At 57.4% G+C, this 47,962-nt stretch carries 45 protein-coding genes and 2 tRNA genes (1 of these 47 running past the window's edge); 26 read left to right on the forward strand and 21 right to left on the reverse strand.

The window, feature by feature from the left end; translation table 11 throughout:
- On the reverse strand, positions 1-273 hold the 5' portion of the coding sequence (arsC, locus tag RTX96_RS15365) for an arsenate reductase (glutaredoxin) (RefSeq protein WP_312671503.1). 84 nt of this gene lie to the left of the window's left edge; only the first 273 of its 357 coding nucleotides appear in the window; the start codon lies at positions 271-273; its stop codon lies off the left edge, out of view.
- Positions 274-285: 12 nt separating this feature from the next.
- A complete protein-coding gene (gene bepA, locus RTX96_RS15370; RefSeq protein WP_103818891.1) occupies positions 286-1,749 on the reverse strand; it encodes a beta-barrel assembly-enhancing protease in 1,464 nt (487 codons plus the stop codon).
- Positions 1,750-1,900: 151 nt separating this feature from the next.
- Here bepA and RTX96_RS15375 point away from each other — a divergent pair, with 151 nt between their 5' ends.
- Entirely contained in the window at positions 1,901-2,962 is a 1,062-nt protein-coding gene (locus RTX96_RS15375; RefSeq protein WP_312671504.1) for an AI-2E family transporter, read from the forward strand.
- A gap of 81 nt (positions 2,963-3,043) precedes the next feature.
- Here the strand turns inward: RTX96_RS15375 and bcp are convergent, their stop codons facing one another.
- Both bcp and RTX96_RS15385 read right to left on the reverse strand, forming a co-directional pair.
- Positions 3,044-3,514, reverse strand: coding sequence for a thioredoxin-dependent thiol peroxidase (bcp, locus tag RTX96_RS15380; RefSeq protein WP_103818893.1), 471 nt, complete (start codon positions 3,512-3,514; stop codon positions 3,044-3,046).
- Positions 3,514-4,086, reverse strand: coding sequence for a glycine cleavage system transcriptional repressor (locus RTX96_RS15385; RefSeq protein ID WP_268107176.1), 573 nt, complete (start codon positions 4,084-4,086; stop codon positions 3,514-3,516). The genes bcp and RTX96_RS15385 overlap by 1 nt, the downstream gene beginning before the upstream one ends.
- Positions 4,087-4,243: 157 nt before the next feature.
- Between RTX96_RS15385 and dapA the strand changes: the two genes are divergently transcribed.
- The 6 genes from dapA (at position 4,244) to ypfH (ending at position 10,811) form a co-directional block, all read left to right on the forward strand.
- Positions 4,244-5,122, forward strand: coding sequence for a 4-hydroxy-tetrahydrodipicolinate synthase (gene dapA, locus RTX96_RS15390; RefSeq protein WP_103818895.1), 879 nt, complete (start codon positions 4,244-4,246; stop codon positions 5,120-5,122).
- Between the two features lie 16 nt (positions 5,123-5,138).
- On the forward strand, positions 5,139-6,170 hold the full coding sequence (gene bamC, locus RTX96_RS15395; protein ID WP_312269039.1) for an outer membrane protein assembly factor BamC: 1,032 nt from the start codon (positions 5,139-5,141) through the stop codon (positions 6,168-6,170).
- A 117-nt stretch (positions 6,171-6,287) separates the two neighbouring features.
- A complete protein-coding gene (gene purC / locus RTX96_RS15400; RefSeq protein ID WP_103818897.1) occupies positions 6,288-7,001 on the forward strand; it encodes a phosphoribosylaminoimidazolesuccinocarboxamide synthase in 714 nt (237 codons plus the stop codon).
- A 127-nt stretch (positions 7,002-7,128) separates the two neighbouring features.
- The gene (locus RTX96_RS15405) at positions 7,129-7,989 is read left to right on the forward strand and encodes a neutral zinc metallopeptidase (RefSeq protein ID WP_103818898.1); all 861 of its coding nucleotides are present in this window, start codon (positions 7,129-7,131) and stop codon (positions 7,987-7,989) included.
- A 24-nt stretch (positions 7,990-8,013) separates the two neighbouring features.
- Complete coding sequence (locus tag RTX96_RS15410; RefSeq protein ID WP_312671505.1) at positions 8,014-10,035, forward strand: GNAT family N-acetyltransferase; 2,022 nt, start codon at positions 8,014-8,016, stop codon at positions 10,033-10,035.
- Between the two features lie 77 nt (positions 10,036-10,112).
- Entirely contained in the window at positions 10,113-10,811 is a 699-nt protein-coding gene (gene ypfH / locus RTX96_RS15415) for an esterase (protein ID WP_103818900.1), read from the forward strand.
- A 75-nt stretch (positions 10,812-10,886) separates the two neighbouring features.
- Here the strand turns inward: ypfH and RTX96_RS15420 are convergent, their stop codons facing one another.
- The 3 genes from RTX96_RS15420 to RTX96_RS15430 are packed head-to-tail and all read right to left on the reverse strand — an operon-like array spanning position 10,887 to position 12,590.
- The gene (locus RTX96_RS15420; protein WP_103818901.1) at positions 10,887-11,075 is read right to left on the reverse strand and encodes a YpfN family protein; all 189 of its coding nucleotides are present in this window, start codon (positions 11,073-11,075) and stop codon (positions 10,887-10,889) included.
- 27 nt (positions 11,076-11,102) lie between these two features.
- Positions 11,103-12,230: a succinyl-diaminopimelate desuccinylase gene (gene dapE / locus RTX96_RS15425; RefSeq protein ID WP_103818902.1), complete on the reverse strand. Its 1,128-nt coding sequence runs from the start codon at positions 12,228-12,230 to the stop codon at positions 11,103-11,105.
- 3 nt (positions 12,231-12,233) lie between these two features.
- Positions 12,234-12,590 carry an ArsC family reductase gene (locus RTX96_RS15430; RefSeq protein WP_103819459.1) on the reverse strand — a complete coding sequence of 119 codons (357 nt, stop codon included), beginning with the start codon at positions 12,588-12,590 and terminating at the stop codon, positions 12,234-12,236.
- A 476-nt stretch (positions 12,591-13,066) separates the two neighbouring features.
- Between RTX96_RS15430 and ypfM the strand changes: the two genes are divergently transcribed.
- The gene (gene ypfM, locus RTX96_RS15435; RefSeq protein WP_100181659.1) at positions 13,067-13,126 is read left to right on the forward strand and encodes a protein YpfM; all 60 of its coding nucleotides are present in this window, start codon (positions 13,067-13,069) and stop codon (positions 13,124-13,126) included.
- Positions 13,127-13,224: 98 nt separating this feature from the next.
- On the opposite strand, the gene acrD is transcribed toward ypfM, so the two are convergent.
- The gene (gene acrD / locus RTX96_RS15440; protein ID WP_312671506.1) at positions 13,225-16,341 is read right to left on the reverse strand and encodes a multidrug efflux RND transporter permease AcrD; all 3,117 of its coding nucleotides are present in this window, start codon (positions 16,339-16,341) and stop codon (positions 13,225-13,227) included.
- Between the two features lie 262 nt (positions 16,342-16,603).
- Here acrD and aegA point away from each other — a divergent pair, with 262 nt between their 5' ends.
- The 3 genes from aegA (at position 16,604) to RTX96_RS15455 (ending at position 20,384) form a co-directional block, all read left to right on the forward strand.
- Entirely contained in the window at positions 16,604-18,577 is a 1,974-nt protein-coding gene (aegA, locus tag RTX96_RS15445; protein WP_312671507.1) for a formate-dependent uric acid utilization protein AegA, read from the forward strand.
- A gap of 64 nt (positions 18,578-18,641) precedes the next feature.
- Positions 18,642-19,217 carry a GDP-mannose pyrophosphatase NudK gene (nudK, locus tag RTX96_RS15450; protein ID WP_103818905.1) on the forward strand — a complete coding sequence of 192 codons (576 nt, stop codon included), beginning with the start codon at positions 18,642-18,644 and terminating at the stop codon, positions 19,215-19,217.
- A gap of 129 nt (positions 19,218-19,346) precedes the next feature.
- Positions 19,347-20,384, forward strand: a complete 1,038-nt coding sequence (locus RTX96_RS15455; RefSeq protein WP_103818906.1) for a DUF1176 domain-containing protein — start codon at positions 19,347-19,349, stop codon at positions 20,382-20,384.
- Here RTX96_RS15455 and tkt read toward each other — a convergent pair.
- Positions 20,374-22,368: a transketolase gene (gene tkt / locus RTX96_RS15460; RefSeq protein ID WP_103818907.1), complete on the reverse strand. Its 1,995-nt coding sequence runs from the start codon at positions 22,366-22,368 to the stop codon at positions 20,374-20,376. The genes RTX96_RS15455 and tkt overlap by 11 nt on opposite strands.
- Before the next feature lie 20 nt (positions 22,369-22,388).
- A complete protein-coding gene (gene tal / locus RTX96_RS15465; protein WP_312269031.1) occupies positions 22,389-23,339 on the reverse strand; it encodes a transaldolase in 951 nt (316 codons plus the stop codon).
- A gap of 281 nt (positions 23,340-23,620) precedes the next feature.
- Between tal and maeB the strand changes: the two genes are divergently transcribed.
- Positions 23,621-25,900 carry an NADP-dependent oxaloacetate-decarboxylating malate dehydrogenase gene (gene maeB / locus RTX96_RS15470; RefSeq protein ID WP_103818910.1) on the forward strand — a complete coding sequence of 760 codons (2,280 nt, stop codon included), beginning with the start codon at positions 23,621-23,623 and terminating at the stop codon, positions 25,898-25,900.
- Between the two features lie 5 nt (positions 25,901-25,905).
- Here the strand turns inward: maeB and hemF are convergent, their stop codons facing one another.
- Both hemF and amiA read right to left on the reverse strand, forming a co-directional pair.
- Positions 25,906-26,808, reverse strand: a complete 903-nt coding sequence (gene hemF, locus RTX96_RS15475; RefSeq protein WP_312671508.1) for an oxygen-dependent coproporphyrinogen oxidase — start codon at positions 26,806-26,808, stop codon at positions 25,906-25,908.
- A complete protein-coding gene (gene amiA, locus RTX96_RS15480) occupies positions 26,808-27,680 on the reverse strand; it encodes an N-acetylmuramoyl-L-alanine amidase AmiA (protein ID WP_103818912.1) in 873 nt (290 codons plus the stop codon). Before amiA ends, hemF begins: the two co-directional genes overlap by 1 nt.
- Before the next feature lie 209 nt (positions 27,681-27,889).
- Between amiA and RTX96_RS15485 the strand changes: the two genes are divergently transcribed.
- The 11 genes from RTX96_RS15485 (at position 27,890) to pdxK (ending at position 37,594) form a co-directional block, all read left to right on the forward strand.
- Positions 27,890-28,315, forward strand: a complete 426-nt coding sequence (locus tag RTX96_RS15485; protein WP_103818913.1) for a GNAT family acetyltransferase — start codon at positions 27,890-27,892, stop codon at positions 28,313-28,315.
- Between the two features lie 33 nt (positions 28,316-28,348).
- Positions 28,349-28,927, forward strand: a complete 579-nt coding sequence (locus RTX96_RS15490) for an RpoE-regulated lipoprotein (RefSeq protein ID WP_103818914.1) — start codon at positions 28,349-28,351, stop codon at positions 28,925-28,927.
- A 91-nt stretch (positions 28,928-29,018) separates the two neighbouring features.
- Positions 29,019-29,918: a Dyp-type peroxidase gene (locus RTX96_RS15495; RefSeq protein ID WP_312671509.1), complete on the forward strand. Its 900-nt coding sequence runs from the start codon at positions 29,019-29,021 to the stop codon at positions 29,916-29,918.
- Positions 29,919-30,124: 206 nt separating this feature from the next.
- Positions 30,125-31,471, forward strand: a complete 1,347-nt coding sequence (locus tag RTX96_RS15500) for an OprD family outer membrane porin (RefSeq protein WP_312671510.1) — start codon at positions 30,125-30,127, stop codon at positions 31,469-31,471.
- A gap of 45 nt (positions 31,472-31,516) precedes the next feature.
- Positions 31,517-31,753 carry a hypothetical protein gene (locus RTX96_RS15505; RefSeq protein ID WP_103818917.1) on the forward strand — a complete coding sequence of 79 codons (237 nt, stop codon included), beginning with the start codon at positions 31,517-31,519 and terminating at the stop codon, positions 31,751-31,753.
- A 166-nt stretch (positions 31,754-31,919) separates the two neighbouring features.
- A complete protein-coding gene (locus RTX96_RS15510) occupies positions 31,920-32,936 on the forward strand; it encodes a sulfate ABC transporter substrate-binding protein (RefSeq protein WP_312671511.1) in 1,017 nt (338 codons plus the stop codon).
- Positions 32,936-33,769 (forward strand): sulfate/thiosulfate ABC transporter permease CysT, encoded by an 834-nt coding sequence (gene cysT, locus RTX96_RS15515; RefSeq protein WP_103818919.1) that lies wholly within the window; start codon positions 32,936-32,938, stop codon positions 33,767-33,769. Before RTX96_RS15510 ends, cysT begins: the two co-directional genes overlap by 1 nt.
- On the forward strand, positions 33,769-34,641 hold the full coding sequence (cysW, locus tag RTX96_RS15520; protein ID WP_103818920.1) for a sulfate/thiosulfate ABC transporter permease CysW: 873 nt from the start codon (positions 33,769-33,771) through the stop codon (positions 34,639-34,641). Before cysT ends, cysW begins: the two co-directional genes overlap by 1 nt.
- Positions 34,631-35,725, forward strand: coding sequence for a sulfate/thiosulfate ABC transporter ATP-binding protein CysA (gene cysA / locus RTX96_RS15525; RefSeq protein WP_103818921.1), 1,095 nt, complete (start codon positions 34,631-34,633; stop codon positions 35,723-35,725). Before cysW ends, cysA begins: the two co-directional genes overlap by 11 nt.
- Before the next feature lie 115 nt (positions 35,726-35,840).
- Complete coding sequence (cysM, locus tag RTX96_RS15530; RefSeq protein ID WP_103818922.1) at positions 35,841-36,752, forward strand: cysteine synthase CysM; 912 nt, start codon at positions 35,841-35,843, stop codon at positions 36,750-36,752.
- Between the two features lie 5 nt (positions 36,753-36,757).
- Positions 36,758-37,594, forward strand: coding sequence for a pyridoxine/pyridoxal/pyridoxamine kinase (pdxK, locus tag RTX96_RS15535; protein ID WP_103818923.1), 837 nt, complete (start codon positions 36,758-36,760; stop codon positions 37,592-37,594).
- Positions 37,595-37,657: 63 nt separating this feature from the next.
- Here pdxK and crr read toward each other — a convergent pair whose 3' ends face one another.
- The 5 genes from crr to cysZ all read right to left on the reverse strand — a co-directional run bounded on the left by crr (position 37,658) and on the right by cysZ (position 42,489).
- On the reverse strand, positions 37,658-38,167 hold the full coding sequence (crr, locus tag RTX96_RS15540) for a PTS glucose transporter subunit IIA (protein ID WP_042389417.1): 510 nt from the start codon (positions 38,165-38,167) through the stop codon (positions 37,658-37,660).
- Between the two features lie 40 nt (positions 38,168-38,207).
- Positions 38,208-39,935: a phosphoenolpyruvate-protein phosphotransferase PtsI gene (gene ptsI / locus RTX96_RS15545; protein ID WP_103818924.1), complete on the reverse strand. Its 1,728-nt coding sequence runs from the start codon at positions 39,933-39,935 to the stop codon at positions 38,208-38,210.
- Positions 39,936-39,979: 44 nt separating this feature from the next.
- The gene (gene ptsH, locus RTX96_RS15550; protein WP_002913505.1) at positions 39,980-40,237 is read right to left on the reverse strand and encodes a phosphocarrier protein Hpr; all 258 of its coding nucleotides are present in this window, start codon (positions 40,235-40,237) and stop codon (positions 39,980-39,982) included.
- Positions 40,238-40,616: 379 nt separating this feature from the next.
- Positions 40,617-41,588 (reverse strand): cysteine synthase A, encoded by a 972-nt coding sequence (gene cysK, locus RTX96_RS15555; protein WP_103818925.1) that lies wholly within the window; start codon positions 41,586-41,588, stop codon positions 40,617-40,619.
- Positions 41,589-41,727: 139 nt separating this feature from the next.
- The gene (gene cysZ, locus RTX96_RS15560; RefSeq protein ID WP_103818926.1) at positions 41,728-42,489 is read right to left on the reverse strand and encodes a sulfate transporter CysZ; all 762 of its coding nucleotides are present in this window, start codon (positions 42,487-42,489) and stop codon (positions 41,728-41,730) included.
- 230 nt (positions 42,490-42,719) lie between these two features.
- Here cysZ and zipA point away from each other — a divergent pair, with 230 nt between their 5' ends.
- From zipA to RTX96_RS15575, 3 genes are all read left to right on the forward strand, one after another.
- Complete coding sequence (gene zipA / locus RTX96_RS15565) at positions 42,720-43,745, forward strand: cell division protein ZipA (protein WP_312671512.1); 1,026 nt, start codon at positions 42,720-42,722, stop codon at positions 43,743-43,745.
- A gap of 71 nt (positions 43,746-43,816) precedes the next feature.
- Positions 43,817-45,835, forward strand: coding sequence for an NAD-dependent DNA ligase LigA (gene ligA, locus RTX96_RS15570; protein ID WP_312671513.1), 2,019 nt, complete (start codon positions 43,817-43,819; stop codon positions 45,833-45,835).
- A 1-nt stretch (position 45,836) separates the two neighbouring features.
- Entirely contained in the window at positions 45,837-46,052 is a 216-nt protein-coding gene (locus RTX96_RS15575) for a DUF3820 family protein (RefSeq protein WP_103818929.1), read from the forward strand.
- Here RTX96_RS15575 and RTX96_RS15580 read toward each other — a convergent pair.
- The 4 genes from RTX96_RS15580 to RTX96_RS15595 all read right to left on the reverse strand — a co-directional run bounded on the left by RTX96_RS15580 (position 46,049) and on the right by RTX96_RS15595 (position 47,863).
- Positions 46,049-47,041, reverse strand: a complete 993-nt coding sequence (locus RTX96_RS15580) for a bile acid:sodium symporter family protein (protein ID WP_312270063.1) — start codon at positions 47,039-47,041, stop codon at positions 46,049-46,051. The two genes, RTX96_RS15575 and RTX96_RS15580, sit on opposite strands and share 4 nt — an antisense overlap.
- Before the next feature lie 110 nt (positions 47,042-47,151).
- Positions 47,152-47,496 (reverse strand): FlxA-like family protein, encoded by a 345-nt coding sequence (locus RTX96_RS15585; RefSeq protein ID WP_103818931.1) that lies wholly within the window; start codon positions 47,494-47,496, stop codon positions 47,152-47,154.
- 212 nt (positions 47,497-47,708) lie between these two features.
- Positions 47,709-47,784, reverse strand: a tRNA-Lys gene (locus RTX96_RS15590).
- 3 nt (positions 47,785-47,787) lie between these two features.
- Positions 47,788-47,863 (reverse strand) — tRNA-Val (locus RTX96_RS15595).
- Positions 47,864-47,962: the final 99 nt, after the last annotated feature.

The raw sequence follows: 47,962 nt of genomic DNA on the forward strand, positions 1-47,962 counted from the left end.
TGGATTCTCAACCATCGCCTGAATCAGCGCCTCTTCCGAAAGAGTGCTGTCCGCCAGGTTTAGCGAACGATAGAGATCCTCTTTCTGCCGCATCAGATCGCGGGCGCTGGTTAAGTTGAGCATCTGCAGCAGGTCACGCAGCGTGGCCGCATCCGGCGGCGTCTCCAGGTAGAGCACCACCTGCGGCTCGACGCCGTGGGTTTTCAGCAGGCTCAGCGTCTCGCGGCTCTTCGAGCAGCGGGGATTATGGTAGATAGTGACCGCGTCGGACATACACTCTCCTGATTACATTTTGGTATAGGGCTTAAAGCGTTCCTGCATCTGCCGCAGCTGGTCGATACGGGCGTCGTAACGCGCCTGCTGCATGCTGCCCAGCTTCACCTGCGCGCTGGCGCTGCCCAGCAGCGAGATAGCCTGATCCAGCTGGCCATTCAGCGCCAGACCTTCAGCACGGGCGGCCAGCTCCTGATCGCGATGACCGAGCGTTCCCTCAGCTTGCGCCAGCAACTCCCAGCCGTTGGTATCATCTTTGTAGTTAAAGGTGTAGCGGTTAAGGATCTTCTCCGCCTCGCTTGCCTGGCCGCTCTGTAAATAGGCGTTGGCGAGGTTGAGCTGCAATACCGGGTCGGTTTTTAATCTGGGCGCGTTTTTAAGCCGGTTGATGGCCTGATCAAACTTTTTCTGCCCAAGATCGATATCGGTCGCCAGGTCGATATACCAGCTGTTGTCCGGCTCTGCGCTCAGCAGCGGCTGCAGCGCCTGGCTGGCAGCAGGATAGTTGCTGCCCTCCATCGCGAGCAGCGCCCGGCCATACTGGGCGGCACGCTGCTCGCGCACGTTGCCCTTGGCCCAGGCATCCAGCAAATCGTTGGTGAGCTGATTGCGCCCATTGTTATACATCCCCAGCGTACGTGCCTTCGCCATGTAAAAATCTTCTGAGGAGTGGACCACAACCGGACGCATCTGGTTGGCACGGTTGCGCGTATCAGAGAGACGGCTCTCCGGCAGCGGGTGGGTGAGCAGTATCTCCGGCGGGCGTGAGGCGTAGCGGGCCTGGTCGAGCAGTTTTTCAAGGAAGGTCGGCATCGCCTGCGGATCGAACCCCGAGCGCTGTAGCACCTGAATGCCGATGCGGTCCGCCTCCTGCTCGTTCTGCTGGGTAAAGGTGATCATCCCCTGCCGGGTGCCGGCCAGCGTACCGGTTAGCGCCGCCATCCCCGCCTGCGGGCTGGCCATTGCCAGCAGAATAGAGCCTAACGCCCCCGCCCAGGTCAGCGGTGCGCTGTTTTTCTGATCCTCCATCGCCCGCGCCAGGTGGCGCTGGGTGACGTGGGAAATTTCGTGCGCCATGACCGAGGCCAGCTGGCTTTCGTTATCGGCATAGCGGAAGAGCGCCGAGTGCAGCACCACGTTGCCGCCAAAGAAGGCGAAGGCGTTGATCTCGTCATTATTAATTAAGTAGAAGTGGAACGGGGTGCGCACCGAGTTAGCGTGGGCGACAAGGCGCATTCCCAGACTATTAATGTACTGCACCAACAGGGGATCGTTAATCAGCGGGGCACTGCCGCGCAGCTGGCGAACATAGTAGTCACCCATCTGCAGCTCCTGGGCAATGGACAGCGTGCTGCCCGCCGAGGTGCCCATATCCGGCAGGTTATCCGCAGAATCAGCAAAGACCGGGGCGGCCTGGCCCAGCGTCAGGGTAGCAATCAGGGTGGCAACCAGCGTTTTTCTCAACGTCCTGAACATAACCTCAATCCTGTATGGCGAGCGTGATGAACATCTTAATCAATTGATACGTAAGTTTCCTGCGGCAGCGTCGAAAAGCGAAGTCTTTTTTGTTTCACTTCGATACAATTCATCTGGAAAACCCACCAGGGACCTATAGATAAGGTAAGTTATGCTCGAAATGTTAATGCAGTGGTATCGCCGTCGCTTTAGCGATCCGGAGGCGATTGCGCTGCTGGTCATTCTGCTGGCAGGGTTTAGTATCCTGTTCTTTTTCAGCGGGCTACTGGCCCCGCTGCTGGTCGCTATTGTGCTGGCCTATCTGCTGGAGTGGCCAACCGCCCGGCTGGAAAACGTTGGCTGCTCACGCACCGTCGCCGCCAGCATCGTGCTGGTGGTGTTTGTCGGCATTCTGCTGCTGATGGCCTTCGTGGTGATGCCTGTCGCCTGGCAGCAGGGCATTAATCTGATCCGTGATATGCCCGGCATGCTCAACAAGCTCTCTGATTTTGCCGCCAGGCTGCCGGAGCGCTATCCGGCGCTAATGGACGCGGGCATTATCGACGCTATGGCGGAGAACATGCGCACCCGCATGCTGAGTTTAGGCGATTCGGTGGTCAAGTACTCCGTTGCCTCGCTGGTGGGGCTACTGACGCTCGCGGTCTATCTGGTACTGGTGCCGCTGATGGTCTTCTTCCTGGTCAAGGACAAGGAGCAGATGCTCAACGCCGTGCGCCGCGTGCTGCCGCGCAACCGCGGCCTGGCAGGGCAGGTGTGGGTAGAGATGAACCAGCAGATCACCAACTATATTCGCGGCAAAGTGCTGGAGATGATCGTCGTCGGCGTGGCGACGTGGATTGGCTTTGTTCTCTTCGGCCTTAACTACTCGCTGCTGCTAGCCGTACTGGTGGGCTTCTCGGTGCTCATCCCCTACATCGGCGCGTTTGTGGTGACCCTGCCGGTGGTCGGCGTGGCGCTGTTTCAGTTTGGCCTGGGAACAGAGTTCTGGAGCTGCTTTGCAGTCTATCTGATCATTCAGGGGCTGGACGGCAACCTGCTGGTGCCGGTGCTCTTCTCGGAGGCGGTGAATCTGCATCCGCTGGTGATTATTCTCTCGGTGGTGATCTTTGGCGGACTGTGGGGCTTTTGGGGCGTGTTCTTTGCAATTCCGCTCGCCACGCTGATCAAAGCCGTGGTGCATGCGTGGCCGGATAATCCGGTTATTGAAGAGTAGGGCGCGATTACCGGGTGGCGCTGCGCTTACCCGGCCTACACAATCGTAGGTCCGTGCAAGCGCAGCGCCGCCTGGCGGGAATTACGCGTTTTGTTGCAGCCAGTTCAGCACGATATCGTGGTGGTTGCTGGTTTTAAAATCGTTGAACACGTGCTCAACGACCCCGTCAGCGCCAATCAAAAAGCTGATGCGGTGAATGCCATCATAGGTTTTCCCCATAAATGACTTCTCACCCCAGACGCCAAACTGCTCGCAGACCTGATGGTCTTCATCGGACAGCAGCGTAAAGTTCAGCAGCTCTTTTTCAGCAAAGCGGGAGAGCTTTTCCGGCTTGTCGGTGCTGATGCCCAGCACTTCCACACCGATTTTCTTTAGATCGTCCATGTTATCGCGTAGGCCACAGGCCTGAACGGTACAGCCTGGGGTCATGGCTTTCGGGTAGAAATAGACCAATACACGCTGTCCCTGGAAGTCGGCCAAATTAACTTGTTCTCCGTCTTGATCCGGCAAGCTAAATTTCGGTGCGGTATCACCGGCTTTCAGTGGATTCATCACTTCACTCCATCCTGTTCATCGTTCTGGGAATAGTTGACGACATTTATACTGCCCTGCGCATTTAATTCTGTACATAGTACTTTAAAAGCTTGTTCAATTTTTGCCGCATCTTCTAACGCCGGGCTATGGGCCGTAATTTGTATAAAGAGCTGGGCGGCCGTGTCGGCCTGAGCAGGCTGGGTGCGGGAGACCAGCTCGGCAATATTCATCTGATGCGCATCGAACAGGGCGGTGAAGCGCTCGATCAGGTGCGGGGAGTCCGCCACCTCAACCTGCACCCACACCGTGGCGGGCAGCGCCGCGCCGGGCCTGGCGGTGGTGCGTTTCATGACGATCAGCAGATCCAACTCCGCGCCCTTCAGCGGCAGCGTGGATTCAATCAACGCTATCGCGTTCCATGAACCGGAAAGCAGCATGATAAAGGTGAACTCTTCCCCGAGCATCGCCAGCCGGCTATCTTCGATATTACAGCCGCAGCTGCTCACGTGACGGGTGATCGTGTTGACGATACCAGGTCTGTCGACACCTAGCGCAGTGATAACCAGATAATGTTGTGATGAAGGGGTCAAACCTGTTCTTCCTGTAGATGCTTCGCTAACTGTTTCGGTAATCCTAAGGAAAGCATAAAAAAAACCGGCATACAACCGCCGGAACGCCTCGCGTCGCTTGCTTTTATTACAGCACCAAACGTACCATTGAGAATCTTGTTTGCACAGAGGATGGCCCATGTTCACGGGAAGTATTGTCGCGCTTGTTACACCGATGGATGATAAAGGTAATGTCTGCCGGTCAAGCCTGAAGAAACTGATTGATTATCATGTCGCCAGCGGAACCTCGGCGATTGTATCGGTAGGCACTACCGGTGAGTCCGCCACGCTGAGCCATGAGGAACATGGTGACGTCGTGATGCTGACGCTGGAGCTGGCCGACGGGCGCATCCCGGTTATCGCAGGAACCGGCGCAAACGCCACCGCCGAAGCGATAAGCCTTACCCAGCGCTTCAACGACAGCGGCGTAGTGGGCTGCCTGACGGTAACGCCTTACTACAACCGTCCGACTCAGGAAGGGCTGTTCCAGCACTTTAAAGCCATCGCGGAACACACTGATCTGCCGCAAATTCTGTATAATGTACCTTCGCGTACCGGTTGCGATATGCTGCCTGAAACGGTGGGTCGTCTGGCGAAAGTGAACAATATTGTCGCAATCAAAGAGGCTACCGGGAACTTAAGTCGTGTTCACCAGATCAAAGAGCTGGTTTCAGATGACTTTGGTCTTCTGAGCGGTGACGACGCCACCGGGCTGGACTTTATGCAGCTTGGTGGTCATGGTGTGATCTCCGTGACCGCCAACGTGGCCGCACGCGACATGGCAGAGATGTGCCGTCTGGCTGCTGAAGGGCAGTTTAGCGAAGCGCGGGTGATTAACCAGCGTCTGATGCCGTTACACAACAAACTATTTGTCGAACCCAATCCTATCCCGGTGAAATGGGCATGTAAGGAGTTGGGGCTTGTGGCGACCGACACGCTGCGTCTGCCGATGACGCCGATTACCGACCACGGTCGTGAGGCTGTTACCGCTGCGCTTAAGCACGCCGGTTTGCTGTAAAGTTTAGGGAGATTTGATGGCTTACTCAGTACAGAAGTCGCGCCTGGTGAAGGTAGCGAGTGTTTCGCTTGTTATGCTGCTCGCTGCCTGTAGTTCGGACTCGCGCTATAAGCGCCAGGTTAGCGGTGATGAATCCTATCTGGATGCCGCGCCGCTTGGTGAACTTCACGCGCCTGCTGGCATGATCCTGCCGGTGCAGAACGGTGACTACAACATTCCAGTCGCCAACGGCAGCGGTGCCGTCGGTAAAGCGCTGGATATCCGCCCACCGGCCCAGCCGCTGGCGCTGGTAACAGGGGCTCGCACCCAGTTTACCGGTGATACCGCAACGCTGCTGGTAGAGAACGGCAACCGCACCACGCTGTGGCCGCAGGTAGTAAGCATCGTTCAGGGCAACAACTACGCGATTGATAAACGCGACGACGCCGCGCAGACGCTGACCACCGGTTGGGTCGACTGGAACCGTCTCGACGAAGATCAGCAGTACCGTGGCCGTTATCAAATCTCGGTTAAACCGCAGGGCTATCAGCAGGCGGTTGTCGTGAAGCTGATGAACCTGGAGCAGGCTGGCAAGCCGGTGGCCGATACCGCCTCGCTGCAGCGTTACAGCACCGAAATGCTGAATGCGATCTCCGCCGGGCTGGATAAAACCGCGACTGCGGCTCAGAACGCCGCCCAGAACCGCTCCGCCGCCACCCTCGACGTTCAGAGCGGTGCCGACGATACCGGTCTGCCAATGCTGGTAGTCCGTGGGCCGTTTAACGTTGTCTGGCAGCGCCTGCCCGCTACCCTTGAGAAAGTGGGCATGAAGGTAACCGACTCCACGCGCTCAACCGGCAGCATGGCGGTGACCTACAAGCCGCTCTCTGACAGCGACTGGCAGGCGCTTGGCGCGCGCGATCCGGGTCTCACCTCCGGCGACTATAAGCTGCAGGTAGGCGATCTCGATAACCGCAGCAGCCTGCAGTTTATCGATCCGAAAGGGCACACCCTCACCCAAGCGCAAAACGACGCGCTGGTGGCCGTTTTCGAAGCTGCATTCAAGTAAAAAATCAGGCCGGATTGCTCCGGCCTTTTTTATCAGGGTAGACGCAAACGTGTGCGTAGCGGATAATGGCCGCAATAAGTCCTCAAATCATCACACCTGGAACCTGGAGTAACAAAGATGCAAAAGCAAGCTGAGTTGTATCGTGGCAAAGCGAAGACCGTATACAGTACGGAAAACCCGGACCTGTTGGTGCTCGAATTCCGCAATGATACGTCAGCAGGGGATGGCGCGCGCATTGAACAGTTCGATCGTAAGGGCATGGTGAACAACAAGTTCAACCACTTCATTATGAGCAAGCTGGAAGAGGCGGGTATCCCAACACAGATGGAGCAGCTGCTCTCCGATACCGAATGTCTGGTGAAAAAGCTGGAGATGGTCCCGGTAGAGTGCGTTATCCGTAACCGCGCCGCAGGTTCGCTGGTGAAGCGTCTGGGTATTGAAGAGGGAATGATACTGAATCCGCCTCTCTTCGATCTGTTCCTCAAAAATGATGAAATGCACGACCCGATGGTTAACGACTCCTACTGCGAAACCTTCGGCTGGGTGAATCAGAAGAACCTGGCGCGCATGAAAGAGCTCACCTACAAGGCCAACGACGTACTGACCAAGCTGTTCGACGACGCGGGTCTGATCCTGGTGGACTTCAAGCTGGAGTTTGGCCTGTTCAACGGCGAAGTGGTGCTGGGCGATGAGTTCTCCCCGGATGGCAGCCGCCTGTGGGACAAAGAGACGATGGATAAAATGGACAAAGACCGCTTCCGCCAGAGCCTGGGGGGCGTGATCGAAGCCTATGAAGCCGTGGCCCACCGTCTCGGCGTGAAACTGGATTAATTCAGCCTTTCACCTTTAGCCGGAGGCGTTCCCCACTCCTCCGGCCTGTTACAGCACCTTTCTTATGGTAATCCTGCCCTTAACCGCCTACGATCAATCATATTATTAAAATATCTCTGAGGTGATTATGCGTTGGCAAGGGCGTCGCGAAAGTAATAACGTTGAAGACAGGCGTAGCGAATCAGGTAGCCCGCTGGGCGGCCGCGGGCTGCGTTTGCCCCGGGGTAAAGGCGGGATCATTCTGCTGATCATTGTCGTGATTGGTGGCTATTACGGCGTGGATTTAACCGGGCTGCTCACCGGCCAGCCTATCTCACAGCCGGGGACCCAGCAGGTGGCCACTCCCCAGGAGAATGAGGCGGCGAAGTTTACCCGCGTCATTTTTGCGACTACCGAAGAGACGTGGACCCAGCTGTTTGAGAAAATGGGCCGCACCTATCAGCAGCCTACCCTGGTAATGTACCGTAACTATACCCAGACCGGCTGCGGTACCGGCCAGTCGGTCATGGGGCCGTTCTACTGCCCGGCGGACGGCAAAGTCTATATCGATCTCTCCTTCTACGATGAGATGAAGAGCAAGCTCGGCGCGGCGGGCGACTTCGCCCAGGGCTATGTCATTGCCCACGAAGTGGGTCACCACGTGCAGAAGCTGCTGGGCATCGAACCGAAAGTGCGCCAGCTGCAGCAAAACGCTTCCCAGGTTGAGGTTAACCGTCTGTCGGTGATGATGGAGCTGCAGGCAGACTGCTTCGCTGGCGTCTGGGGCCGCAGTATGCAGCAGCAGGGCGTGATGGAGGAGGGCGACCTGCAGGAGGGGTTGAACGCCGCCGAAGCGATTGGGGACGATCGTCTCCAGCAGCAGAGCCAGGGCCGGGTGGTGCCGGATAGCTTTACCCACGGCACCTCCGAACAGCGTTACACCTGGTTTAAACGTGGCTTTGATACGGGTGACGTCGCCCAGTGCAACACCTTTGGCAAAAATCTGTAGGGCTGCATTTTCGGGAACAGTGACATGGAGCGTTTAATTGCCCTAAGCGCGCAGATGGCGCGCGAGGGCATCCGCCGCCTGCTGGTTATCAGTGGGGAAGCGACGTGGTGTGCCCAGCAGGCTAACGCATTAATTACCACCCAGGACGCGCTGTGGGTGGGCGATGAGCAGGATGCCTCCCAGGCGGCGCACCACTGCCATCCTCGGGCGCTCACTACGCTGCTGGGCCGCGAGTTCAGCCATGCCGTTTTTGATGCCCGTAGGGGTTTTGACGTTGCTGCCTTTGCGGCGCTCGGCGGCACGCTACGGGCTGGCGGTTGGCTTGTCCTGCTGACACCTGCGCTTTCCCGCTGGGCAGCGCTCCCCGACGCCGACGCCTGCCGCTGGAGCGATACCGCTCAGCCCATCGCCACTCCACGCTTTATCGACCACTTTTGCCGCACGTTACAGGAGAATGGTGAGGCGATCCTCTGGCAGCAGGGGCAGCCTCTCACGCTGCCTGATTTCGCAACGCGTCCCGCGTGGCAGCCGGCCAGCGGGGCGCCGGAGCGGGAGCAGGCTGCGATCCTCGCTGAATTAAAAGCTATGTCGCCTGGCGTCATGGTGGTGACCGCCCCGCGCGGGCGCGGCAAGTCGGCGTTGGCGGGAATGCATCTCCGCTATTTGCAGGGCAACGCCATCGTCACCGCCCCGACCCGGGCCGCCACCGACGTGCTGGCGCAGTTTGCCGGGGACGCAGTTAACTTTATTCCTCCTGATGCGTTGCTCCAGCGACTGGTTGATGGCGACCCGGATCGTCCTGACTGGCTGCTTGTGGATGAGGCGGCGGCGATACCTGGCCCGCTGCTGCGACAGCTGATTGCCGGATTCAGTCGGGTTCTGCTCACCACGACCGTGCAGGGCTACGAGGGGACAGGGCAGGGCTTCTTGCTGAAGCTCTGCGCCGGGCTGGATCATCTGCACTATGCCAGACTTACCACGCCGCTACGCTGGGCCAGCGGCTGCCCGCTGGAAGCCTTCATCAGCGATCTGCTGCTGTTTGATGATGCCGCTCCCGGTTCGGCTCCAGGCGCTGAATACCGTATTTCTCCTCTCACGCAGGATACCTGGCTCACCTCCCCCGAGCGGGCTACCGCGCTCTACCGCCTGCTGGCTAGCGCCCACTACCGAACCTCGCCTCTCGATCTGCGGCGGATGATGGACGCCCCAGGCCAGCGCTTCTGGCAGGCGCTGGCCGGCGAGCAGCCCATCGCCGCGCTGTGGCTGGTGGAAGAGGGGGGACTCTCTCCCGCGCTTAGCCAGGCGGTGTGGGCGGGATTCCGGCGGCCGCGCGGCAATCTTGTCGCTCAATCGCTGGCGGCACACGGTGCCAGCCCGCTGGCGGCCACGCTGGTGGGGTGTCGTATTAGCCGTATTGCCGTTCACCCGACGCGTCAGCGGGAGGGCATCGGCCAGCGGCTCATTGCCGAGGCGTATGCCCACTGCGCAGGCTGCGACTATCTTTCGGTAAGCTTCGGCTATACCCGCGAGCTGTGGCGGTTCTGGCAGCGCTGCGGTTTTCAGCTGGTGCGGCTGGGCAGCTATCGTGAAGCCAGCAGCGGCTGCTACACGGCGATGGCCATCCTGCCGCTCACCCCTGCGGCAGAGGCGCTGGTGGCGACAGAGCAGCGCAGACTGGCGAGAGATCTGCCCTGGCTGGCCCCCTGGCGTGACGAAAAGTTACCCCTACCGCCGGGGGAGCCGACTACCCTTAATAGTGATGACTGGCACGAGCTGGCGGGTTTTGCTTTTGCCCATCGTCCGCTCTCGGCCGCCACCGGTGCGCTCAGTCGTCTGCTGATGAGCAGTGACCTGCCGCTGGCAGCGCTGCGCAGCCAGCTGGAGCAGCATCTCAGCGAGGCACAGGCCTGCCAGCGTTTGGGGCTGGCCGGACGTAAGGCATTGCTGGCCGCCCAGCGAAAAGAGGCGGCAGAGGCGCTGACTTCTCTGGATAGTGAGCGGACAGCGCAGAGCCGACAGCAGGTGGTAAACCTGCAATTTTTTTAACTAACTCATTCAGTTAAATGGCATGGTCATCGCCGCCGTGCGGCGTAAACTTACCTCAACGCTATAAGGAGACCGCCATGAAACATGACTATCATGTCGTACAACGCCCGGATAAACCGGCCAGCCAGCTGCTGCTACTGTTTCACGGCGTCGGCGATAATCCGGTCGCGATGGGGCAGGTCGGCACCGGCTTTGCCGCCCGTTTTCCGGACGCACTGATCGTCAGCGTTGGTGGGGCTGAACCCTGTGGCCCCGCGCCGGCGCGGCAGTGGTTCTCTGTCCAGGGCGTGACGGAGGAGGATCGCCAGGGACGCGTGGACGCTATTATGCCCACCTTTATCGAGACGGTTCGCTACTGGCAGCACGAAAGCGGGCTGGGGCCGCAGGCCACGGCGCTGATCGGCTTTTCGCAGGGGGCAATCATGGCGCTGGAGGGGGTAAAAGCCCAGCCGGATCTGGCGTCGCGGGTGATCGCCTTTAGCGGTCGCTTTGCCAGTCTGCCTGCGACTATCAGCGCTGCGGTCACTATCCACCTGATCCACGGCGGTGAGGATCGGGTGATTGAGCTGGCACATGCCGTGGCTGCTCAGGAGGCGCTGTTACAGGCCGGGGGTGATGTGACGCTGGATATCGTTGACGATGTCGGACACGCGATCAGCCACGAGAGTATGCAGCTGGCGCTGGACCGTCTGAGCTATACCGTGCCGAAGCACTATTTTGATGAGGCGCTGAGCGGCGGCAAGTTCAACGACGACGATATTGTCGAGTTTATGTAGAGTTGTAGGTCGGGCAAGCCTGGCGCCGCCCGACATAACAACACGTAATGCCCGGTGGCGCTACGCTTACCGGGCCTACTTCTTCTTCGGCCAGTCGTCTTCGTCGTCCCACTTATCGTTAAAGTCGCGATGCGGGGGCAGATCGGGCTTGTTGGCGAGAAATTTTTTATGGTCGACGCGCTTGAGGTCTTTAATGACGTTCAGCAGCACGCCCACCAGGAAAACCAGTACCAGAATCCACCAGTATTTAGCCAGCCATTCCATGCTCATGTCCTCATTCAGAAACGCCTATTATGCAACGAGCCGTTCCATAATGCGTTGATACATACGGGCCAGCAGCTGCAGATCGGCGGCGTTTACGCATTCGTTAATTTTATGAATGGTCGCATTCACCGGCCCCAGTTCCACCACCTGAGCACCCATCCGCGCGATAAAACGCCCGTCCGAGGTTCCGCCCGTGGTTAACAGCTGCGGTTCAATTTCATTATAGTGCGCAATCGACTTCACTACCGCATCCACCAGCTTGCCGCGCGAGGTCAGGAACGGCTGGCCGGAAACCCACCACTCAACGCTGTAGCGCAGCTGATGTTTATCCAGCAAGGCTGCAACGCGGGCCTTGATCGCCTCGTCGGTAAGCTCGGTGCTGAAGCGGAAGTTAAACTGCACCTTCAGGTCACCGGGGATCACGTTGTTGCTGCCGGTACCGGCCTGAATATTGGCGATCTGCATGCTGGTCGGCGGGAAGAATTCGTTACCCCGATCCCACTCGATGGCCACCAGCTCGTTAAGCATCGGGGCTGCGCGGTGTACCGGGTTGTCCGCCAGGTGCGGGTAGGCCACGTGGCCCTGCACGCCGTGAATAGTCAGGTTGCAGGTCATCGAACCGCGACGCCCGTTTTTTACCACGTCGCCCACGACTTCGGTACTGGAGGGTTCGCCTACCAGGCAGTAGTCGAGGCGTTCGTTACGCGCCATCAGCGCCTCTACGACCTTCACCGTGCCATGAGTCGCGCTAGCCTCTTCGTCGGAGGTGATCAGGAAAGCCAGTCGACCTTTATGGTGCGGATGCTGGGCGACGAAGCGCTCGGCGGCTACCACCATCGCGGCCAGGGAGCCTTTCATGTCGGCCGCGCCACGGCCATACAGCATCCCGTCACGAATGGTGGGTTCAAACGGCGGATTGATCCAGCGGTCGACGTCACCAGCGGGGACCACGTCGGTATGACCGGCAAACGCCAGCGTCTCGCCCTGGCCGCGCCATGCCCAGAAGTTTTGCGTGTCGCCAAAATCCATCCGTTCAACGGTAAAGCCGATAGCGCGCAGGCGTTCGATCATTAACGCCTGGCATCCTGCGTCGTCGGGACTGAGAGAAGGGCGGCGAATAAGCTGTTGGGTCAGCTCAATAACCGGGCATGACATAGACTACACCTCGTTAAAATAGCGCTCGTAGCTGGTTTCTTTGAAACCCAGCAGCATAGGCTTACCGGGCGCGCAGAGCAATGGGCGTTTGATAATTGCAGGCATTTCAAGCATCAACTCTGCCGCTGCAGGGGCATTTTGAATGCTTTCCCGCCGTGCTTCCTCCAGCTTGCGCCAGGTTGTGCCCCGGGTGTTTAGCAGCGCTTCCCATCCCAGTTCAGCCATAAAAGTATCGAGCAGGGCTGCATCCAGCCCGTCGGCCCGGTAGTCATGGAAACGGTAGGCTATCTGCTGCTCATCGAGCCAGCGACGCGCCTTCTTAACGGTGTCGCAATTTTTGATGCCATACAGTACTGGCAGCGCATCTGATGAAAAGTTATTCATAAAATTTCACTTTCTAAGCAGGAAAAGAGAGAGTATTACCCAAACTGCCGTGGGGGTGAATCATTTTGTTTTAGTTTCGGTTTAGTACTCAGCTATTTTGAATAATGAGGATCTATTAGAGAAAATAGGCGGCGAGCGGGCCTTAATATATTTGTCTGCTAATTAAATTGCGTGTTGCGCAATATATGCCCAGACTCTTGCCCAGCAATTATTTTGTAACGCCAGGCCAACGAAAGCGCAAATTTGCGAGACACGTCACGCTCGCGAAACGTTTCGCTGCCCGTTTTTAGGAATGTTGCTATATGTCACATTTTCTTACATGTCGTTGCGTCATAGTCTATTCAAGCCCAACAAATAACGCGGAGGTGGCCAATCATAGCAATTGATTTAAGGTCTCTTCACAGCAATGGCGATTTTTTGTAGAATACTAATAATAATTAGACGAGGTTTTTATGATTGAGCATGAACTGGGGAACTGGAAAGATTTTATCGAAGGTATGCTTCGTAAATAATTCCGGATACGCACTAAGAAAGAAGCACTAATATAAAAAAAGCGTGAGCACAATCACGCAACAGCGAGGCGGCCACTGTGGGCCGCCTTTTTTGTTGTTCAATCTTCCTGACGCTCTTTTAGCGGGAAGCGTTGACGCACCAGCACGAAGAAGAGCGGCACGAAGAAGATGGCCAGCAGGGTGGCAGAGATCATCCCGCCCATTACCCCGGTCCCGACCGCGTGCTGACTGCCGGAGCCTGCGCCGCTGCTGGTGGCCATCGGCAGGACACCAAAAATAAACGCCAGCGAGGTCATCAGGATCGGCCGCAGACGCTGGTGGCAGGCATGTAGCGTCGCCGAGAGCAGATCCTGGCCTTTGGCATTCATCTCGTTAGCAAACTCAACGATCAGAATGGCGTTTTTCGCCGATAGCCCAATGACGGTGAGCAGCCCAACCTGGAAATAGACGTCATTCTCCAGGCCACGCATCCACGTGGCCAGCAGCGCCCCGATCACGCCGAGCGGCACCACCAGCATCACCGAGAAGGGCACTGACCAGCTCTCATAGAGCGCCGCCAGGCAGAGGAAGACCACCAGCAGGGAGATGGCGTACAGCGCCGGTGCCTGGGCGCCAGAGAGCCGCTCCTGATAGGACATGGCGGTCCACTCCAGGCCAAAGCTGCCCGGGAGCTGGCGCACCAGATCCTCCATAATATCCATAGCGGTGCCGGTACTGACTCCGGAGGCGGCTTCGCCAACGATCTCCACGGCGGAGTAGCCGTTGTAACGTTCCAGCCGTGGCGAACCTGTCTCCCAGTGAGAGGTGGCGAAGGCGGAGAAGGGTACCATGCCTCCGGTACTGTTGCGCACGTACCAGAGATTAATGTCGTCTGGCAGCATACGGTATTTCGCGGCCGCCTGGACGTAGACCTTCTTCACGCGACCGCGATCCATAAAGTCATTCACGTAGCTGGAGCCCCAGGCGGTTTGCAGCGTATCGTTGATGTCGTCAATGGAGACACCGAGCGCCTGAGCCTTGTGCTGATCGATATCGATCTGCAGCTGCGGACTGTCGTCCAGGCCGTTGTGGCGTACGCGGGTCAGGGAGGGATCGCGACCAGCCAGATCCAGCAGCTTGTCGCGAGCGGCCATCAGCGCGTCATGCCTGGCTCCGGCGTGATCCTGTAGCTCCATATCAAACCCGGCCGAGCTGCCGAGACCGCTGATGGCCGGTGGGCTGCTGGCGAAAACCCGCGCCTCTTTGATATCGCGGAAGGCCTTAGTGGCACGGTCAATAATGGCAAAGGAGCTGCCGGTGGTCGGGTCGCGCTCGTCCCAGTCTTTTAGACGAACAAACATGCGCGCTACGTTCTGGCCGTTGCCGCCCGGCCCCGATCCGATGGTAGAGAAGACCGACGTGACGTTATCTTTTTCATGGGTCGCGAAGTACGCCTCTACCTTCTCCACCACCTTCAGCGTCTGCTGCTGGGTAGCGCCGCTAGGCAGCTGTACCGAGGTGGTGAACATGCCACGATCCTCCTGCGGCAGAAACGAGGTCGGCAGGCGCAGGAAGAGAAACACCATCCCACCAAGCAGCAGGGCGTAGATCAGCATCCAGCGCAGGCTGCGATGCAGGATTTTAGCGACGCTGGATTCGTAGCGTGCCGCGCTGCGGTTAAACATGCGGTTAAACCAGCCGAAAAAGCCCGTCTGACCGTGCTGCTCCCCTTTATGTACCGGCTTGAGCAGGGTCGCGCAGAGCGCCGGGGTAAGGATCATCGCCACCAGTACCGACAGCACCATTGCCGCCACGATGGTGATGGAGAACTGGCGATAGATTGCCCCGGTGGTGCCGCCAAAGAAGGCCATCGGCACGAATACTGCCGACAGCACCATCGCGATACCGACCAGCGCACCCTGGATCTGACCCATCGATTTACGCGTGGCCTGCCGTGGAGAGAGGCCCTCCTCGCTCATGATTCGCTCGACGTTCTCTACCACCACGATGGCGTCATCCACCAGCAGGCCGATGGCGAGAACCATCGCGAACATGGTCAGGGTATTGATGCTATAGCCAAAGGCGTAGAGCACGGCGAAGGTACCGAGCAGTACCACCGGAACGGCAATGGTTGGGATAAGCGTAGCGCGGAAGTTCTGCAGAAAAAGGTACATCACCAGGAAAACCAGGGCGATGGCCTCTAACAGAGTTTTCACCACGTCGATAATTGAGGCCTTAACGAAAGAGGTAGTCTCATAGGCCACCTTATACTCCAGGCCGTGAGGGAAGAACTGTGACAGCTCGTCCAGCCGGTTAAGCACCAGGTTCGCCGTCTCCATCTCGTTAGCCCCCGAGGCCAGCTTGACCCCGAGGCCGGAGGCCGGCTTGCCGTTGAAGCGGCTCAGGTAGTCATACTTCTCCGCCCCCATCTCAACCTGCGCTACGTCGCCGAGGCGCACCTCTGAGCCGTCCTGGTTGACCCGCAGGGTGATGTTGCGAAACTGGTCTGGGGTTTGCAGCAGCGACTGGGCATTGATGGTTGCGTTCAGCGCCTGCTTGTCCACCGACGGTGTACCGCCCAGCTGGCCAACGGCGATCTGCGCATTCTGTGCCTCAATAGCGTCGGTTACATCCTTTGCCGTCAGCTGAACGCTGTTCAGACGGGCTGGATCGAGCCAGATGCGCATCGAATACTGCGAACCGTAGGCGTCGATGTCACCCACGCCGTTCACCCGGCTGAGGGGATCCTGAATGTTACTCGCGACATAGTCAGCAATATCCTGCTTATCCATCGAGCCGTCCGTGGAGACAAAAGCGATGGTTAAGATATTGGTATCGCCGGTTTTACGTACCGTCACCCCCTGGTTCTGTACCGCCTGGGGCAGCTTACGCATCGCCGACTGAAGCTGGTTTTGCACCTGCTGCACCGCCTCATCGGGATCGGTTCCTGCCGTAAAGCTGAGGGTTACCGTTGCCTGCCCGGTCCCGCTGCTCTGGGAGGACATATACATCAGGTTGTCCAGCCCGGTCATGTTCTGCTCAATCACCTGGGTAACGGTATTCTCCAGCGTTTGGGCAGACGCGCCGGGATAGTTTGCTGTGATCCGCACGTTAGGCGGAGCCAAATCGGGATACTGCTCGACGGGCAGCGAAAGAATTGCCAGCGTGCCGGTGAGGCACAAAATGATAGCTAACACCCAGGCGAAAATTGGGCGATCAATAAAGAAATTCGCCATCAGAAATGAGACCTCTTTTATGGTGCTTTATAACTCAACATTGCTTTATCCCACTTTAGCGGCAATCGCCTGACTAAACGTGGAGAAAAAAAGGAGAAAGTGTAAATTATCACGCTGCGCGATGACTTTAAGGAAATAAATTGATCTGGCACAGGAACAGATCGGAAAGATAACCATCCTGGGCATATGGACATTGCCTGTGCTGGCCGGGGTCGGTAAACAGAGTGGCAGAAGGTTTATCAGACCAGAAAAGAAGGTTGCCATGAATCGTTTTGTTATGGCGAATAGCCAGAAATGTATAGGATGTCGTGCTTGTGAAGTCGCCTGCGTGATGGCGCATAACGATGACCAACATGTTTTGAGCAGCGCGCAGTTTCATCCGCGCATTACCGTCGTCAAGCATCAGCGGCAGAGTGGGGCGGTGACCTGTCACCACTGCGAAGCCGCCCCCTGCGCCCGCAGCTGTCCCAACGGCGCCATCAGTCGGGTTAGCGACAGCGTGCAGGTCGATCAGCAGAAGTGTATCGGCTGTAAATCCTGCGTCGTCGCATGCCCCTTCGGCACCATGCAGGTTCTGGTCACCCCGGTAGGGAAGGGCCAGGTCAACGTCACGGCGCACAAGTGCGATCTCTGCCTGACGCGCCCCAACGGCCCCGCCTGCGTGGCGAACTGTCCCGCCGAGGCGCTACGGCTGGTAACCCCTGAAACGCTGGCGTCCCAGGTCAAAGCACGTCGGCTGCGTACGGCCTGCCAGCAGGCGACGCCGTGGCGCAGCGAGGCGCCGTTAGCGCTCGACCGGCGTAAAGCCGAGCAGATGCAGGCCACGCCCATTCGCGGCGAGCCGGATAAGCTTGCGCCCGAAATACGCAAATACCATTTTGATGAGATCTACCTGCCGTTTCGTGCCGACCAGGCGCAGCGTGAAGCCCAGCGCTGCCTGACGTGCGGGGAGCACAGCATCTGCGAATGGACCTGCCCGCTACATAATCATATCCCGCAGTGGATCGAGCAGGTTAAAGCGGGAAACATTGAGGCGGCAGCTGAGTTGTCGCACCAGACAAACTGCCTGCCGGAGATCACCGGCCGCGTCTGCCCACAGGATCGGCTCTGCGAGGGGGCCTGCACCGTGCGCGATGACTATGGCGCGGTAACCATCGGCAGCATTGAGCGCTATATCACCGACCAGGCGCTGGCGCAGGGCTGGCGCCCCAATCTGCATCAGGTTACGCCGGTTAATAAGCGAGTGGCGATTATCGGGGCTGGCCCGGCCGGGCTCGCCTGCGCCGACGTGCTGGCCCGCCACGGGGTGAGCGTCACGGTATTCGATCGCCATCCGGAGATTGGCGGCCTGCTAACCTTCGGGATCCCAGCCTTTAAGCTGGATAAGTCTCTGCTCGCCCGCCGTCGGGAGATCTTCACCGGGATGGGCATGCGTTTCGAGCTGAACTGTGAGGTGGGCAAAGACGTGGCGCTGGCGAGCCTGCTCGACGACTACGACACGATATTTGTCGGGGTTGGCACCTACCGCGCGATGAAGGCTAACCTGCCCAACGAGGATGCGCCGGGGGTCTACGACGCGCTGCCATTTTTAATCGCCAATACCCGGCAGCTGATGTCCCTGCCAGAAACCGTCGACGCGCCGTATATCAATACCGAGGGGCTAAACGTGGTGGTGCTGGGCGGCGGCGATACGGCAATGGACTGCGTACGTACTGCGTTACGTCATGGGGCGAGCCGGGTAACCTGCGCCTATCGCCGCGACGAGGCGAATATGCCCGGCTCGAAGAAAGAAGTCAAAAACGCCCGTGACGAGGGCGCAGAATTTGAATTTAACGTCCAGCCGCTCACCCTGGCGCTGGATGACAGCGGCAAAGTTTGCGGCGTGCGGATGCAGCGCACCGCGCTGGGCGAGCCGGACGCCAACGGTCGGCGTCGTCCGGTTCCCCTTCCCGGCAGCGAGTTCGTGATGCCTGCAGATGCGGTGATTATGGCCTTTGGCTTTCATCCCCATGCGATGCCCTGGCTGGAGCAGCACGGCGTGGCGATGGATAGCTGGGGACGCATCGCCGCCAGCGTCGAGAGCCGCTATCGCTACCAGACCAGCAACGCGAAAATCTTCGCCGGGGGCGATGCGGTACGTGGCGCCGACCTGGTGGTCACGGCAATGGCAGAGGGACGGCATGCGGCCCTGGGTATGCTAGCCTGGATGGGGGTAGCGCAAACGGCTCACCATTAACCGGCGCGACAAGGCAGGCCCCAGGGCGTAAAATGTATACTTACCTTTACCGTATGGGGCCTGTATGTCGCTGAAAATAGACGTTATTAAAGATAAGATCCTCTCTGAAAACTACTTCGTATTACGCAATATCACCTACGATCTGACCCGCCGCAACGGGGAGGTGATCCGCCACCGCCGTGAGGTATACGATCGCGGTAACGGCGCAACCATTCTTCTCTACAATCGGGAAAAACGTAGCGTGGTGCTGGTCCGCCAGTTCCGCATCGCCACGTGGGTCAACGGCAACGAGGATGGGCGGCTGATTGAGCCCTGCGCCGGATTGCTGGATAACGACGCGCCGGAAGTGTGCGCACGTAAAGAGGCAATGGAGGAGACGGGTTACCAGGTCGGTGAGGTACGTAAGGTGTTCGAACTCTACATGTCTCCCGGCGGCGTCACCGAAATTGTTCACTTCTTTATTGCCGAATACAGCGATAGCCTGAAGAAAAACGTCGGCGGCGGCGTAGAAGATGAGGATATTGAAGTACTTGAGATGCCTTTCACCCAGGCGCTGGAGGCAGTGGCCAATGGCGAGATCCGCGACGCTAAAGCGGTGATATTACTGCAATATTTGCAGGTCTCGGGCCTAATGTCTTGATATTAATCGGGTTAAGAACATGCATTTAGAATAAATCTATCCGATAAATCCGATTGAGTCGGCTACCCCATGACGACGAAGATACCGCTGTTTATTTGCTACGCTTCTACTTCTGGGGTTGTACCGTTCATGCGTTATCGCGTTTTGCTGCTGCTTAGTCTCTTTGTCGCCTCGTTCGCGTGGGCGGCACCCGCCCAACAGAATTTTTCCGACTGGCAGGTTACCTGTAATAACCAAAATTTCTGTGTAGCACGCAATACCGGTGACCACTATGGATTAGTCATGACCCTGACGCGCAGCGCGGGGGCGCGTACCGATGCCCAGTTGCGTATTGAGCTTGGCGGCAGCCAGACGCCGTCGACAAAAGAGCTGCCGGTTGCGCCGCGCCTGCTGATTGACGGTATGCCGCTACGGCTGGAGGCGCAGCACTGGTCTATTTCGCCGTGGCGATTGATTACCGAGCATGCCCCCACCATCAGCGTATTTTTGCAGACCATTCAAAATGCGCAGGCGATCACCTTGAAGGACGGGCAGGGCAACATCTCTCTGGTGGGGCTTAAGGCGGCGCTGCTGTTTATTGATGCTCAGCAGAAGCGCGTCGGCAGCGAAACCGCGTGGATTAAAAAGGGCGGTAATCCTTCCCTGAGCGTCCCTCCGGCACCGGCGTTGAAGGGGGTGGCGGTTATTAACCCGACCCCGACGCCGCTTACCCGAGAAGAGATGGACTCCCTGCTGGATTACGGCAGCATGCGGATGAGCAACAGTCAGTGCTCGCTGGATCCCATGCGCCGTGAGGTTCGCGTGACGGCTCTCACCGATGAAAAAGCGCTGCTGATTGTCAGCTGTGAGGCGGGGGCTTACAACACGGTGGATCTCGCCTGGCTGGTATCCCGCAAAAAACCGTACGCGGCCAGACCGGTGCGTCTGCGCCTGCCCTTTACCCCGAGCAGCGGCAACGATGAGATGGAGCTGATGAACGCCGAATTCGATCAGAAAGCCCGCGAATTGACAACGCTTGCCAAAGGTCGCGGGCTGGCGGATTGCGGTATCCAGACGCGCTGGCGTTTTGATGGCCAGCGTTTTCGTCTGGTGCGCTATGCAGAAGAGCCAAGCTGTGATAACTGGCATGGGCCAGACGCCTGGCCCACGCTATGGATCACACGTTAAGCACTTTTTTCGCTTTAGCGACCACGTTTTCAACGGTAAAGCCAAAGAACGGGAACAGCTTATCGGCCGGCGCGGATTCGCCGTAGCCGGTCATCCCAACAATCGCCCCCTTCAGGCCGACGTATTTGTACCAGTAGTCGGCAATCCCGGCCTCAACGGCCACGCGGGCGCTGACGTCTGACGGCAGCACCGACTCGCGGTACGCATCATCCTGGGCATCAAAGATATCCGTCGATGGCAGAGAGACCACCCGCACCTTGTGGCCTTCGGCACTCAGCTGATCTGCTGCCTTCACGGTGATCTCCACCTCAGAGCCGGTAGCGATGAGGATCAGATCCGGCTGGCCGTCGCTCTCCTTCAGAATATAGCCGCCGCGGGAGATGGCTTTCACCTGCTCCGGGGTACGCTCCATCTGGGTAAGGTTCTGACGGGAGAGGATCAGCGCGGTCGGGCCGTTGTGGCGCTCAATCGCCAGCTTCCAGCCGACGGCGGCTTCAACCTGGTCACAGGGGCGCCAGGTGCTGAAGTTTGGCGTCAGGCGCAGGCTGGCGAGCTGCTCAACCGCCTGGTGCGTCGGGCCATCTTCCCCCAGGCCGATGGAGTCATGGGTGTAGACCATGATTTGGCGGGCCTTCATCAGCGCTGCCATGCGCGCGGCGTTACGCGCGTACTCAACGAACATCAGGAAGGTGGCGGTGTAGGGGACGAAGCCGCCGTGGTGGGCGATGCCGTTGGCAATGGCGGTCATGCCGAACTCACGCACGCCGTAGTGAATGTAGTTCCCGGCCAGGTCCTCTTTCAACGAGGTAGATCCGGACCAGATGGTCAGGTTACTTGGCGCAAGGTCCGCTGAACCGCCCAGCAGCTCCGGCAGCGCCGGACCGTACTGGTTAAGCGCGTTTTGTGACGCCTTACGGGTGGCGATCTTCGCCGGCTCGGCCTGCAGCTTAGTGATGTACTCCTGGGTCAGCTGCTCCCAGTTCTCCGGCAGGCCACCGCCCATACGGCGGGAGAACTCAGCCGCCAGCTCGGGATGTGCCTTCTGATAGGCGGCAAACTTCTCATTCCACGACTGCTGGGCTTTCTCACCGCGCTCGCGGCCATCCCACGCCTGGTAGATCTCTTTCGGGATCTCAAAAGCAGGATGCTTCCAGCCCAGCTTCTGGCGGGTCAGGGCGACTTCCTCTTCCCCGAGCGCCGCGCCGTGGGACTCCTCTTTACCCGCTTTGTTCGGCGAGCCAAAGCCAATCACCGTGCGGCAGATAATCAGCGACGGCTTATCCTTCACGCTTTGCGCTTCAAGAATGGCCGCTTTAATTGCCTCCGGATCGTGACCGTCGATCTCATGCACCACGTGCCAGTGATAGGCTTCAAAACGTTTGGCGGTATCATCGGTAAACCAGCCTTCGGTTTCACCGTCAATGGAGATACCGTTGTGGTCATAGAAGCCAATGAGTTTGCCCAGCCCCAGCGTGCCCGCCAGAGAGCAGACCTCGTGGGAGATCCCCTCCATCAGGCAGCCGTCGCCCATAAAGGTATAGGTATAGTGATCGACAATCTCATGTCCCGGCTGGTTGAACTGTGCCGCCAGCGTGCGCTCGGCAATTGCCAGTCCCACCGCGTTAGCCAGCCCCTGGCCGAGTGGGCCGGTGGTGGTCTCGACGCCCGGCGTATAGCCAATCTCCGGGTGACCTGGGGTTTTTGAGTGCAGCTGACGGAAGTTTTTCAGCTCCTCAATCGGCAGATCGTAGCCGGAGAGATGCAGCAGGCTGTAGAGCAGCATCGAAGCGTGACCGTTAGAGAGAATAAAACGGTCACGGTCATACCAGGTCGGATCGGTCGGGTTGTGCTTGAGGAAATCATTCCACAGCACTTCAGCGATATCGGCCATCCCCATCGGTGCGCCTGGGTGGCCAGAGTTGGCTTTCTGTACCGCGTCCATGCTCAGGGCGCGAATGGCGTTGGCAAGCTCTTTACGGGACATATTTCACTCCATGACAAAAATTAAAGTTTAGCGGCAAGCAGATCTTCAAGTTTGCGCTGGTCAACGGCGAACTGGCGGATACCGTCAGAGAGTTTTTCTACCGCCATCGGATCCTGGTTATGCTCCCAGCGGAATTCAGCTTCGGTCAGCGGCTCCTGACGGGGGAAGCTCTGTGAGGTCGGCACCAGCTTGCGTTCAATGGTGCCCTCTTTGTCCTGCAGCTCCTGCAGCAGCGCCGGGGAGATGGTCAGGCGGTCGCAGCCGGCCAGGGCCACAATCTGCTCGATACGACGGAAGCTTGCCCCCATCACGATGGTTTCATAGCGGTTGCGCTTGTAGTAGTCGTAGATATTACGTACCGATTTCACACCCGGATCCTCTTCCACCACGTAGGGATCCTGCGGCTTACGCTGCTGATACCAGTCATAAATACGGCCCACGAACGGGGAGATGAGGTAGACGCCCGCTTCGGCGCAGGCCCGTGCCTGGGCAAAGGAGAAGAGCAGGGTCAGGTTACACTTGATCCCCTCTCTCTCCAGCTCTTCTGCGGCGCGGATCCCCTCCCAGGTAGAAGCCAGCTTGATCAGAATGCGCGACTTATCGATGCCCAGCTCCTCATAGAGCTGTACCAGGCGGCGGGCCTTGGCGATGCTCTTCTCTTTATCAAACGAGAGGCGGGCATCAACTTCGGTGGAGACACGGCCTGGAATGCTTTTCAGAATTTCCGCACCGATATTTACCGCCAGCTTGTCGCTGGCTTCGGCAACCTGCTGCTCCTGAGTCTGGCCGCGCGCTTTACCATACTCCAGCGCATCGTCGACCAGGTGAGAGAAGTGCTCCAATGCTGCGGCCTTCAGCAGCAGAGAGGGGTTGGTAGTGGCGTCTTCCGGTTGGTAGTGGCGAATGGATTCGATATCACCGCTGTCGGCCACGACGGTGGTGAACTGTTTGATGCCGTCTAAGTAGTTCATACGCGATACTCCTTGAAAAGCAAAAGCTTACGTAAGTGTGTTGATTCATACTTTTGTGAAAGATGAAACATGCATAACAAAAAAGCATAGCAGACAGGCACCGGTTTGCTGGCGTAAGCGCATAACACTGTTCATATAAATTGATAACAAATTTTGCGACGGGGTCGTCAGAGTTTGGCAGCGTTCAAAGTTTATGCCGCGCGCAGCGGCGATACTAGGCGGCGCGTCAGGAGCGCTATCACGCTTCAACCCTACAAACGATACGTGAAAGGAACATCATAATGGACGACCAGTTAAAACAGAGTGCGCTCGATTTTCATGAGTTTCCCATCCCGGGTAAAATTCAGGTCTCCCCGACGAAGCCGCTGGCCACCCAACGCGATCTGGCGCTGGCCTACTCCCCGGGCGTCGCCGCCCCCTGCCTGGAGATTGAAAAAGATCCGCTGGCAGCCTTTAAGTACACCGCTCGTGGCAATCTGGTGGGTGTGGTCTCTAACGGCACGGCGGTGCTGGGGCTGGGCAATATCGGCGCGCTGGCGGGCAAACCGGTGATGGAGGGCAAGGGCGTCCTGTTTAAAAAATTTGCCGGCATCGATGTCTTCGACATTGAGGTCGATGAGCTGGATCCGGATAAGTTTATCGACGTGGTGGCAGCGCTGGAGCCGACCTTCGGCGGCATCAACCTTGAGGATATCAAAGCGCCAGAGTGCTTCTACATTGAGGCGAAGCTGCGCGAGCGAATGAATATTCCGGTGTTCCACGACGATCAGCACGGCACGGCGATTATCAGCACCGCCGCCATCCTTAACGGTCTGCGGGTCGTGGAGAAGAACCTCTCCGACGTGCGGATGGTGGTCTCCGGCGCAGGGGCGGCGGCCATCGCCTGTATGAACCTGCTGGTGGCGCTGGGGATGCAGAAGCACAACATCGTGGTGTGTGACTCGAAGGGGGTCATCTATCAGGGCCGCGAGACGCCGATGGCTGAAACCAAGGCCGCTTACGCCATTGAGGATAACGGCAAGCGCACCCTGGCGGAGGTGATGCAGGACGCGGACATCTTCCTCGGCTGCTCGGGGCCAAACGTCCTGACCCAGGAGATGGTAAAACAGATGGCGCGCCAGCCGCTGATCCTTGCCCTGGCGAACCCGGAGCCGGAGATCCTGCCCCCGGTAGCGAAAGCGGTGCGTTCGGATGTCATCATCTGCACCGGTCGCTCTGACTACCCTAACCAGGTCAACAACGTGCTCTGCTTCCCCTTCATCTTCCGTGGCGCGCTGGACGTGGGCGCGACCGCGATTAACGAAGAGATGAAGCTGGCGGCGGTGCATGCCATTGCCGAGCTGGCCCACGCCGAGCAGAGCGAGGTGGTAGCCTCGGCCTATGGCGATCAGGATCTGAGCTTTGGCCCCGAGTACCTGATCCCTAAACCTTTCGATCCGCGTCTGATCGTTAAGATCGCCCCGGCGGTCGCCAAAGCAGCAATGGACTCCGGCGTAGCGACGCGGCCCATCGCCGACTTTAGCGCCTATGTCGATAAGCTCGCCGAGTTCGTCTACAAAACCAACCTGTTTATGAAGCCGGTCTTCTCCCAGGCGCGCAACGATCCGAAGCGGGTAGTGCTGGCGGAAGGGGAGGAGGCGCGGGTACTGCACGCGACCCAGGAGCTGGTCACTCTCGGACTGGCGAAGCCGATCCTGGTGGGCCGGCCTGGCGTGATCGAGATGCGCATCCAGAAGCTGGGACTGCAGATCCGTCCTGGCGTTGACTTTGAGATCGTCAATAACGAATCCGACCCGCGCTTTAAGGAGTACTGGAGCGAGTACTACAACATCATGAAGCGCAGCGGCATCACCCAGGAGCAGGCCCAGCGGGCGGTGATCAGCAATACGACGGTGATTGGGGCGATCATGGTGCAGCGTGGCGAAGCGGATGCGATGATCTGCGGCACCATCGGCGACTATCATGAGCACTTCAGCGTGGTCCAACAGCTGTTTGGCTACCGCGATGGGGTGCAGACGGCGGGCGCGATGAATGCGCTGCTGCTGCCGAGCGGCAACACCTTTATTGCCGACACCTACGTCAACGACGATCCGACCCCGGAGCAGCTGGCGGACATTACCCTGATGGCGGCCCAGACCGTGCGCCGGTTCGGCATTGAGCCGCGGGTGGCCCTGCTGTCGCATTCGAATTTCGGCTCATCGAACTCACCGGCGGCGTGCAAGATGCGCGAGACGCTGGCAAAAGTGCGTGAGCGGGATCCGCACCTGATGATTGATGGGGAGATGCACGGCGATGCCGCGCTGGTAGAGGGCATTCGGCAGGATCGCATGCCGGACAGTCCACTCAAAGGCTCGGCCAATATTTTGATTATGCCTAACGTCGAGGCGGCCCGGATTAGTTACAACTTACTTCGCGTCTCCAGCTCGGAGGGCGTTACCGTCGGGCCGGTGCTGATGGGCGTGGCAAAACCGGTGCACGTGCTGACGCCTATCGCCTCCGTCCGCCGCATCGTCAACATGGTGGCGCTGGCGGTGGTGGAGGCGCAGACGCAGCCGCTATAGCGGCATTAAATCCACTCTTTGGCCTTGATAAACTCGCTGAGGGCGGCTTCCGGGCTGCCCTCCTGCGGCTGGTAGTTATACTCCCATGCCACCTTCGGCGGCATCGACATCAGAATCGACTCCGTACGCCCGCCGGTCTGTAAGCCAAACAGCGTGCCGCGGTCCCACACCAGGTTAAATTCAACGTAGCGGCCCCGGCGATAGAGCTGGAAGTTGCGCTCGCGATCGCCGTACGCCATCGCTTTTCGGCGCTGGACAATCGGCAGATAGGCCTGGGTATAGCCTTCGCCCACCGCCTGGGTAAAGGCGAAGCAGTGGTCAAAGTCCGGCGCGTTGAGATCGTCAAAGAAGAGGCCGCCAATGCCGCGCTGTTCCTGACGGTGCTTCAGATAGAAGTAGTCGTCGCACCACTTTTTATAGCGCGGATAGAGATCTTCGCCGAACGGCTGGCAGAGATCGTGTGCGGTGCGGTGCCAGTGGATAGCATCTTCGCTAAAGCCGTAGTAGGGCGTCAGGTCAAAGCCGCCGCCAAACCACCAGACCGGATCCGCGCCCGGCTTCTCGGCAATGAAAAAGCGCACATTGGCATGGCTGGTCGGTACGTATGGGTTATGCGGATGCACCACCAGCGAAACGCCCATCGCTTCAAAGCTGCGTCCAACAAGTTCCGGACGGTGTGCGGTCGCCGAGGCGGGCAGGGCGTCGCCATGCACGTGGGAAAAGTTGACTCCCGCCTGCTCGAAGACGCCGCCATCGCGCAGAACGCGGGTGCGCCCGCCGCCGCCGGCCTCACGCTGCCAGTTATCTTCAAAGAAGTCGCTGCCGTCGACAGCGGAGAGCTGCTGGCAGATCGTGTCCTGCAGCTGGAGGAAAAAGGCTTTAACGGTATTTGCGTCAGGTTTGCTCATCAACGTTTCTTCGAGTGCGCTTTGTGATTATCGAACCAGCTAAAGTAGCTCAGCACGCCGGAGGCGATTGCCGAGGCGATCTTCTGGCGAAACGCCTTGGTGCCCAGCAGCTGCTCCTCAGCAGGGTTAGTAATAAATGAGGTCTCTACCAGCACCGAGGGAATAGAGGGGGACTTCAGCACCACAAATGCCGCCTGCTCGGTGTGCTTGCTGTGCAGGCGATGCACCGGCTTAATCTGCTTAAGGATATGTGAGCCAAGGGTCAGGCTGTTCTTAATGGTGTCGGTCTGCACCAGGTCAAACAGCACCTGCTGCAGGTAGTGATCTTTATCGCGGGCTTTTTTACCGGCCAGGTCATCGGCGGCGTTCTCACGATCGGAGAGGTATTTTGCCATAGCGCTACTCGCTCCCCGATTGGAGAGGGCAAACACCGACGCGCCCGCCGCATCCGGATTGGTAAAGCCGTCAGCATGGATCGACATAAAGAGATCTGCCCCGTGCTGATGGGCAATCTCCACGCGATCGTAGAGCGGGATAAAAGTATCCCCGGTTCGCGTCAGCCGCGCGTCGATGCCTTTGCTGCGCAGGATCGCCCGCACGTTCTTGGCGATCGCCAGCACCACGTGCTTCTCTTTCGAGCCGTTGTGGCCGATCGCACCGGTATCAATGCCGCCGTGGCCAGGGTCGAGCATCACCATGCGTCTGGCTCCCGCCTTTTTGGCTTTTGGCTGGGTATGGCCGTTGCTGGTTTTCAGCGATGCGTCATCTTTGGCAATAGCCCGCGACGTGCCTGTCAGTGTCAATGCCGCCAGACCTGCTTTCAGAACCTGACGACGCGATGTAAGTACTTTTAATGGTTTAAATGTGCTCATACGACCCGAAATGTATTCCTGCGTCCCTGGTGTTGTAGCGTATCGCTTACAAGCTTACGACACGTCACGGTTTGAATTGCTTTATTTTTCATTTCAATACGTGACAGTCCATTATTATGCCATTTTTTCGTTATCATTTCGCCGCATATTGGATTCACTGGGACTTCACGCCATAATCAACCTTTTGACCCTGAAGACAGGTAAATAGCATGGAGATACGCGTTTTTCGCCAGGCCGACTTCGAAGAGGTGATCACCCTGTGGGAGCGCTGCGACCTGCTGCGCCCGTGGAACGATCCGGAGATGGATATCGAACGCAAGCTGAATCATGACGTTAGCCTGTTTCTGGTGGCTGAGGTCGGCGGTGAAGTGGTCGGAACGGTGATGGGGGGCTACGATGGCCATCGCGGCTCGGCCTACTATCTCGGGGTGCATCCCGAGTACCGTGGCCGGGGGATTGCCAACGCGCTGCTCAACCGCCTGGAGAAGAAACTGATCGCCCGTGGCTGTCCAAAGATCAACATTCAGGTGCGGGAAGAGAACGATCTCGTGCTGGGGATGTACGAGCGCCTCGGCTATGAGCACGCCGACGTCATTAACCTCGGCAAGCGTCTCATTGAAGATGAAGAGTACTGAGTTTTAGTAAACCAAGATGAAAGGATTTAAGCCATGAAATCGCTGCGTATGCTTCTCTGCGTCCTGCCGCTGGCCCTGACCGGTTGTTCGACCCTCGGGTCGGTGAACTGGTCGGCAGCCAACCCCTGGAACTGGTTTGGCTCCTCATCAGAGGTGACCGACGAGGGCGTCGGGGCGCTGACGGCGGATACCACCTTTGATGAAGAGTCCATCGCCGACGCGCTGGATGGCGACTACCGCCTGCGCAGCGGGATGCGCTCGGAGCAGGGCGGCAACGTGGTCCGCTTCTATGAGGCGCTGGATGGCGATAACGTCGCGCTGATTGTCAACGGCGAAAACGGCAAAATCAGCCGCATCGACGTGCTTGATGACAGCATAGAGAGCGACACCGGGGCGAAAGTCGGCATGCCCTTTAGCGAACTCTATGATAAAGCCTACGGCAACTGCACTAAAGCTACCGGTGACGACAGCGGCGGCGTGGAGTGTAAGGCCCAGGGTAGCCAGCACGTCAGCTATGTCTTCACCGGCAGCTGGAACGGTCCGGAAGGCTTAATGCCGCCTGACGACGAGCTGAAAAAATGGACGCTGAATAAGATTATTTGGCGTCGTTAATTGATCGGAACAATCCTGGTTCTCTGAAAAAACGGGTACAATAGCGCCATTGATGCCGCGGCTGCGCGGCATATTTTTTAGAGGAGTAGCGATGTCTCAGGTTCAAAGCGGCATTTTGCCAGAACACTGTCGGGCGGCGATTTGGATCGAAGCAAACGTAAAGGGTGACGTAAATGCCCTGCGTGAAGGCAGTAAAATTTTTGCCGATAAGCTGGCTACCTTCCAGCTGGCCTTTGCCGAGGCGAATCTCGGCGCAGTGGTAGCCTTTGGTCACCGCGTCTGGCCCGAGCTGAGCGGTGGGGAAGGGGCCGAAGAGCTGAAAGCGTTTGTTCCCTACGGCAAGGGGCTAGCCCCGGCCACCCAGTATGATGTCATGATCCATATTCTCTCGCTGCGTCATGACGTCAACTTCTCCGTTGCTCAGGCAGCGCTGACGGCCTTTGGCGATGCGCTGGAGGTTAAAGAGGAGACCCACGGCTTCCGCTGGGTCGAGGATCGCGATCTAAGCGGCTTTGTTGACGGCACGGAGAACCCGGCGGGCAACGAGAAACGCACCGAGGTGGCCGTGATTCAGGAAGGCATCGACGCCGGCGGCAGCTATGTCTTCGTCCAGCGCTGGGAGCATAACCTGAAACAGCTCAACCGAATGAGCGTACCGGATCAGGAGATGATGATTGGCCGCACCAAAGAAGCGAATGAAGAGATAGACGGCGATGCCCGTCCTGTTACGTCGCACCTGAGCCGCGTGGATCTGAAAGAGAACGGCAAAGGGCTGAAAATCGTGCGTCAGAGCCTGCCTTACGGTACGGCGAGCGGCAAGCACGGCCTCTATTTTTGTGCCTACTGCGCCCGTCTGTACAATATTGAACAGCAGCTGCTGAGCATGTTTGGTGATACCGACGGCAAGCGCGACGCCATGCTGCGCTTTACTCGTCCGGTTACCGGCGGCTACTATTTTGCCCCGTCGTTAGATCGCCTGTTGACGCTGTAACGCACCCTCATCCTCTGCCTCCTTCAGAAGGGCAGAGGATGATCCTCTGCCTGGCGCATACCCGACCATTCAAATGTGACTTTTCTCCCTTTTTAAACTTCTAAATTATATTATTTTCCCTGCCCGCATTATTACTGTTTATTTCCTGATGATTTTTGGGAATAGCATTTATTACAATTATAAGTTTAAAAGGATTTATGATGACAATGAAAAAGCTATTATTAATAGCGTGCTCGCCTTGCTGTTTTTTTGCCACAGATGTCAATGCGAGCGACTGGGAAAAGAGCCTTGCCGACGATCCTTTCTTTGCCGATTCCAGCTTTGATATTTCAGCGAGGAATATGTGGAAATATTTAAAGACGGAAAACCGGTATGATAATGAACAGGATCGCTATGCCACCTCGGTTCAGCAGGCCTGGGGGCAGGGGCTGACGGTTGACTATACCTCTGGGTATTTCGCTGACTTGATTGGTTTTGATGCCTCCTATTACAGCGGCGCAAAATTAGGGGCCAGCGATAACTTTGCCTCCCGTGCCATTCTCTATAACGATGACGGGGAAGCGAAAGGCTATACCAAAATTGGTCAGCGTTATGCCAAGCTGAAAATGGATGTTCTGCGGGCGAAGGTGAATGTCAAAGGTGGCTGGTTCACCATCAAGAACACCGGCATCTTCTCTAACTCACAGCGAATGTCTCTCAACACCCACTCCGGCTGGTTTGCCAATACGGCCATCGATAATGTCAGCGTTGATGCGCTGTTTCTCGACGGGAAGGTGATGCGGCGTGATAGCCCGAACATCGACAGAATGTATATCTACGATGGCAACGGCGTGAGCCGGGAGATCGATCATGTGATCACCGGCGGCATCAATTACCAGTCTAAACCGTTGAAAGCCTACTACTTCTATGGCGTTGCGGATGACCTGCTTATCAGGCAGGGCTTTGAGGGGTGGTGGGATGCTTTTGCGGATATCACCCTGGGGACGCAAATTTACGAGCAGGAGTATGGTGGCGATGCAAAAAGGACCACCTCCAGCACGGCCCGAGGGAAACAGGATTTTGATAAGCGAGCCTGGCACTACTCTACAACGATTGAGTGGCGTATTCCGCAAACCCCGTGGAAAGTCCTGGGCGGCTTAACCTATAGCGAGGCCAAAAAAACCAATGGCGTGGGCCAATTTACCCGTAACGTTATCGGTAATGCCCGCGGTCGTTTTAATTCCCCGGCCTATGCGGATATCGACTATGTGCGCGACGGTGAAACCATGCTGGCGTTAGCGACGGAATATAAGTTTACCCCCGATCTCTCCGTTGGCGTGCGGACAAACTACAGTGAGTTTAGCTATGAAGGAGAGAGATTACGCCAGGGGCAATTGGGATTATACAGCAACTGGAACCCGGCAAAAAACTGGTCTGTTTATTTAAGCGGTGGCTATGGCTGGCACCATGAACAGGAGTCGGACTACACCACTCCGAAGCTTTATAACGGCCATTCGCAACGCGCTAATTCGCTCTCCGGTGAAATGACCACGACTTATCGTTTTAAATTATAAATATAATTAATATTAATCACTTTATTCACGCTCAATGAATTGCTTATGGATATCAAAAGCTATTTTGCAAAAACAGTACATCTGGACCTGATTAAAAAAGTCTATTTTCTTTTTTATGAGAACCCGCAGATCCTCTTTTCAGTTAATGACGTTTGCGAGTTTCTCGATCTAAACAGAAAGCAGGCTGGTTTTATTTTAACTATTCTAGTCAGGCTAAGAATGATCTACCGGCAGATTAAAAAGAGCGGCGTCAGTAACCGCTACCTCTACCGCGCCAGATGATACCCTCCTGTAAGCGGTGTTCGGCTGTCGGTAGAAGCAGCCCGGACACCGCTTATGCTCTTTTCTGCTTGCAAATCACCAAACGGTATATAAAACCGTTACTCCTTTCGTACTGCTTATAAATAAACTGTGTTTTTGATAGTCATCACAGATATAAGGGTGCGCAATGGCCGTTAACTTACTGAAAAAAGGATATCTGACGCTTGCCGCTTCAGTGTTGCTGGTAGCGCAGGCGCAGGCAACGGAGCTGCTCAATAGCTCCTATGACGTCTCTCGCGAGCTGTTTGCCGCCCTTAATCCGCCGTTCGAGCAGCAGTGGGCGAAAGAGAACGGCGGCGACACGCTGACGATCAAGCAGTCCCATGCGGGCTCCTCCAAGCAGGCTTTGGCCATTTTGCAGGGGCTCAAAGCAGACGTGGTGACCTATAACCAGATTACCGACGTGCAGATCCTGCATGACAAAGGCAAGCTGATCCCCGCGGACTGGCAGAGCCGTCTGCCGAACAACAGCTCGCCGTTCTACTCCACAATGGCGTTCCTGGTGCGCAAGGGCAACCCGAAAAATATCCACGACTGGAGCGATCTGGTGCGCTCTGACGTGAAGCTGATCTTCCCGAATCCGAAAACATCCGGTAATGCCCGTTATACCTATCTGGCAGCATGGGGCGCGGCAGATAAAGCTGACGGCGGCGATAAGGCAAAAACCGAACAGTTTATGACGCAGTTCCTGAAAAACGTTGAGGTGTTTGATACCGGCGGCCGTGGGGCCACCACCACCTTCGTTGAGCGTGGCCTCGGTGACGTGCTGATCACCTTTGAATCCGAAGTAAACACCATTCGTAAGCAGTATGAGGCCCAGGGGTTTGAAGTCGTGGTACCGAAAGTCAACATCCTGGCGGAGTTCCCGGTGGCATGGGTCGATAAGAACGTGCAGGCCAACGGCACAGAGAAGGCGGCAAAAGCCTACCTGAACTACCTCTATAGCCCGCAGGCGCAGACCATCATTACTGACTACTACTACCGGGTGAATAACCCTGACGTCATGGTCAGGCTGAAGGATAAATTCCCGCAGACAGAGCTGTTTAAGGTTGAAGATCGCTTTGGCTCCTGGCCGGAAGTGATGAAAACCCACTTTACAAGCGGCGGCGAGCTGGACAAGCTGCTGGCGGCGGGGCGTAGCTAATGTTTGCAGTAGCTTCAAAACGCGTGCTGCCCGGCTTTACCCTAAGCCTCGGGACCAGCCTGCTGTTCGTCTGTCTGATTTTGCTCCTGCCTCTCAGCGCGCTGGTTATGCAGCTCTCAGAGATGAGCTGGGAGCAGTACTGGGAAGTGGTGACTAACCCGCAGGTTGTCGCCGCCTACAAGGTCACGCTGCTGTCGGCCTTCGTCGCCTCGATTTTCAACGGCGTCTTTGGCCTGCTGATGGCGTGGATCCTGACGCGCTACCGTTTTCCGGGGCGCACCCTGCTGGATGCGCTGATGGACCTGCCGTTCGCCCTGCCGACGGCGGTGGCGGGCCTGACCCTGGCCTCGCTCTTTTCCGTCAACGGCTTCTACGGTCAGTGGCTGGCGCAGTTTGATATCAAGGTGACCTACACCTGGCTCGGCATCGCCGTGGCGATGGCCTTTACCAGCATCCCCTTTGTGGTGCGTACGGTGCAGCCGGTGCTGGAGGAGCTGGGGCCGGAGTATGAAGAGGCGGCCCAAACGCTGGGCGCAACGCGCCTGCAGAGCTTCCGCAAGGTAGTGATGCCTGAACTCTCTCCGGCGCTGCTGGCGGGCGTGGCGCTGTCATTTACCCGCAGCCTCGGCGAATTTGGCGCGGTGATCTTTATCGCCGGCAACATCGCGTGGAAAACCGAGGTGACCTCGCTGATGATCTTTGTGCGCCTGCAGGAGTTTGACTATCCGGCGGCGAGCGCCATCGCCTCGGTGATCCTCGCGGCCTCTCTGCTGCTGCTGTTCTCAATTAATACTCTGCAAAGTCGCTTTGGTCGACGGGTGGTAGGTCACTAATGGCGGAAATCTCCCAACTGAAACACGATCGCTCTCCGGTTAACTGGGGGAAATGGTTCCTGATCGGCACCGGGATGCTCGTTTCGGCGTTTATCCTCGTGGTGCCGATGGTCTACATCTTCGTGCAAGCCTTCAGTAAAGGGCTGATGCCGGTGCTGGAGAACCTGGCCGATCCAGACATGCTGCACGCTATCTGGCTGACGGTGCTGATTGCGCTGATCACCGTCCCGGTTAACCTGGTGTTCGGGACGCTGCTCGCCTGGCTGGTGACCCGCTTTAACTTCCCGGGCCGTCAGCTGCTGCTGACCCTGCTCGATATTCCGTTTGCGGTATCGCCGGTTGTCGCGGGCCTTATCTACCTGCTGTTTTACGGATCCAACGGCCCGCTTGGCGGCTGGCTCGACGAGCACAATTTACAGATTATGTTTGCCTGGCCCGGCATGGCGCTGGTGTCCATTTTCGTTACCTGCCCGTTTGTGGTGCGCGAGCTGGTGCCGGTGATGCTTAGCCAGGGCAGCCACGAGGACGAGGCGGCGATCCTGCTGGGCGCATCCGGCTGGCAGATGTTCCGTCGCGTCACCCTGCCAAATATCCGCTGGGCGCTGCTCTACGGCGTGGTGCTGACCAACGCCCGCGCCATCGGCGAGTTTGGTGCGGTATCAGTGGTCTCCGGTTCAATTCGCGGCGAGACCCTGTCGCTGCCGCTACAGATTGAGTTACTTGAGCAGGACTACAACGCGGTGGGATCCTTTACCGCCGCCGCCCTGCTGACGTTAATGGCTATTTTGACCCTGTTTTTAAAGAGTGGGTTGCAGTGGCGTTTACATAACCAAGAGAAACGCGCGCAACAGGAGGGAAATCATGAGCATTGAGATTGCCAATATTAAGAAATCTTTTGGTCGCACCCAGGTGCTGAATGATATCTCGCTGGATATCCCTTCCGGACAGATGGTTGCGCTGCTGGGGCCATCCGGCTCGGGCAAAACCACGCTGCTGCGTATTATTGCCGGGCTTGAGCACCAGACCAGCGGGCATATTCGTTTTCACGGCACCGACGTGGGCCGTCTGCATGCCCGTGACCGTAAGGTCGGCTTTGTGTTCCAGCACTATGCGCTGTTCCGCCACATGACGGTGTTCGACAACATTGCCTTTGGTTTGACAGTGCTACCGCGGCGCGAGCGGCCGAACGCGGCGGCGATCAAGGCTAAGGTGACCCGGCTGCTGGAGATGGTGCAGCTGGCGCATCTGGCCGATCGCTATCCGGCTCAGCTCTCCGGCGGGCAGAAGCAGCGCGTTGCCCTGGCACGTGCCCTGGCCCCGGATCCGCAGATCCTGCTGCTGGATGAGCCTTTCGGCGCGCTGGATGCTCAGGTACGTAAAGAGCTTCGCCGCTGGCTGCGTGAGCTGCACGAAGAGCTGAAGTTCACCAGCGTCTTCGTCACCCACGATCAGGAAGAGGCGATGGAAGTGGCCGACCGCGTAGTGGTCATGAGCCAGGGGAATATCGAGCAGGTCGACGTTCCCGAGCAGGTCTGGCGTGAGCCAGCCACGCGCTTCGTGCTGGAGTTTATGGGCGAGGTTAACCGCCTGCACGGCGTAGTGCGCGGCAGCCAGTTCCACGTCGGCGCGCACCGCTGGCCGCTGGGTTACACCCCGGCACACCAGGGCGAAGTCGATCTCTTCCTGCGTCCGTGGGAAGTGGATATCAGCCGCCGTACCAGCCTGGACGCGCCGCTGCCGGTCGTGGTCGTTGAGGCCAGCCCGAAAGGGCACTACACCCAGCTGGTAGTGCAGCCTCAGGGCTGGTATGACGAACCGCTCTCCGTCGTGCTGCGCGGAGAGGATGCGCCGCAGCGCGGTGAGCGCCTGTTTATCGGCCTGCAGAATGCGCGTCTCTACCACGGCACGGAGCGTCTTGCCGAGCGCGGGGATCTTGCTCTGGCGCACTCTGCCTGATAGTTTAACGTTACGTGGTTTTTGCCGGGTGGCGCTGCGCTTACCCGGCCTACAAGGCGATCTCCGTAGGCCCGGTAAGCGCTAGCGCCACCGGGCTTTTTATTGGATAGCGATCGTGAACACACTCGAACACACCATCGGCAATACCCCCCTGGTAAAACTTCAGCGCATGGCTCCCGACAACGGCAGTGAAATCTGGGTCAAGCTGGAGGGCAATAATCCTGCCGGTTCGGTAAAGGACCGGGCCGCGCTCTCAATGATCGTGCAGGCGGAGAAGCGGGGCGAGATAAAGCCCGGCGACGTGCTGATTGAGGCCACCAGCGGCAACACCGGCATCGCGCTGGCGATGATCGCCGCACTCAAAGGCTACCGCATGAAGCTGCTGATGCCGGACAATATGAGTCAGGAGCGACGGGCAGCGATGTACGCCTACGGCGCGGAGCTGATTCTGGTGAGCCGCGAGCAGGGTATGGAGGGTGCGCGGGATCTGGCTGCGGAAATGGCCCGGCGCGGGGAGGGGAAGCTTCTCGACCAGTTCAATAATCCTGACAACCCTTACGCCCACTACACCACCACCGGGCCAGAGATCTGGCAGCAGACCGGCGGCCGCATCAGCCACTTTGTCTCCAGCATGGGTACTACCGGCACCATTACCGGGGTATCGCGCTTTCTACGCGAGCAGGAGAAGCCGATTACCATTGTTGGCCTGCAGCCGGAGGAGGGGAGCAGCATTCCCGGCATCCGCCGCTGGCCAGCCGAGTATATGCCCGGCATCTTCAACGCCTCGCTGGTGGATCAGGTTGTGGATATCCACCAGCGCGAAGCCGAAAACACCATGCGAGCGCTGGCGGTGCGGGAAGGTATCTTCTGCGGCGTCAGCTCCGGCGGCGCGGTTGCTGGCGCAATCCGCGTTGCCAATGAGAATCCGGGGGCGATCGTGGTGGCGATTATCTGCGACCGTGGCGATCGCTACCTTTCGACCGGCGTGTTTGGTGAGGAGAGCTACGCCCAGGGGGCGGGGATTTAAGCATTATGGAGATGATCTTATTTCGGGATAAAACCCGAGCACAGCAGACGGATATCGTGGCGGTGCAGTCTCAGGTAGTGTACGGCAGCGTTGGCAACAGCATTGCCGTGCCCAATATCCGTCAGCATCAGCTGACCGTGACGGCGGTCCCTACGGTGCTGTTCAGCAATACGCCGCACTACGATACCTTCTACGGCGGTGTTATTCCCGACGAGTGGTTCAGCGGCTATCTGAAGGCGCTGGAGGAACGGGACATCCTGCGCGAGCTTAAGGCGGTGACTACTGGCTATATGGGCAGCGCCAGCCAGATTGCGCTGCTGGCGCAGTGGCTCCGTGCGGTAAAAGAGACGCATCCGGAACTGCTGATTCTGGTGGATCCGGTGATCGGCGATATCGACAGCGGTACCTACGTGCATCCCGATATACCCGAGGCCTATCGTCAGCATCTGCTGCCGCTGGCGCAGGGCATCACGCCCAACGTCTATGAGCTTGAGATATTGAGCGGCCAGTCGTGTCGCGACCCTGAGAGCGCGATTGCGGCGGCGAAAGGGCTGCTGTCGGAGACGTTGAAGTGGGTGGCCATAACCAGCGCGCCTGTGGCCGGCGAGCCGGAGGCGATCCACGTCGTGCTGGTGACTGAAGATGCGGTAACGGTCAGCGCGCACCCGCGAGTGACTACCGATCTGAAAGGCACAGGCGATCTCTTCTGTTCTGAGCTGGTTAGTCATATTGTACAAGGTGCGAGCGTGGCAGAGGCGATTGGCCGCGCAGGCGACCGGGTAACTGAGGTGATGAGCTACACCCAGCAGGCAGGTTACGACGAACTGATACTCCCAGCCTGATTTAATCATGCTAAGAAACAAAAATGGCACCCGAGAGGGTGCCATTTTGCATTCCGGCAAAAATTACTTCTTGATGCGGATGACCGGGGTTTCGCCCACGGTTACGCTACCGGACAGCTTGTTCAGCTCTTTGATTTCGTCCATGTTGGAGATAACAACCGGCGTCAGGGTAGACTTGGCTTTCTCTTCCAGCAGCGGCAGATCGAACTCAATCACCGGATCGCCAACTTTTACACGCTGGCCTTCTTCGGCGATGCGTTTGAAACCTTCGCCTTTCAGTTCAACGGTGTCGATACCGAAGTGAACGAACAGCTCAATGCCGCTATCGGATTCGATAGAGAAGGCATGGTTGGTTTCAAAAATCTTGCCAATGGTGCCATCAACAGGCGCGACCATTTTGTTGCCGGTTGGTTTGATAGCAATGCCATCACCAACGATTTTTTCAGCAAATACCACATCCGGCACATCTTCGATGTTGACGATTTCGCCAGACAGCGGAGCAATAATCTCAATGGTTCCGGTATCTTTCTTATCGTCAGAAACCAGAGATTTCAGTTTATCGAACAAACCCATGATCTTCTCCTAAGCAGTAATTTGGGCCGCATCTCGTGGATTAGCAGATTGTTTTTTCTTCAATGAACTTGTTAACCAGCGTCATTAACTCGTCCGTTGTCGGTTGAGCAAGAGCCTGCTCTGCTAAAACCTTCGCATCTTCGAAGTTCGTGTTACGAATAATCTTCTTAATGCGCGGGATAGAAATGGCACTCATACTGAATTCATCCAGACCCATCCCCAGCAACAGAAGTGTAGCACGTTCGTCGCCTGCAAGCTCTCCACACATGCCGGTCCATTTACCTTCAGCATGAGAAGCATCAATAACTTGCTTAATTAAGGTCAATACAGACGGCGACATCGGCTGATACAGATGGGAGATCATATCATTACCGCGGTCAACTGCCAGGGTGTACTGGGTTAAGTCGTTGGTGCCGATACTGAAGAAATCTACCTCTTTCGCCAGATGACGGGCAATGGTCGCAGCGGCAGGTGTCTCTACCATCACGCCCACCTCAATGCTCTCATCAAAGGCTTTACCTTCGTCGCGCAGCTCCTGCTTGAAGGTTTCGATCGCTTTCTTCAGCACGCGCACCTCTTCAACAGAGATGATCATCGGGAACATGATGCGCAGCTTGCCGAACGCGGAGGCACGCAGGATAGCGCGAACCTGGTCGCGCAGGATCTCTTTACGATCCATTGCGATACGCACGGCGCGCCAGCCGAGGAACGGGTTCTCTTCTTTCGGGAAGTTCATGTACGGCAGCTCTTTATCGCCGCCGATGTCCATAGTACGGACGATAACGGCCTGAGAGCCGCAGGCTTCTGCCACCGCTTTATAGGCAGCAAACTGCTCGTCTTCAGTAGGCAGCGCGTCACGATCCATGAACAGGAATTCTGTACGGTAGAGGCCTACGCCTTCTGCGCCGTTGCGCTCGGCACCCTCAACGTCACGTACGGTACCGATGTTGGCGCACACTTCGACCTGATGGCCGTCAAGGGTGATCGCCGGCAGATCTTTCAGCTTCGCCAGCTCGGCTTTTTCGGAAGCAACCTGCTCCTGCACATTGCGCAGGGTTTCGATCTCTTCGTTGGTCGGGTTAACGTAAACTTTGTTATTCACCGCATCGAGGATCAGATAGTCGTCGTTCTTCACCTGGGCGGTGACGCTGCCGGTACCTACAATGGCAGGCAGCTCAAGGGAGCGCGCCATGATGGAGGTATGGGAGGTACGTCCGCCAGCATCGGTGATAAAGCCCAGCACCTTGTTGAGGTTCAGCTGTGCGGTTTCCGACGGGGTCAAATCCGCCGCAACCAGAATCACTTCGTCTTTAATGGCGCTCAGATCGATGATCGCCAGGCCGAGGATGTTGCGCAGCAGACGTTTACCGATGTCGCGTACGTCAGCTGCACGCTCTTTCAGATACTCGTCGTCCAGCTCTTCCAGGGCAGTTGCCTGACCTTCGATAACTTCGTGTGCTGCCGCATCGGCAGTCACGTGCTTATCTTTAATCAGGGCTATGATTTCCTGCTCCAGCTCCTCATCTTCCAGCAACATGATGTGGCCTTCGAAGATGGCTTCTTTTTCTTCACCGAAGGTTTCACCAGCTTTGGTTTTGATCGCTTCGAGCTGCGAAGATGCCTTGGCACGACCGCTCAGAAAACGTTCAACTTCCTGATCAACCTTATCGGCAGAAATTTTTTTCCGGTCGATGACGATCTCGTCTTCTTTCAGCAGCAGTGCTTTGCCGAAAGCGATACCCGGGGATGCTAAAATGCCTGAAATCATAACCCTACCTTACTTGTGACTGATTTTTTAAAAGAACCCGGAACTTACTCGAGTTCAGCCATCAGTTTTACCAGATGCTCTACGGCTTTCTGCTCGTCTTCGCCTTCAGCGGACAGCGTTACAACGGTACCCTGGGTCAGGCCCAGAGTCTGGAGTTTGAACAGGCTTTTTGCGCTAGCGCTTTTGCCGTTGGAGGTCACAGTGATCTCTGAAGTGAAGCCTTTCGCTTCTTTCACAAACTGAGCAGCAGGGCGGGTATGCAGACCGTTCGGAGCGGTAATGGTAACTTCTTGCTGGAACATTATATTTCCCCAACTTATAGGTTTAGTGTTGTGGATCTAAAGTCTAGCCTGGCGGCATAACTTTAGCCTGTATTGTTAGCGCCGGCATAACGGGACGCGGGACAAAAGTTCGCCTGCGCAATCCGCTGCTGGCACTTCTGACCGTGGCAAGTACTCGTCAATAACATTATGCCGCGAAAGCGAGACTTCAACCAAATCCTAAAATCGATTCAGCAAGTTTAAAGTCACAATTCGATTAATTTCGCGCTTCAAAATAAATGTGCTGGTTAAATACCAGACCCGACAAGGCGAATCAATGCCAGGTGAGTTGAAAGTTTGACGTGGGCCACAAAAAAGCACCCCGAAAGGTGCTTTTTTATGCGATTCTCGCTGTCCGCGTTTACTGCTGCAGCTCTTTTTCAGTGAAGAGATCGGCAAACAGGGCGGTACTCAAATAGCGCTCACCTGAAGAGGGCAGAATAACGACAATGTTCTTGTTGGTAAAGGCCTCATCTTCCTGCAGCTTCAGCGCAGCGGCAACCGCAGCGCCGGAGGAGATGCCTGCCAGAATGCCTTCCTCTTCCATCAGGCGACGGGCAACGCTGATCGCCTCATCGTTAGTAATCGCGACGACCTTGTCGATCAGCTTCAGATCGAGGTTGCCAGGAATAAAGCCGGCCCCGATACCCTGAATCTTATGTGGGCCTGGCTTCAGCTCTTCGCCTGCCAGCGCCTGGGCAATAACCGGAGAGTCCGTTGGCTCTACCGCCACGGTGATCAGCTCAGTTTTACCCTTGGTATTTTTAATGTAGCGCGACACGCCGGTCAGCGTACCGCCGGTGCCCACGCCAGAGATGAATACATCTACCTGACCATCGGTATCTTCCCAGATCTCCGGGCCGGTGGTTTTTTCGTGAATTTCCGGGTTAGCCGGGTTGCTGAACTGCTGCAGCAGCAGATACTTAGCGGGATCGCTGGCAACGATCTCTTCGGCTTTCTGGATGGCGCCCTTCATGCCTTTAGCGCCTTCGGTCAGCACAAGGTTCGCGCCCAGCGCTTTCAGCAGCTTACGGCGTTCGATACTCATGGTTTCCGGCATGGTCAGCGTCAGCTTGTAGCCACGTGCGGCCGCCACATAGGCCAGCGCAATCCCGGTGTTGCCGCTGGTTGGTTCAACCAGCTCAACGCCTGCTTTCAGCACGCCACGTTTTTCGGCATCCCAAATCATATTGGCACCAATACGGCATTTCACGCTGAAGCTTGGGTTACGGGACTCGACCTTAGCGAGGATGCGTCCATTACCGATGCGGTTCAGTCGGACCAGCGGCGTGTGGCCGATAGTCAACGAGTTGTCTTCAAAAATCTTACTCATAGCCCGTCCTTAACTGTATGAATTTGGGAACGACATCAGCATACGCGGTTAAGGAATATGCGGAAGTAAGGATTTCGCATATCTATATGCTGATGAGAAATAATAGCAACAACTATGGAATAAGAGCGGAATATCGCCCTCATTTCCAGAGGGCATGGTTTGACCGATAGCACTCTACCCACATAGCGGTCGCGCCGCAGACGGCAACGGGCATGATCACCAGGTTGAGTAGCGGAATAAGCGTAAACAGGCTGGTAAGCGCACCAAACTGCATATTGGTCACTTTACGCGCCCGCAGCGCGCCGCGCATGGTTTTAAAAGGCACCTTGTGGTTATCAAACGGGTAGTCGCAGTACTGGATCGCCAGCATCCACGCGCTAAACAGGAACCAGAGTACCGGGGCGACAGTCTGCCCAATGCCGGGAATAAAGTAGAGCAGCAGCAGAACGGCGGCTCGGGGTAAGTACCACGCTAGCTTTTGCCATTCACGCTTCATGATCCGCGGCAGATCCTTAACAATCCCAGTGATGCCGGTATCCGGCGGCGTTGCTCCAGTGAGGCGCGCTTCAAGCTGCTCGGCCAGCAGGCCGTTAAACGGGGCGGCAATCCAGTTAGCGATGGTTGAAAAAAAGTAGCCAAAAACCAGCACTACGGAGAGCACGGCGATAGGCCAGAGCAGATAGCTCAGCCACTGCAGCCAGTCCGGTACATGGCTCATCAGCGCCGGGATCCAGCTATCCAGCTGAGTAAACAGCCAGACGAAAGCACAACCAATCAAGATGATATTGACCAGAAGCGGCATAATGACAAAGCGCCGGATGCCGGGGAGGGTGATGAGCTTCCAGCCCTGGGAAAAGTAATAAACGCCACTGCGCGGCGGGGTGACTGATGTTGAAACCATAGTCAGACTATACTCCTTTCATGACCCCCGAATGGGGTGCGTGGCTATATTATCCGTATCGCGCTGAGTACACAGCTCGGAAATGTTCGAAAAAACAGCAAAAAGTACGATTTTACACATCTTTATGCGGTGAAAGCTGCGTGTGCACTTGCACTTGCGCTGAACGGCAAATACTCTTAGTGAGTAAATGTTTGCCGTGGTGGCAAGGTGTTAGAACAACAGAGAATATAATGATGCAGGATTTGCGTCTGATATTAATCATTGTTGGCGCGATCGCCATAATCGCTTTACTGGTTCACGGTTTTTGGACCAGCCGGAAAGAGCGTTCGACGATGTTCCGCGATCGCCCAATGAAACGCATGAAGTCGCGTCGTGACGATGACGAATCGTATGATGACGACACCGAAGATAACGTCGATGAAGGCGTGGGTGAAGTGCGTGTTCATAAAACGGGCCACGCCCCGAGAGCGGGTCAGGAGCAAGAGGCTCCGAAAACGCCGCAGCACCAGTATCAGCCGCCCTATGCGTCTGCTCAGCCTCGCCAGCATGCTCCCGTGCAGCAGGATGAGCCGTTGCGCCAGGCGCCGCCTGTTCAGCAGCCTGCCGCACCGCACGTTGAACCGCAGCCGGTGAGAAGTGCGCCGACGCAGCCGGTTCAGCACCAGCCTGTGCAACAGCAACCGATTCAACAGCAACCGGTACAGCATCAACCTGTTCACCAGCAGCCTGTACAACAGCCTGCTGCTCAGCAGCCTGTGGCGCAGCCGCAGCCGCAGCAGCCCGCACCTGAACCTGCGCCGCAGGAAGCGCCTGCAGCTGCAGAGAAGCCGCAGCGCAAAGAGACCGTTATTATTATGAACGTTGCCGCACACCCGGGCAGCGAACTGAGCGGTGAGGTTCTGCTGGCCAGCATTCAACAGGCCGGTTTCGCCTTTGGTGATATGAATATTTTCCATCGTCACCTTAGCCCAGACGGCAGCGGCCCGGCCCTTTTCAGCCTGGCCAACATGGTTAATCCGGGTACCTTCGATCCGGAGATGACCGGTAACTTTACTACTCCTGGCGTCACTATGTTTATGCAGGTGCCGTCCTATGGCGATGAGATGCAGAACTTCAAGCTGATGCTCCAGTCTGCACAGTACATTGCCGATGAAGTTGGCGGCGTGGTGCTGGACGATCAGCGTCGGATGATGACGCCGCAGAAACTGCGTGAGTATCAGGACCGCATTCGCGAAGTGAAAGAGGCGAACGCGTAACGCCTGCGGTAGTGTTATCTCTCTCTTATAAGCCCCCGCCTGTCGGGGGTTTTTTCTATTGATGGTGCGATATGGACTCAATCGAACAACAGCTGACTGAACTGCGAACCACGCTTCGCCATCATGAATATCTCTATCACGTGATGGATGCGCCTGAAATCCCGGATGCCGAATACGACCGCCTGCTGCGTGAGCTTCGCGCGCTGGAGGCCGAGCATCCCGATCTTATTACGCCGGACTCCCCCACCCAGCGAGTCGGGGCAGCGCCGCTCACCGCCTTTACCCAGGTGCGCCATGAAGTCCCGATGCTCTCGCTGGATAACGTTTTCGACGAAGAGAGCTTTCTGGCATTCAACAAGCGCGTGCAGGATCGCCTGAAGAGCACCGATGCACTGAGCTACTGCTGTGAGCTAAAGCTTGACGGGCTGGCGGTGAGTATCATCTATGAGAACGGCGTGCTGATTCAGGCCGCTACGCGCGGAGACGGCACCACCGGTGAGGATATCACCACCAACGTACGTACTATCCGGGCGATCCCGCTCAAGCTGCACGGCGATAATATCCCGACACGGCTGGAGGTGCGCGGCGAGGTCTTTCTGCCCCAGGCAGGCTTTGAGAAGATCAACGACGAGGCCCGGCGCACCGGTGGCAAAGTGTTTGCTAACCCGCGCAACGCGGCGGCTGGCTCGCTGCGTCAGCTCGATCCGCGCGTCACTGCCAAGCGGCCGCTGACCTTTTTCTGCTACGGCGTAGGTATCCTGCAGGGGGGCGATCTGCCTCGCAGCCATCTGGGTCGCCTGCAGCAGTTCAAGGCCTGGGGCCTGCCGGTCAGCGATCGTATTCGCATCTGTGATACGCCGGAAGCCGTGCTGGATTTCTATCATCAGGTAGAGGCGGATCGCCCAACCCTCGGGTTCGATATCGACGGCGTAGTGATCAAGGTCGATTCTCTCGATCTGCAGGAGCAGCTGGGGTTTGTCGCTCGCGCGCCGCGCTGGGCGGTGGCGTTTAAATTCCCCGCGCAGGAGCAGTTGACCTTTGTGCGGGACGTCGAGTTTCAGGTAGGGCGCACCGGGGCGATTACGCCCGTGGCGCGTCTTGAGCCGGTGCAGGTGGCTGGCGTTCTGGTGAGCAACGCCACCCTGCACAATGCGGACGAGATCGCGCGACTGGGTCTAAAAATTGGCGATCGGGTTGTGATCCGCCGCGCGGGAGATGTGATCCCACAGGTGGTTAACGTGGTTGAGTCCGAGCGTCCGGCGGACGCCCGCGACGTGACGTTCCCGACACACTGTCCGGTCTGCGGCTCCGACGTCGAGCGCGTCGAAGGCGAGGCGGTAGCCCGCTGCACCGGGGGCCTGATCTGCGGGGCGCAGCGTAAAGAGTCGCTGAAGCACTTTGTCTCTCGCCGGGCGATGGACGTTGACGGCATGGGCGATAAGATTATCGATCAGCTGGTGGAAAAAGAGTATGTGCACACGCCAGCCGACCTGTTCCGCCTGACGGCGGGTAAACTGACCGGGCTGGATCGCATGGGACCGAAGTCGGCGCTGAATGTGGTCAACGCGCTGGAAAAAGCGAAAGAGACCACCTTTGCGCGCTTCCTCTACGCGCTGGGCATTCGTGAGGTAGGCGAAGCCACGGCGGCAGGCCTTGCGGCGCACTTTGGTACGCTGGAGGCGCTGGAGGCGGCATCGATTGAGGATCTGCAGAAGGTGCCGGACGTCGGCATTGTCGTTGCTACCCATGTATTTAACTTTATGGCGGAAGAGAGCAACCGCGAAGTGATCCGCGATCTGGTTGAAGGGGTGGGTATTCACTGGCCGAAGCCGCTGGTGGTTAACGCCGACGAAATCGACAGTCCGTTTGCCGGTAAAACGGTGGTGTTAACCGGCAGCCTGAGTCAGATGTCACGGGATGACGCTAAGGCACGGCTGGTAGAGCTGGGGGCAAAAGTGGCAGGCAGCGTCTCGAAAAAGACAGATCTGGTGATTGCTGGCGAGGCGGCGGGCTCGAAGCTGGCCAAAGCGCAGGAGCTGGGAATTGCGGTGATCGACGAAGACGAGATGCTGCGCCTGATGGGGGCCTGAGATGGATAAGGCTCAGCTGGTAGAGATTGCTAACACCGAGATGCCCTTTGGTAAATATAGGGGCCGCAGGCTGATCGATCTGCCGGAAGAGTACCTGCTCTGGTTTGCCCGCAAGGAGACGTTTCCGCCCGGGCATCTCGGGCAGCTGATGGCCTTTACGTTGCTGATTAAAACCGAGGGGCTGACGCATCTGGTACAGCCCCTGCGGCGTCCTTAGCTGTTGTCAGCGGCCTGGCGGGCCTGCTGTGCCTCGGCCTGACGCTTATAGCGGCGCGCCAGTACGGCGCAGACCATCAGCTGGATCTGGTGGAAGATCATCAGGGGCAGCACCATCATCCCTATAACTGACGTCGGAAAGAGAATATTGGCCATCGGAATACCGTTGGCCAGGCTCTTTTTCGATCCGCAGAAGACGATAGTAATCTCATCGGCTTTGTTAAAGCCGCAGCTGCGCGCCACAAAGATATTTACGCCTATCACAATCGCCAGCAGCACCAGGCTGACAATCACGATAAACAGCAGCGATCCCATTCCCACCTTATGCCAGATGCCGTTCACCACCGCCTCGCTAAAGGCAGAGTAGACAACCAGCAGAATTGACGTCTGGTCGGTTTTAGCAATCCACTTTTTATTACGCGCAACAAACGCGGCGGTCCACGGACGAGAGAGGTGGCCCAGCACAAATGGCAGCAGCAGCTGCAGCATGATCTTACCGACCTGCTCCAGGCTGCCCTGTGCGCCATGCATATTCATCACCAGACCCACCAGCAGCGGCGAGAGGAAGATACCCAGCAGGCTGGAGGCGGAGGCAGAACAGACCGCGGCTGCCACGTTGCCCCCGGCCAGCGAGGTAAAGGCAATCGCGGACTGTACGGTAGCAGGCAGGATACAGAGGTAGAGAAAACCGGTATAGAGCTCAGGACTCACGTTAACCGGCGCCCACCAGGCAAACAGCACGCCCAGCACCGGGAAGAGGATAAAGGTGCTGCACATCACCCACAGATGCAGCCGCCAGTGGCTGCCGCCGGCAATAATGGCTTCACGGGAGAGCTTGGCCCCATGCATAAAGAAGAGCAGGGCGATAGCGGCAGTAGTGAGTCCTTCAAAGAAGGGGACGAAGCCGCCGCGGGCCGGAAAAAAGGAGGCCAGCAAAACAACGGCAATGAGCGTGAGCGTAAAGGGATCGAGGACGCGTAGAAATTTCATAATGACTCCTGAAAGACAGTGCCACCATTTTGCGTTTTTCTGGATGTTAATGAAAAGTGATTTATCGCGTTTGTTGAGAAATTAGAGAGGCATAACGCCTCTCTGAGCCATCAAATGTAGATATCAATCTTATGCTCGGCGGAAGGGGAGTTAACGCCTTCAGCTTTGGTCTGTTTCTGCTCCTGATTTTTCTGTGCCTCTTCAGCCTGGCGGCGCTGGAGCTGAGCGATTTGCGCCTGCAGCAGTTTGATCTGGTTCTGGATCTGTTCCTGCTGCTTCTGCTTCTCCTCCGTGGTGCCGCTGCCGTTAGCAACGTCTTTCAGCTGCTTGGTAAGCTTGGTGACCTGCTGGGTCAGGCTTTGGATCTGGGAGGCGATATCGCTGTTGGCGCTGCTGGAGGCGCTGCCGGAACTGCTGGACTGGACTGACGGTGTTGATGTTGAAATAGTTGTCATTGTAAAACCTCTCTTGCCATAAACCTGTTATATCGGCATTTTTTTAGAGAGCTTGAGAGAAGATGTCAAAATGGTTATGTCGGGTGGCGCTGCGCTTACCCGACCTACAAACCGCACCGTGCTCACCGTAGGCCGGGCAAACGCAGTGCCGCCCGGCGTGAAATCACAGACAGCAGAAAGCAAAAAAGCGCCTTTAGGGCGCTTTTTTACATTGGTGGGTCGTGCAGGATTCGAACCTGCGACCAATTGATTAAAAGTCAACTGCTCTACCAACTGAGCTAACGACCCGAGTGGTGGGTGATGACGGGCTCGAACCGCCGACCCCCTCCGTGTAAAGGAGATGCTCTACCAACTGAGCTAATCGCCCAATCTCACTGCTTATCTACACTGCGGTCATCATCTTAATGATGATGGGTGATGACGGGCTCGAACCGCCGACCCCCTCCGTGTAAAGGAGATGCTCTAC

This window comes from Pseudescherichia sp., from assembly GCF_032052675.1.
Taxonomy (GTDB): Bacteria; Pseudomonadota; Gammaproteobacteria; order Enterobacterales; family Enterobacteriaceae; genus Pseudescherichia.

Excerpts from the sequence above, each read along its gene's own strand:
- RTX96_RS15585 (WP_103818931.1), bottom strand. The coding sequence starts at position 47,496 with ATGACAACTATTTCAACATCAACACCGTCAGTCCAGTCCAGCAGTTCC.
- ligA (WP_312671513.1), top strand. The coding sequence starts at position 43,817 with ATGGACTCAATCGAACAACAGCTGACTGAACTGCGAACCACGCTTCGC.
- purC (WP_103818897.1), top strand. The coding sequence starts at position 6,288 with ATGCAAAAGCAAGCTGAGTTGTATCGTGGCAAAGCGAAGACCGTATAC.
- RTX96_RS15495 (WP_312671509.1), top strand. The coding sequence starts at position 29,019 with ATGTCTCAGGTTCAAAGCGGCATTTTGCCAGAACACTGTCGGGCGGCG.
- cysW (WP_103818920.1), top strand. The coding sequence starts at position 33,769 with ATGGCGGAAATCTCCCAACTGAAACACGATCGCTCTCCGGTTAACTGG.
- RTX96_RS15405 (WP_103818898.1), top strand. The coding sequence starts at position 7,129 with ATGCGTTGGCAAGGGCGTCGCGAAAGTAATAACGTTGAAGACAGGCGT.
- cysK (WP_103818925.1), bottom strand. The coding sequence starts at position 41,588 with ATGAGTAAGATTTTTGAAGACAACTCGTTGACTATCGGCCACACGCCG.
- tal (WP_312269031.1), bottom strand. The coding sequence starts at position 23,339 with ATGAACTACTTAGACGGCATCAAACAGTTCACCACCGTCGTGGCCGAC.
- bepA (WP_103818891.1), bottom strand. The coding sequence starts at position 1,749 with ATGTTCAGGACGTTGAGAAAAACGCTGGTTGCCACCCTGATTGCTACC.
- bamC (WP_312269039.1), top strand. The coding sequence starts at position 5,139 with ATGGCTTACTCAGTACAGAAGTCGCGCCTGGTGAAGGTAGCGAGTGTT.
- cysA (WP_103818921.1), top strand. The coding sequence starts at position 34,631 with ATGAGCATTGAGATTGCCAATATTAAGAAATCTTTTGGTCGCACCCAG.
- dapE (WP_103818902.1), bottom strand. The coding sequence starts at position 12,230 with ATGTCATGCCCGGTTATTGAGCTGACCCAACAGCTTATTCGCCGCCCT.
- amiA (WP_103818912.1), bottom strand. The coding sequence starts at position 27,680 with ATGAGCACATTTAAACCATTAAAAGTACTTACATCGCGTCGTCAGGTT.
- RTX96_RS15500 (WP_312671510.1), top strand. The coding sequence starts at position 30,125 with ATGAAAAAGCTATTATTAATAGCGTGCTCGCCTTGCTGTTTTTTTGCC.
- RTX96_RS15510 (WP_312671511.1), top strand. The coding sequence starts at position 31,920 with ATGGCCGTTAACTTACTGAAAAAAGGATATCTGACGCTTGCCGCTTCA.
- RTX96_RS15420 (WP_103818901.1), bottom strand. The coding sequence starts at position 11,075 with ATGGAATGGCTGGCTAAATACTGGTGGATTCTGGTACTGGTTTTCCTG.
- RTX96_RS15455 (WP_103818906.1), top strand. The coding sequence starts at position 19,347 with ATGCGTTATCGCGTTTTGCTGCTGCTTAGTCTCTTTGTCGCCTCGTTC.
- RTX96_RS15575 (WP_103818929.1), top strand. The coding sequence starts at position 45,837 with ATGGATAAGGCTCAGCTGGTAGAGATTGCTAACACCGAGATGCCCTTT.
- ypfH (WP_103818900.1), top strand. The coding sequence starts at position 10,113 with ATGAAACATGACTATCATGTCGTACAACGCCCGGATAAACCGGCCAGC.
- aegA (WP_312671507.1), top strand. The coding sequence starts at position 16,604 with ATGAATCGTTTTGTTATGGCGAATAGCCAGAAATGTATAGGATGTCGT.
- dapA (WP_103818895.1), top strand. The coding sequence starts at position 4,244 with ATGTTCACGGGAAGTATTGTCGCGCTTGTTACACCGATGGATGATAAA.
- RTX96_RS15490 (WP_103818914.1), top strand. The coding sequence starts at position 28,349 with ATGAAATCGCTGCGTATGCTTCTCTGCGTCCTGCCGCTGGCCCTGACC.
- hemF (WP_312671508.1), bottom strand. The coding sequence starts at position 26,808 with ATGAGCAAACCTGACGCAAATACCGTTAAAGCCTTTTTCCTCCAGCTG.
- RTX96_RS15410 (WP_312671505.1), top strand. The coding sequence starts at position 8,014 with ATGGAGCGTTTAATTGCCCTAAGCGCGCAGATGGCGCGCGAGGGCATC.
- ptsI (WP_103818924.1), bottom strand. The coding sequence starts at position 39,935 with ATGATTTCAGGCATTTTAGCATCCCCGGGTATCGCTTTCGGCAAAGCA.
- RTX96_RS15505 (WP_103818917.1), top strand. The coding sequence starts at position 31,517 with ATGGATATCAAAAGCTATTTTGCAAAAACAGTACATCTGGACCTGATT.
- pdxK (WP_103818923.1), top strand. The coding sequence starts at position 36,758 with ATGGAGATGATCTTATTTCGGGATAAAACCCGAGCACAGCAGACGGAT.
- ptsH (WP_002913505.1), bottom strand. The coding sequence starts at position 40,237 with ATGTTCCAGCAAGAAGTTACCATTACCGCTCCGAACGGTCTGCATACC.
- acrD (WP_312671506.1), bottom strand. The coding sequence starts at position 16,341 with ATGGCGAATTTCTTTATTGATCGCCCAATTTTCGCCTGGGTGTTAGCT.
- zipA (WP_312671512.1), top strand. The coding sequence starts at position 42,720 with ATGATGCAGGATTTGCGTCTGATATTAATCATTGTTGGCGCGATCGCC.
- tkt (WP_103818907.1), bottom strand. The coding sequence starts at position 22,368 with ATGTCCCGTAAAGAGCTTGCCAACGCCATTCGCGCCCTGAGCATGGAC.
- RTX96_RS15580 (WP_312270063.1), bottom strand. The coding sequence starts at position 47,041 with ATGAAATTTCTACGCGTCCTCGATCCCTTTACGCTCACGCTCATTGCC.
- crr (WP_042389417.1), bottom strand. The coding sequence starts at position 38,167 with ATGGGTTTGTTCGATAAACTGAAATCTCTGGTTTCTGACGATAAGAAA.
- nudK (WP_103818905.1), top strand. The coding sequence starts at position 18,642 with ATGTCGCTGAAAATAGACGTTATTAAAGATAAGATCCTCTCTGAAAAC.
- cysT (WP_103818919.1), top strand. The coding sequence starts at position 32,936 with ATGTTTGCAGTAGCTTCAAAACGCGTGCTGCCCGGCTTTACCCTAAGC.
- bcp (WP_103818893.1), bottom strand. The coding sequence starts at position 3,514 with ATGAATCCACTGAAAGCCGGTGATACCGCACCGAAATTTAGCTTGCCG.
- cysZ (WP_103818926.1), bottom strand. The coding sequence starts at position 42,489 with ATGGTTTCAACATCAGTCACCCCGCCGCGCAGTGGCGTTTATTACTTT.
- RTX96_RS15375 (WP_312671504.1), top strand. The coding sequence starts at position 1,901 with ATGCTCGAAATGTTAATGCAGTGGTATCGCCGTCGCTTTAGCGATCCG.
- RTX96_RS15485 (WP_103818913.1), top strand. The coding sequence starts at position 27,890 with ATGGAGATACGCGTTTTTCGCCAGGCCGACTTCGAAGAGGTGATCACC.
- maeB (WP_103818910.1), top strand. The coding sequence starts at position 23,621 with ATGGACGACCAGTTAAAACAGAGTGCGCTCGATTTTCATGAGTTTCCC.